Here is a 55,588-nt window from a genome sequence, read left to right as displayed (position 1 = left end):
CCGGCTGGGCGCTGCGGTTCCAGGCATGGAAGGAATCTCGGGTCGAGTCGAGGCGGTCCGGCGGCATGGGCAGGACCGATTGGGGTCACATCAAGGCGTAACGGACGAGTGTTTATGACACCTGTCTGAATGCCCGCTAGTAGACCACGGAATTGTTACGGTGGTTTACCGTTCGTGTCACGGAATTGTGGAGATTTGTGGTGTCGTGACGACGGATTGTTGTGGGCGGCGGTTTTTGATGCACCGCAGTGGGGAATTACCGGCCGCCGCCGACGTCGAGCAGGGCGCCCGTCGTGTAGGACGCCGCATCGCCCAGCAGCCAGACGATCGCTTCGGCGATCTCCTGCGCTTCGCCCGCGCGGCCGAGCGGCGTCGTTGCACCGAGGCGGGCCGCACGGCCAGGCTGGCCGCCGCTCGCGTGAATTTCGGTCTCGATCAGGCCGGGGCGTACCGCGTTGACGCGCACGCCGTGCGGGCCGAGTTCCTTCGCCAGGCCGATCGTCAGCGAGTCGACCGCGCCTTTCGACCCCGCATAATCGACGTATTCATTCGGCGAGCCGAGCCGGGAGGCGATCGACGATACGTTGACGATCGCGCCGCCGCGGCCGCCGCGATCGGTGGACAGCCGGCGTGCGGCTTCGCGCGCGCACAGGTAAGCGCCGAGCACGTTGGTGTCGAACATCCGCCGCAGCCGGTCGGCCGGCATGTCGGCGAGCGGCATCGACGGCGCGACGATGCCCGCGTTGTTGACGAGCGCATCGAAGCGGCCGAAAGCGGCCGTGACGGTGTCGAACATCGCGACGACGTCGGTTTCGTTCGTGACGTCGCCCGCGACGATGCACGCACGGCCGCCCGCGTCGCGGACGGCCTGTGCGGTGAGTTCGGCCGCCGCCGCGTCGCGCGCGTAGTTGATGCCGACGTCCCAGCCGCGCTCGGCCGCGAGCACGGCGGTCGCGCGGCCGATGCCGCGGCTCGCGCCGGTGATGAGGACGGCCTTGCGGTCGGACGGTGCGGTCATCGCGTGCGGGTTCCGGTGACGGTTACTTGGCTGCGTCGGGTGCCCACTTGTCGTGGACAGGCGGCTGGTAGCGACGCAGCCGCTCGATCAGTTCGACGGGTTCCGATTCGACGCACAGCGCATCGAAATAGGCCGGACGCATGAAGCCCTCGTCGACCGTGTGACGCAGCAGCGCGATCAGCGGATCGTAGAACGAATCGATGTTGTAGAGCGCGACGGGCTTGCGGTGATAGCCGAGCTGCGCCCACGTGTAGACCTCGAAGAGTTCCTCGAGCGTGCCGGCGCCGCCGGGCATCGCGACGAACGCGTCGGAGAGGTCCGCCATCATTTTCTTGCGGTGGTGCATGTCGGGCACGACGTGCAGTTCCGACAGCCCCGTATGGCCGACTTCCTTGTCGACGAGCAGTTCGGGGATCACGCCGACCGCCCGGCCGCCGGCCGCCATCACTTCGTCGGCGATCACGCCCATCAGGCCGACCCGGCCACCGCCGTAGACGAGCGTGAGGCCCGCGTCGACGAGCGCGCGGCCGAATGCACGCGCGGCGTCGGCATAGACGGGCCGCACGCCGGACGACGAGCCGCAGTAAACACAAACTGCCTTCATTGCTTGGAATCCTTGGCGGGAGCCTGCCCAGCGGTGACCGGGCTGCCGGCGGGGCGCGGCGAACCGTCGCGCGGCGGCAGGTAGTCGGTGAACTGGCGCTTCGGCAGCTTGCCGGAAACCAGGTCGTCGAACAGCTGGCGCGAACGGCCGCGCAGGTACGGCGCCATCACGGAGATCACGTGCATGCTGACCTGGTGCAGTTCCTCGCGGATCGCGTCCTGGTCGTTGTACTTGCGCGGATGCATCACGTATTGATACGACAGCCAGTACGTCGAAATGACGGCCATGTTGGTGGCGATGACCTCGATCTCGGCGGGCGTCGCGACCATCTCGGCGTCGGACACGAGCAGCTCGCACATGTCGCGCGCGAAGCGCACCTTGTGGCTGATGATCTGCTTGAAGTGCGTCTCGAGCGTGCGGTTGCGGGCGAGCAGGTCGTTGAGGTCGCGATACAGGAACCGGTAGGTCCACATGAAATCGGCCATGTACTGCAGGTACGACCAGGTTTCGTCGATCGTCGGACGATGATCTTCGGGAAAGCGCAGCCGCCGTTCGATCTGCTGCTCGAACTGCGCGAAGATGCTGTTGATGATGTCGTCCTTGTTGCGGAAATGGTAGTACAGGTTGCCTGGACTGATTTCCATTTCCTCGGCGATCGTCGTGGTCGTGACGTTCGGCTCGCCGATCTCGTTGAAGAGTTTCAACGACAACTCGAGAATCCGTTCGCGGGTGCGGCGGGGAGGTTTCGCTTCCATGTCGTCCGGCCCTGTGTGTGCCGGACTGGCGGGCGCTGCAATCGATGCTGCGTGATTCGTCCGGCGCGGGTTGCTGTTCTATGTCTAGCGGACGATTATAAACCGGGGTTTCGCCACATCGGGGCATTTCGTATTCATAGCCCCCGCGCGGCGCATGGTGCAGCGCCGCATGCGGGCAGTGCGCCGGGGGCCCCCGCGGGGCCAGCGTCTAGAAGCCGAGCCAGCGTGCGATGACCGGTCCGAGCACGAAGCCCCACGTCGTCACGCATGCGAACAACGCGACCGTCACGGCTGCGCTGCCGAGGTCTTTCGCGCGCTTGGAGAGTTCGTGGCGCTCGAGCGAGATGCGGTCGATCGCGGCCTCGACGCTCGAGTTCAGCAGCTCGACGATCAGCACGAGCAGCACCGATGCGATCAGCAGTGCGCGCGATGCGGCGGGCACCGGCGCGAACGCGCCGATCGGGAGCATCAGCGCGGCGAGCGTGAGTTCCTGGCGAAACGCGCTCTCCTCGCGGATCGCGACGCGAAAGCCGTTCAGCGAATGCTTGAGGGCGTACCACGCGCGCGTGATGCCGCGGTGGCGCTTGTACGGGTTCGGCGGAAGCGGCGACAACTGATCGTCGGGGCCGAGCGGCTCGTGCGCGTGCACGTCCGCATCGGCATGCGGCTCTTCCTCGTCGAACGGGCGGTGCCGTTGCGGCGTTGCGTCGGGGGGCGGGGTCTTGTCGTTCAGGTCTCGTTTCAAACGGCGGCACCTTCTGCTGGCGAGTACGCGGTCTTCGGCAGCGGCTTGAGATGCGACGCGAACTGCTCGGATGCCGCGCGCCACGAGAACCGTTCGGCCCACGCGCGCGCAGTCGTGCGTTCGATCTTCAGCGCCTCGAGGCAGGCTTCCTGCAGGTCCTCGTGCATCGCGCCGGCGTCGCCTTCGGCGAGCACGTCGATCGGGCCCGTCACGGGATACGCGGCAACCGGCGTGCCGCAGGCGAGCGCCTCGAGCAGCACGAGGCCGAACGTGTCGGTGCGACTCGGGAACACGAACACGTCGGCCGCAGCATACACCTTCGCGAGCTCGGCCTGTGACAGCACGCCGAGATAGTTCGCTTCCGGATAGCGCGACTTCAGCTCCGCGAGCGCGGGGCCTTCGCCGGCAACCCACTTCGAGCCGGGCAGGTCGAGGCGCAGGAACGCCTCGACGTTCTTTTCGATCGCGACGCGGCCCACGTACAGGAAGATCGGCCGCGCGGTATTGAGCACCTTCGACTCCATCGGCCGGAACACGTCGAGATCGACGCCGCGGGTCCACAGCACGACATTCGTGAAGCCGAATTTTTCGAGGTCCTGCTTGACGACCGGCGTCGGCGCCATCACCGCGAGCGACGGGCCGTGGAACCAGTGCAGGAAGCGGTAGGTCGCGGCCAGCGGGATGCCGAAGCGGGCCTGCACGTATTCCGGAAAGCGCGTGTGGTACGCGGTCGTGTACGGCAGCTTGCGCGAACGCGCATAGCGCCGCGCGGCGAGGCCGAGCGGGCCTTCGGTCGCGATGTGCAGCGCATCGGGCGCGAACGCGTCGATCCGCGCGCGCAGTTTGCGGTACGGCAGGATCGACAGGCGGATCTCGGGGTAGGTCGGGCAGGGGATCGTGCGGAATTCCAGCGGCGTCAGCATCTCGACGCGGTGGCCGAGCGCGGTGAGTTCGCGTGACGTGCTCTTCAGCGTGCGCACGACGCCGTTGACCTGCGGTTCCCACGCGTCGGTGACGATCATGATCTTCATCGCGGCTTTGTCCTGTAAGTAGGGGTGTGTCAGGCAGTGGCCTTGGCCTTGCGCGACGTGGTCTCCGACGGTGCGGTGCGCATCACCGTCCAGTAGACGATCTTCAGTTCGCCTTCCATCGTTTCGACGAGTGCGGACAGGCTTTCGACCCAGTCGCCGTCGTTGCAGTACAGCACGCCGTCGATGTCGCGGATCTCCGCCTTGTGGATGTGGCCGCACACGACGCCGTCGCAGCCGCGGCGGCGCGCCTCGTCGGTCATCACGGTCTCGAACTGCGAGATGAAGTTGACGGCGTTCTTGACCTGGTGCTTCAGGTACTGCGACAGCGACCAGTACTGGAAGCCGAGCCGGCTGCGGATTCGGTTGAACCAGCGGTTCAGCACGAGGATCAGCGTGTAGAGCGTGTCGCCGAGGTACGCGAGCCATTTCGCGTGCTGGATCACGCCGTCGAACAGGTCGCCGTGCACGATCCACAAACGTTTGCCCGCGAGCGTCGTGTGGAACGCCTCGCCGCGCACCTGGATGTCGCCGAACGCGAGGTCGCAGAACTGCCGCGCCCCTTCGTCGTGGTTGCCGGGGATGTAGACGACCTGCGTCCCCTTGCGAGCCTTGCGCAGGATCTTCTGCACGACGTCGTTGTGCGCCTGCGGCCAGTACCAGCCCTTCTTCAGCTGCCAGCCGTCGATGATGTCGCCGACGAGGTACAGGTACTCCGAATCGTTGTGGCGCAGGAAGTCGAGCAGGTACGGCGCCTGGCAACCGCTCGAGCCGAGGTGGATGTCGGACAGCCAGATCGTGCGGTAGCGATGGGCAGACGAGTCGGGGTCGTCATGCTGCGCGGTGTGCCCGGCTGGCGGTTCATGCGACACCAGCCCGTCGGCTGCGGCAGAACCGGACAGGAAGGCGGTGGCGGCGCGGGCGCCGATGGGGTGACGGAACAGGGAGGTCGCGGACGTTTTCTGGCCCATGCATGACTCGCGCCGGTTGACATTACCGGCATTCCGCCATGCGGGCGTGACTGTGCCGTGACAGTCACGAGACGTTCTTATTACGACCGCTGTAGGGTGTTTAGCAGTGAATGAGGGAACGTTGTGTAGCCTGGCGTACGGAACGGCTGACCGTTGTCCGGCAAGGCTGTCGGGCCGAGCGGGCGTCGCCTCGGCGAGGTGTTTTCGTCAGGCGAATATAGTGCGTCAGCGTGGTATCGCGACGACGCGCGTGCGTGCGATCCGGTCGTGCGGAAACTGGCGGCCGGCATGGAGCCGGGCGGCGCCGGCCCATACGACGATCCACGCGGCGGTGAGCGCGAGCGTGACGGGTACCGGCAGGCCAAGGAGCGGATGCAGCGCGAGCGGCGGCAGGAACCACAGCCAGCCGAGTGCGTAGCGCACGAGCGCGTGGCCCGCGCTCAGCGGCCGGCCGCTCGACGATTCGAGCCGCAGCCGCCAGGTCTTCATCGGCAGTGTCTGGCCGCCGTGGGTCCAGAACCAGACGAAGTACGCGCCGACCACGAGCGCGATCCAGGCGGCGAGCAGGTTGTGATGGACGAGGCCGTTGCGTTGTTGCGTCGCGAGGCTGAACGCGAGCCCGGCGAAGAACACCACGCCGAACAGCAGCACGCCTTCGTAGAGCAGCGCGGCGAGACGCCGTCGCACGGACGGCACGGCGGCCGGGGTTTCGGGGGCGCGGGCGTTCGCCACGGGCGCTCAGGAGCCCTTGAACAGCGAGGGTGCGTCGGCGGGCGACACCGGCGCCACGGCAGCCGGCGCGGATGCGGTGCCGGCCGTCGACGACGCGGGCACCGGCGGCGCGACGGCTGCCGAGACGGGCGCCGGCGCGGTGGCCGCGCCGCTCGCCGGGTGTTCGTGCGAATTGACGAGGCGGCGGACGTCACGGTCGGCGACGGTCGGCGGTGCGCTGACGACGCTCGGCCGACGGCGGCGCTCGGCGGCCGCGAGACGTTCCTTCTGCTCTTCCGGGAGTTGCTGGTACGCCTTCCACGCGCGCTCGCGCGCCTGAGCGGAAAGCTCCTTCGCGCTCTGGTAGTTTTCGCGCGCGACGCGGCGCTGCTCGGGCGTCATCCGCGCCCATTCGGTCATCCGGTCCTGCAGGCGCTTTTGGTCATCGGGCGTCAACTTCGCGAAACGCGATGCGATCTTCAGCCATTTACGCTTGCGGGCATCGCTGAAGCCGTCCCACTGGTCGGCGAACGGCGCGAGTGCCGCGCGCTGTGCCGGCGTGAGGCGCGCCCACGACAGCGGGCCGGTAGCGGCCGGCAGCGGCAGGGGGAGCGGGGCGAGTTCGGTGGTCAGCCCGGTCGCGGCCGAGGCGGGCGCGGCTGCGCTGCTGGCCGCGGCGGTGGTCGTCGCGGGGGCCGGGTGGAATCGTGGGTAAGTGGCGACGTAGGAAACGGCGATCGCGATTACGCATCCGAAAAATACGGCCAGGCCGCGCTTCTGACTCACCCGTGCGATCCCCTCGTTATTGTCTGTTAGTGAGCGCGCGACAGATACGCGTTGAACCCGTGGTCGAGATACGCGTTGAGCGGCAGGTCGTCGCTGAGCATCGCCGCGTCGATGTCGGCGAGTTCGGCGGTGCGCTGCATGTCTTCCCAGTAGGCGATGCCGACCAGCCCCGCGAGCAGCAGAGCCAGCGGCCACGCGCGCAGCAAGCGGCGCGCGAGCGACGCCTGCGGGCGGCTCGCGGGTGCCGTGCCGTACGCACCGGCCGCGCCGGCGAAGGCCGGCACGAACACCGGCACGGTCGCGGCTTCGGGCTTCTTGCGCGCGAGCGCAGCCCGGCGGGCGACGGCCAGACGGTCGGTGGTCGCGGCGGGCAGGTCGGCCGCGCGCTCGTCCAGCGCGCGGCGCACCTTCAGCGCGAATTCGTGTTCTCGATTTGCGGGAGCGGAGCTCATAGCGTGATTCCTTTGGCCTTGAGCGCGTGCGCCAGCGTGTGGGTGGCCCGTGAGCAATGCGTCTTCACGCTGCCCTCGGAGCACCCCATTGCGGCGGCAGTCTCGGCGACATCCATATCTTCCCAATAACGCATCAGGAACGCTTCCCGTTGACGCGCCGGAAGTTTCTGGATTTCTTCGTCGATCAGGGCCAGAACCTGCTCTCGTTCGAGGCGGTGCTCGCTGCTTTCGACGCCTGCGTTGTCGTCTGCGGATTCGAGTGTTTCGAGCGGATCGAAGTCGTCGTCGTCACTGTTGTTCAGTGACGAGAAGAGCGTGACCCACGTATTGCGGACTTTCTGCCGGCGGAACCAGTCGTGGATCGCGTTTTGCAGGATCCGCTGAAAAAGCAGCGGCAGTTCTGCCGCCGGCCGGTCGCCGTACTTCTCCGCAAGCTTGATCATCGCGTCCTGCACGATGTCGAGCGACGCATCGTCGTCACGCACGGCGTACGCGGCCTGCTTGAACGCGCGCCTTTCGACGCCCGCCAGAAAGTCGGCGAGTTCCTTGTCTGATGCCATTCCGTGAAGGTATGCGCTGCGGGCCGCTGCGTGGTGTAAAAGGTCGAAAAATTTCGTAAAACCCGCGGATGCTATCAAATTTTCGCGCCGCTTGGCACCGGGTTGGGCACCGCGCGTTGCGCGCGAGCCGCGGCGGCGGGGTGCCGGGCGGTGTCCATGATGCGCTGCGGGATATTTTGCTTGACGACCCAATCGCGACCCGCTATCGTCAATGATTCGCAACATGAAGTGATGGTCTCATTTGAGGCTGGCCCAAGAAGCCTGCCCTTCAAACTGGACGCGCCGCTTGAACCCGAGCCACAAGCCCGGCAGAGAGCACCCGATCAATTTTTTGCCGAAAATTCGAAAGGTCAAAATGAACATGCCCAGCGCGGAATTCTCCACGTCGGAACCCCTTTCCCCTCCCGATAGCGACTCCATCGGCGGTACCGTGCTCATGAAGGCACTGGCCGATGAAAACGTCGAATTCATCTGGGGCTACCCCGGCGGCTCGGTACTCTACATCTACGACGAGCTTTACAAGCAGGACAAGATTCAGCACGTGCTGGTGCGCCACGAACAGGCAGCCGTGCACGCAGCCGATGCGTATGCGCGTTCCACCGGCAATGTCGGCGTCTGTCTCGTGACGTCGGGCCCCGGTGTCACCAACGCGGTGACCGGCATCGCCACGGCGTACATGGATTCGATCCCGATGGTCGTGATCAGCGGCCAGGTGCCCACGGCCGCGATCGGCCAGGATGCATTCCAGGAGTGCGATACCGTCGGCATCACGCGTCCGTGCGTGAAGCACAACTTCCTCGTGAAGGACGTGCGCGACCTCGCGGAAACCGTCAAGAAGGCGTTCTATATCGCCCGCACTGGCCGTCCGGGCCCGGTGCTGATCGACATCCCGAAGGACATCTCGAAGACGCCGTGCGAGTACGAGCCCGTCAAGAGCGTGTCGCTGCGTTCGTACAACCCGGTCACGAAGGGCCATTCGGGCCAGATCCGCAAGGCCGTGTCGCTGCTGCTGACGGCGAAGCGTCCGTACATCTACACGGGTGGCGGCATCATCCTCGCCGACGCGTCGCGCGAACTGAACCAGTTCGCGGACCTGCTCGGCTATCCGGTCACGAACACGCTGATGGGCCTCGGCGGCTATCGCGCGTCGGACAAGAAATTCCTCGGCATGCTCGGCATGCACGGCACCTACGAAGCGAACATGGCGATGCAGCACTGCGACGTGCTGATCGCGATCGGTGCCCGCTTCGACGACCGCGTGATCGGCGACCCGGCGCACTTCGCGTCGCGTCCGCGCAAGATCATCCACATCGACATCGACCCGTCGTCGATCTCGAAGCGTGTGAAGGTCGACATCCCGATCGTCGGCGACGTGAAGGAAGTGCTGAAGGAGCTGATCGAGCAGCTGCAGACGGCCGAGCATGGCCCCGACACCGAGGCGCTCGCGCAATGGTGGAAGGACATCGAGGGCTGGCGCTCGAAGGACTGCCTGAAATACGACCGCGAAAGCGAGATCATCAAGCCGCAGTACGTGGTCGAGAAGGCGTGGGAGCTGACGGACGGCAATGCGTTCGTGTGCTCGGACGTCGGCCAGCACCAGATGTGGGCGGCGCAGTTCTACCGTTTCAACAAGCCGCGTCGCTGGATCAACTCCGGCGGCCTCGGCACGATGGGCTTCGGCCTGCCGGCAGCGATGGGCGTCAAGATGGCGCACCCGGACGACGACGTGCTGTGCATCACGGGCGAAGGCTCGATCCAGATGTGCATCCAGGAACTGTCGACCTGCCTGCAGTACGACACGCCCGTGAAGATCATTTCGCTGAACAACCGCTATCTCGGCATGGTTCGCCAGTGGCAGCAGATCGAATACAGCAAGCGCTATTCGCATTCGTACATGGATGCGCTGCCTGATTTCGTGAAGCTCGCCGAAGCGTACGGCCATGTCGGGTTGCGGATCGAAAAGACCTCGGATGTGGAGCCGGCGCTGAAGGAAGCGCTGCGCCTGAAGGACCGCACCGTGTTTCTCGACTTCCAGACCGATCCGACCGAAAACGTCTGGCCGATGGTACAGGCCGGCAAGGGCATCACCGAGATGCTGCTCGGATCGGAAGATCTGTAACGGCGCGACGCGCGCCTGAGCCCGATGCGGCCGCCTTCACGAAGGGCGGTGCGGCACGCGGCAGCGCGCGGCGCGAGTGAATCGACACGGACACATTCTGGAAGAAGCGAACATGAGACACATCATTTCCGTCCTGCTGGAGAACGAACCGGGCGCGCTGTCGCGCGTGGTCGGTCTGTTTTCCGCACGCGGCTACAACATCGAAACCTTGACGGTGGCGCCGACCGAAGACCAATCGCTGTCGCGGCTCACCATCGTTTCCATTGGCTCCGACGACGTGATCGAACAGATCACGAAGCATCTGAACCGCCTGATCGAGGTGGTGAAAGTGGTGGACCTGACCGACGGTGCACACATCGAACGCGAGCTGATGCTGATCAAGGTACGTGCAGTGGGCAAGGAGCGCGAAGAAATGAAGCGGATGGCGGACATTTTCCGCGGCCGCATCATCGACGTGACCGAAAAGACCTACACGATCGAATTGACGGGCGCGAGCGACAAGCTCGACGCATTCATCCAGGGGCTGGACGCGGGCGCGATCCTAGAGACCGTGCGCACCGGCAGCTCCGGCATCGGACGCGGCGAGCGCATCCTGAAGGTGTGATGCCAGACAGGCACGCCGGGTGCGCCGTCATGTCCCGGCCCGCAGTACTCCATCCGAACGAATTGTTGAATTTTTGAATTAGCGAAGGAACCATCATGAACGTTTTCTACGACAAAGACGCTGACCTCTCCCTCATCAAGGGCAAGCAAGTCACGATCATCGGCTACGGCTCGCAAGGCCATGCACACGCGCTGAACCTGAAGGAAAGCGGCGTGAACGTGACGGTTGGCCTGCGCAAGGATGGCGCGTCGTGGAGCAAGGCCGAAAACGCCGGCCTGTCGGTCAAGGAAGTCGCGGAAGCGGTGAAGGGCGCCGACGTCGTGATGATGCTGCTGCCGGACGAGCAGATCGCCGACGTGTACGCGAAGGAAGTCCACGCGAACATCAAGCAAGGTGCGGCGCTGGCATTCGCGCACGGCTTCAACGTCCACTACGGCGCGGTGATCCCGCGCGCCGACCTCGACGTGATCATGATCGCGCCGAAGGCACCGGGCCACACGGTTCGCGGCACGTACTCGCAAGGTGGCGGCGTGCCGCACCTGATCGCGGTTGCGCAGAACAAGTCGGGCGCGGCACGCGACATCGCGCTGTCGTACGCGGCAGCGAACGGCGGCGGCCGTGCAGGCATCATCGAAACCAACTTCCGTGAAGAAACCGAAACCGACCTGTTCGGCGAGCAGGCCGTGCTGTGCGGCGGTACCGTCGAGCTGATCAAGGCTGGCTTCGAGACGCTGGTCGAAGCAGGCTATGCGCCGGAAATGGCGTACTTCGAGTGCCTGCACGAACTGAAGCTGATCGTCGACCTGATCTACGAAGGCGGCATCGCGAACATGAACTACTCGATCTCGAACAACGCCGAGTACGGCGAGTACGTGACGGGTCCGCGCATCGTCACGGAAGAGACGAAGAAGGCGATGAAGCAGTGCCTGACCGACATCCAGACGGGCGAGTACGCGAAGAGCTTCATTCTCGAGAACAAGGCAGGCGCGCCGACGCTGCAGTCGCGCCGTCGCCTGACGGCCGAGCACCAGATCGAACAGGTCGGTGCGAAGCTGCGCGCGATGATGCCGTGGATCGCGAAGAACAAGCTCGTCGACCAGACGAAGAACTAAGCACCGCGTGCTGTTCCGGCCCCTCGAATAGAGGGCCGGTACCAAAAAGCCGCCCGAAGGCAGCAGTGCCCCGGGCGGCTTTTGCTATGCTACGGGCTTTGCAATTCACCGAACACAGAACGAATCCATGAACTATCCTCATCCGATCATCGCGCGCGAAGGCTGGCCGTTCATCGCGATTGCAGCCGTCATCGCGCTGTTGATCCACGCCGTCGGGGGCTTCGGCTTCGCGTGGCCGTTCTGGCTGCTGCTCGTCTTCGTCGTCCAGTTCTTCCGCGACCCGCAGCGCCCGATCCCGGCGCAGCCGAACGCGGTGCTGTGCCCGGCGGACGGCCGCATCGTCGCGGTCGAGACCGCGCAGGATCCGTACGCGAACCGCGAAGCGCTGAAGATCAGCGTGTTCATGAATGTCTTCAACGTCCATTCGCAGCGTTCGCCGGTCGATGGCGCGATCTCCAAGGTCGAGTACTTCCCGGGCGCGTTCCTGAACGCGGCGATCGACAAGGCGTCGACCGAGAACGAGCGCAATGCGGTCGTGATCCAGACGGCGAGCGGCAAGACCGTGACCGCCGTGCAGATCGCCGGCCTCGTCGCACGCCGGATCCTCTGCTACGTGCGCGCGGGCGAACCGCTGTCGCGCGGCCAGCGCTACGGCTTCATCCGCTTCGGTTCGCGCGTCGACGTGTACCTGCCGCTCGGCAGCCGCGCGAAGGTGTCGATCGGCGAGAAGGTCTACGCGTCGTCGACGATCCTCGCCGAGCTCGAACAGTAAGCGGCGGGGCGCACGATGGCCGCATTCAAACCGCGTCGGCCGCGCAACGGCGCCGGCCAGACGCCACGTCCGTTCCGCCGCAACAAGGTGATGGCACCGGATACGGTGCCCATCGAGAGCCGCCGCGCCGCGCGCCAGCGGTTCCTGAAGACGCGCGGCATCTACCTGCTGCCGAACGCATTCACGACCGCCGCGCTGTTCTGCGGCTTCTTCGCGGTCGTGCAGGCGATGAACGTGCGTTTCGAGATCGCCGCGATCGCGATTTTCGTCGCGATGGTGCTCGACGGGATGGACGGGCGCGTCGCACGCATGACGCATACGCAAAGCGCGTTCGGCGAGCAGTTCGACAGCCTGTCGGACATGGTGTCGTTCGGCGTCGCGCCCGCGCTCGTGATGTACGAGTGGGTGCTGAAGGATCTCGGCCGCTGGGGCTGGCTCGCCGCGTTCGTCTACTGCTCGGGCGCCGCGCTGCGCCTCGCGCGCTTCAATACGAACATCGGCGTCGTCGACAAGCGTTTCTTCCAGGGGCTGCCGAGCCCGGCCGCCGCCGCGCTGATCGCGGGCTTCGTGTGGCTCGCCACCGACAACCGCGTGCCGATGAAGCTCGGCTGGCTGCCGTGGGTCGCGTTCGTGCTGACGATCTACGCGGGCGTGACGATGGTGTCGAACGCGCCGTTCTACAGCGGCAAGGCGCTCGACGTGCGGCATCGCGTGCCGTTCGCGGCGATCCTGCTGGTCGTCGTCGCGTTCGTGCTCGTGTCGTCCGATCCGCCGCTGATGCTGTTCTGCCTGTTCGTGCTGTACGGGCTGTCCGGCTACGTGTTCTGGGCCTACATGGCCATCCGCGGGCGCGCGAATCCGGCGCGCTCGTCGCAGCGCGATCACTGACGCACGCGCGTTTTTGCCCGGAAACGGCGGCCTCGGGGCCGCCGTTTTCATTTGTCCCTTGTTCGGCCCGTGCCGCCGGGAACCCCGGGTGCCGTCCGATTGCGCACCCAACGGAATGCCGCTATAGTCTTCGGCATGATTGCATTTTCCCGCCTCTCCCTCCTTCTAGCCGGTGCGCCGCTACGCGCGCTAGCTTTGGCGCGCCTGCCGCGCTGACCGTTCTCGCCCCCCCGTCAAGCCTCGTCTGTTGTTGAGCGTCGCCAGCGGTGGCGCGATCTCGTTACGTTTGACTTCCGTATAAAGAGCCCTGGAGCCCCCCATGACAGACAAGCTGATCATTTTCGATACGACGTTGCGTGACGGCGAACAATCGCCCGGCGCGTCGATGACGAAGGAAGAGAAAATCCGCATCGCGAAGCATCTCGAGCGGATGAAGGTAGACGTGATCGAGGCGGGCTTCGCGGCCAGCTCGAACGGCGATTTCGACGCGATCCACACGATCGCCGGTCTCATCAAGGACAGCACGATCTGCTCGCTGGCGCGCGCCAACGACAAGGACATCCAGCGTGCGGCCGACGCGCTGAAGCCGGCCGAGAGCTTCCGGATCCACACGTTCATCGCGACGTCGCCGCTGCACATGGAGAAGAAGCTGCGGATGACGCCCGACCAGGTGTTCGAGCAGGCGCGCCTCGCGGTGCGCTTCGCGCGCAAGTTCACCGACAACGTCGAGTTCTCGCCGGAAGACGGCAGCCGCTCCGACATGGATTTCCTGTGCCGCGTGCTGGAAGCCGTGATCGCCGAAGGCGCGACGACGATCAACATTGCCGACACGGTCGGCTACGGCGTGCCGGAGCTGTACGGCAACCTGGTGAAGACGCTGCGCGAACGCATTCCGAACTCGGACAAGGCGATCTTCTCGGTGCACTGCCATAACGACCTCGGGATGGCCGTCGCGAACTCGCTGGCCGGCGTGAAGATCGGCGGCGCGCGTCAGGTCGAGTGCACGATCAACGGTCTCGGCGAGCGCGCGGGCAACACGTCGCTCGAAGAAATCGTGATGGCCGTGAAGACGCGCAAGGACTACTTCGGTCTCGACGTCGGCATCGACACGTCGCAGATCGTGCCGACGTCGAAGCTCGTGTCGCAGATCACCGGTTTCGTCGTGCAGCCAAACAAGGCCGTGGTCGGGGCGAACGCGTTCGCGCACGCATCGGGCATCCACCAGGACGGCGTGCTGAAGGCGCGCGACACCTACGAGATCATGCGCGCGGAAGACGTGGGCTGGACCGCGAACAAGATCGTGCTCGGCAAGCTGTCGGGCCGGAACGCGTTCAAGCAGCGCCTGCAGGAGCTCGGCGTGTCGCTCGACAGCGAGGGCGAACTGAACGCCGCGTTCATGCGCTTCAAGGATCTGGCCGACCGCAAGGCCGAGATCTTCGACGAGGACATCATCGCGATCGTGTCCGAGGAATCGGCGCTCGCACACGAGCAGGAGCACTTCAAGTTCGTGTCGCTGTCGCAGCACTCGGAAACGGGCGAGCAGCCGCACGCGAAGGTCGTGTTCGGGGTCGAAGGCAAGGAAGTGACCGGCGAGGCACGCGGCAACGGTCCGGTCGATGCGACGTTCAATGCGATCGAGAGCGAAGTCGGCAGTGGTTCCGAGCTGCTGCTGTACTCGGTGAACGCGATCACGACCGGTACGCAGGCGCAGGGCGAGGTGACTGTCCGTCTGTCGAAGAGCGGGCGGATCGTCAATGGCGTCGGCACCGATCCGGACATCGTCGCCGCCTCCGCGAAGGCGTACATCTCCGCACTGAACAAGTTGCATTCGAAGGACGACAAGCTCAATCCGCAGCGCTCATAAGCGCTCGCGTACTGCGCATCACCGAAACGCCCCGTGCGGCCCTGCGCCGCCGGGGCGTTTTTTCATTCGCCGCTCATTCGGCGGCCGGCGCGCGGAACAGCCAGCGGCGCGCAGCCGTACGCGGCGCCGGGCTGCGTCGCCGGAACTCGACTGCGATCCCGCGTCGCGGCGCCTCGGCGACGAACGCATCGAGCAGTTCGAGCACGTCGTGATCGATGTAGTCGGCGCGCGTTGCATCGATGATCACCGCGGCCCGGTCGGGAATGTGCCGCAGGTGATGCTTGACCTGGACCTTGCCGAGAAACGACACGTCCTTGCGGAACGACAGCAGGAAGTGGTCATCGTGCTGCGCGAGCGTGACGGGGCTCTTCAGGTTCGCGACGGCGACCGCCAGCACGCTGCAGGCAAGGCCGAGCGCGATGCCGAACAGCAGGTCGACCGCGAGCACGCCGGCAATCGTCGCGGCGAACGGCACGAACGCGGCCGGCCCCTGTTTCATCACCGAGCGGAACAGTGCCGGTTTCGCGAGCTTGAAGCCGGTATGAATCAGGATCGCGGCCAGGCTCGCGAGCGGGATCAGGTTGATCAGGCCGGTGAGTGCGAACACGCTCGCGAGCAGCAGCATCCCGTGCACGATCGCCGACATCCGGCTTTGCGCGCCCGCATTGACGTTCACCGAGCTGCGCACGATCACCGACGTGATCGGCAACCCGCCGACCGCGCCCGCGACGAGATTGCCGACACCCTGGGCCTTGAGTTCGCGGTCGGGCTGGGTCGGCCGGCGCTTCGGGTCGATCTGCTCGACCGCTTCGAGGCTCAGCAGCGTCTCGAGGCTCGCGACGACCGCGAGCGTGATCGCGACACGCCACACGTCCGGATTGACGAGCTGCGCGAAGTTCGGGCCGAGCTCCGCATGCTTGAGCGATGCCGCGAAGGCCGCGAACGATCCGAGTTCGGGGAGCGTCACGCGATGGGCGGCCCCCGGCGCGACCGACGGTGCGACGACGCTCAGCACGAGCGTGGCGCCGATACCCAGTACGACCACCGCGAGCGGGGCCGGCACCGAGCGCACCAGCGTGAAGCGGCGCAGTGCGGGCGTATCCCACGCGACCAGCAGCGCGAGCGAGGCGAGCGCGATGGCCGTCGCGGCCCACGCGACCGGCAGGCCCGGCCAGTTAGCAAACGATTGCGCGGCCGAGCCGCCGATACCGAACGCGAACGGAATCTGCTTCACGATCAGCAGCAGGCCGATCGCGGCGAGCATGCCCTTGATGACGGGTGACGGCACATAGGCGGCGAAGCGGCCGGCGCGCAGCATGCCGAACCCGAATTGCAATACGCCGGACAGCAGTACCGCGAGCAGGAACGCGGAAAAGCTGCCGAGTTGTGCGATCCCTTCGACGACGATCACGACGAGGCCGGCGGCCGGCCCGCTGACGGACAGCGACGAGCCGCTCAGCAGCGCGACGACGATGCCGCCGACGATCCCGGACACGAGCCCGGCGAACGGTTCGACGCCGGATGCATTGGCGATGCCGAGACACAGCGGCAGCGCGACGAGGAAAACGACGATGCCGGCGATGATGTCGCGCGGCAGGGTGGACAGGCGCTCGTTCAGTTTCATGGTTGGGGCGATTTCATTGGCTTGGGGGCGGGGTAGGTCAGCCGAGCGCGCCGGCCGTCGCGGCCTGCACGGGTTCGACGTCGACGGTCGGCGTGGTGTAGCCGGAATCGAGTTCCTGCAGGCGTCCGTCGGCGAGCGAAAAGATCCAGCCGTGCACGAGCGGTGGCCGTTCGCGGCCCTGCACGATCGGGGACGCGCGTAGCAGCCGCACCTGTTCGAGCACGTTGAGTTCGGCGAGGCGGTCGGCGGCGGCCGTGTCGTCGAGCCCGTCCAGCGCGTCGCGATGGCGCCGCGCGAGCGCGCAGAGCGGCGCGATGCGGCGCGCGACGTGCGGCAGGTCGGACGGCGGCGGCAGCAGCGATGCACGTACGCCGCCGCACCCGTAGTGCCCGCACACGATCACGTGGTCGACCAGCAGCACGCGCACCGCGTACTCGAGCACGCTGGCGGAATTGTCGTCGTCGGGATGGAACAGGTTTGCGATGTTGCGATGGACGAACAGCTCGCCGGGCGCGCAGTGCGTGATGGTTTCGGCCGGCACGCGGCTGTCGGCGCAGCCGATCCACAGCACGCGCGGATTCTGGCCGCGCGCGAGCGCGTCGAAGAAGCCGGGCGTGTATTCACGCGTTTCGCGGGCCCAGGCAATGTTGGCAACCAGCATGCTCTTGGGGCGATTCATGAGGACTCCTTTGTGATAAAGGCAAACGTATATCGGCAGAAATGACGCAATGGCATTCTTTCTAAATTGAAAGGTTGGATTTCGACTGATATTAGGGGTATGCCCTAGCACTTCGGGGGTGTTGAAACAATTTGTTTCAAATTGGTTTGGCGTAGTGCATTGCATGCACCAATTCATCGCATGACATGCACTGTGCGTGCCTCTTTCCGCGCAAAGGCCCGCATGACGGGGATGTCAGAGACGTGCCATCGGAATGTCACTAATCGGAAAAGATTCCCGCCGCAATTGCAGAATTAATCGGAAGGCGGAAAAAAGGAAATGGCCATTCACGCAATGATTCGTGAATGGCCATGGTGAAAATTGCGCGTAAATGCGTAATCGGTCAGAACAGGTTGCGGCGGTCGGGATCGTGCAGCGGGTCGGGCGTCTTCTGCGTGATGCGCAGGATGCCCTGCGGATCGAAGTAGAAGCTGTACATCATGTACCAGACGTTGTCCTCGAGATACCGATAGGTCCACACCTCGCGCTTCATCAGCGGGAAGTAGGACGTCTCGACGGGGCGTCCGAAGTTGACGAGGACGTCGGTCTTCGTCCACTTGCCGATCTCTGCGCGATAGAACTCGTTCGGCTGCAGGACCTGCCGCACGTTGACGATCTTGTGGGCCGCGTCGACGTCGGCCGCGATGGTGATTTCGCCCATCGGCTGGGTCGGCCACATCAGGCGCTTGCCGCCGCCGGGCAGGTCGTAGATCTCGCGCGGCGGGCCCATGCGTGCGACGATCGCCGACTCGTCCTGGCCGGCCTGGTATTGCTGCCACGGTTGCGCGCAACCGGCCAGCAGCGCGGCGGCGCTGGCGAGCAGCACCGGCAGGCGCGCGGAAATGCGAATGCGCATGGGGATTCTCCAGAACACGGAAACAATTCCCGTTTTATCACGGACGGCGCGCGACCGCGCATCGCGCGGAAAAAATCGGTGCGGATCGCCGCCATGGTCGCGCTTGCGGGCGGCGGGGGCGCCGGCCTATGATCCGCGCTTCTCGGGCAGATTGAAGGGCAGGTGGCCGATGCAGGGGTGGAAGCGGTGCGCGCTCGCGTTGAGCGCGGGGTGGATGCTGGTGTCGTCCGCGTTTGCCGGCGGCGAGCCGGTGCGGATCGCGCTGATCGAGGGGATGTCGGGGCCGTTCGCGAACGCGGGCGCGGCGGTCGAGCGCAACCTGCGCTTCGGCGTCGAGCAGGTCAACGCGGCGGGCGGTGTGAAGCTGCGCGACGGCGCGCATCCGCTCGAACTCGTGGTGCTCGACAGCAAGGGCAGTCCCGAGGAGGCACTCGTGCAGTTGCGCGTGGCCGCGGACCGCCATATCGGGTTCGTCACGCAGGGCAACAGCTCGGCCGTCGCGGCAGCGCTCGTCGCGGCGCTCGACAAGCTGAACGCGCGCGATCCGGACAACCGGATGCTGTTCCTCAACTATTCGGCCGACGATCCGGCGCTGACCGGCGCGCGCTGCAGTTTCTGGCATTTCCGCTTCGACGCGCACGCGGGCATGCGGATGGCCGCCCTCGCGGACGTGATGGCGCGCGACCGCGCGCTGCGCAAGGTCTACCTGCTGAACCAGGACTACAGTTTCGGCCACGACGTCAGCACGCTCGCACGACAGGCGCTGGCGGCGCGGCGCCCGGACGTGACGATCGCCGGCGACGAATTCCACCCGATCGGTCGGATCAAGGATTTCTCGCCGTACATCGCGAAGATCCGCGCAAGCGGCGCAGACGCCGTCGTGACCGGCAACTGGGGCAACGACCTCACGCTGCTCGTGAAGGCGGCGCGCGAGCAGGGGCTGAATGCGAAGTTCTACACGTTCTACGGCAACAGCCTTGGCGCGCCTGCCGCACTCGGCGACGCCGGTGTCGCGCGGGTCGTGGCCGTGGCGGACTGGCACCCGAACGCGGGCGGCGCAAAATCCGATGCGTTCTACCGCGCGTTCCGGAACCGTTTTCCGGCCGCCCAGGACGACTATCCGGTGCGGCGAATGAGCCAGATGATCGAGATGCTGGCTGCCGCGATGAACCGCGCGGGTTCGGCCGACCCCGTCGCGGTCGCACGCGCGCTCGAGGGCCTGTCGTTCGACGACGGCTTCCACGCGTCGCGGATGCGCGCGCAGGATCATCAGTTGATCCAGCCCCTTTACGTGATGGAGATGGACAAGGCCGGCACGCCGGGCGTGCGCTTCGACAACGAGGGTTCGGGCTACGGCTTCCGGACGGTGCTCGCGGTGCCGGCGCAGCGCACAGAGATGCCGTCCGCCTGCTCGATGACGCGCCCGTGACAGGGGGCGGTAAGAACGGCGCGGAGTTGTGCTACAATGCGCGCCGGTTGTAAGTCACGGCACGGCCATTCTTCCGTGTCCGCCTGTTCAGTTAGAAAGGAAATCACATGTCTGTTGCAGATATCAAGAAGTCGGAAGTCGTTGCTCAGTTCGCCCGCGGTACCAACGACACGGGGTCGCCCGAAGTCCAGGTCGCACTGCTGACCGCACGTATCGTCGAACTGACGGGTCACTTCAAGACCCACGCGAAGGATCACCACAGCCGCCGCGGCCTGCTGCGCATGGTGAGCCGCCGCCGCAAGCTGCTCGACTACCTCAAGGGCAAGGATGCCGACCGTTACCGCGCACTGATCGAGAAGCTGGGTCTGCGTAAGTAATCGAGGCGATTGCCGCCAGCAAGATGCCTGTGTCAGTCCGCTGATACAGGCATTTTGTTTTTGCGCGGTGCGTAGCGTCACACGCACCGCAGGCTGTCCGGCACGGTTGTGCGGGGCTGCCGCAACGACCGGTACCGGGGCAGGATTTGTGTCATTCCAGCGCGTCGCTGCACGAGCGCCGCGCTGGAATGGCATAAAAAACACACCTTGCTCCGGGTGATTCGGTCGGGACGCCGCCGCGCGGGATGGCCGGCGCGGCGAATGAAATGCATGAATTCAAAGGAGCAACCATGTCCATGTTCAACAAGGTCGTGAAGGAATTCCAGTGGGGCCAGCACAAGGTGCGCCTCGAAACCGGTGAAGTCGCTCGCCAGGCAAGCGGCGCCGTGATCGTCGACGTCGAAGATACCGTCGTGCTGGCAACCGTCGTCGGCGCGAAGTCGGCGAAGCCGGGCCAGGATTTCTTCCCGCTGACCGTCGACTACCTCGAGAAGACCTACTCGGCCGGCAAGATCCCGGGCGGCTTCTTCCGCCGCGAAGGCCGTCCGTCGGAGCACGAAACGCTGACGTCGCGCCTGATCGACCGTCCGCTGCGCCCGCTGTTCCCGGAAGGCTTCTACAACGAAGTCCAGGTCGTGATCCACGTGCTGTCCGTGAACCCGGAAATCCCGGCGGACATCCCCGCGCTGATCGGTGCATCGGCTGCGCTCGCGGTGTCGGGCCTGCCGTTCAACGGCCCGGTCGGTGCCGCACGCGTGGCGTACATCGACAACGCATATGTGCTGAACCCGACGCGTGACCAGATCAAGGCATCGAGCCTCGACCTCGTCGTCGCAGGTACGGAACGTGCCGTGCTGATGGTCGAATCGGAAGCCGATCAACTGTCGGAAGACGTGATGCTGGGCGCCGTGGTGTTCGGCCACGAGCAGATGCAGGTCGCGATCGACGCGATCCACGAACTGGTGCGCGAAGGCGGCAAGCCCGAGTGGGACTGGCAGCCGGCACCGAAGAACGAAGCGCTGATCGCGCGCGTGACCGAGCTGGCACAGAACGACCTGCTCGCTGCTTACCAGCTCCGCGACAAGCAAGCGCGTTCGACGAAGCTGAAGGAAGTCTACGCAGCGACCTCGGCGAAGCTCGAGGAAGACGCGCAGGCGGCCGGTACGGTCGCAGCCGACAAGGCTACCGTCGGCAACGTGCTGTTCGACATCGAAGCCAAGATCGTCCGTTCGCAGATCCTGAACGGCGAGCCGCGCATCGACGGCCGCGACACGCGCACCGTGCGCCCGATCGAGATCCGCACCGGCGTGCTGCCGCGTACCCACGGCTCGGCGCTGTTCACGCGCGGCGAGACGCAGGCGCTGGTCGTCGCGACGCTCGGCACGAAGGGTGACGAGCAGATCATCGACGCGCTCGAAGGCGAGTACCGCGAGCGCTTCATGCTCCACTACAACATGCCCCCGTTCGCGACCGGCGAAACGGGCCGCGTCGGCTCGCCGAAGCGCCGCGAAATCGGCCACGGCCGCCTCGCGAAGCGTGCACTGGTCAAGTGCCTGCCGAGCGCCGACGAATTCGGCTACTCGATCCGCGTCGTGTCGGAAATCACCGAATCGAACGGTTCGTCGTCGATGGCATCGGTGTGCGGCGGCTGCCTCGCGCTGATGGACGCAGGCGTGCCGATGAAGGCGCACGTCGCGGGCATCGCGATGGGCCTGATCCTCGAAGGCAACAAGTTCGCGGTGCTGACCGACATCCTCGGCGACGAAGATCACCTCGGCGACATGGACTTCAAGGTGGCCGGCACGGAGCAAGGCGTGACGGCACTGCAGATGGACATCAAGATCCAGGGCATCACGAAGGAAATCATGCAGGTCGCGCTCGCGCAGGCGAAGGAAGGCCGCATGCACATCCTCGGCAAGATGACGTCGGCAGTTTCGGGTGCGAACACGCAGCTGTCGGAATTCGCGCCGCGCATGATCACGATCAAGATCAACCCGGAAAAGATCCGCGACGTGATCGGCAAGGGCGGTTCGGTGATCCGCGCGCTGACGGAAGAAACCGGCACGACCATCGACATCTCCGACGACGGCGTCGTGACGATCGCGAGCACGAACAGCGACGGCATGGCCGAAGCGAAGAAGCGCATCGAGCAAATCACGGCAGAGATCGAAGTCGGCCAGGTGTACGAAGGCACGGTTCTGAAGCTGCTCGATTTCGGCGCGATCGTGAACCTGCTGCCGGGCAAGGATGGCCTGCTGCACATCTCGGAAATCGTCAACGAGCGTGTGAAGGACATCAACGACTACCTGAAGGAAGGCCAGCAAGTGAAGGTCAAGGTCATCCAGACGGACGAAAAGGGTCGCGTGCGTCTGTCGGCGAAGGCGCTGCTGAATGAAGCAGCGGCGGCGTCGCAGTCGGATACGCCGCCGCAGCAGTAAGCGGGTAGGCGGATCAACGGCCGGCAGTGCGAAAGCGTGCCGGCCGTTTTTTCTGTAGCATCGTTGTGCGGCGCAGCAGCGCCGGTCAGGTGCCCGCGCCGCGTGCGGGCGTGCCATCCGATTCCGATCCTGATCCTGGAGCGACCATCACCATGAAAGCCATCGAAATCACCGAATTCGGTGCCCCCGACGTGCTGAAGCTTGCGGAGCGTCCGCGCCCCGAACCGAAGCGCGGCGAAGTGCTGATCAAGGTGGCGGCTTCCGGCGTGAACCGGCCCGACGTGTTCCAGCGCAAGGGCGCCTATGCGCCGCCGCCGGGTGCGTCGGATCTGCCGGGCCTCGAGGTCGCGGGCGAGATCGTCGGCGGCGACCTGTCGGACGCCGCGTTGAACCCGTTCGGCCTGAAGTCGGGCGATCGCGTGTGCGCGTTGCTCGCGGGCGGTGGCTATGCCGAGTATGCGGTCGCGCCGCTGCTGCAATGCCTGCCGGTGCCCGACGGGCTGACCGATATTGAGGCGGCGTCGCTGCCCGAAACGTTTTTCACCGTGTGGAGCAACGTGTTCGACCGTGCGCAGCTCGGCGCGGGCGAGGGCGGCGAGCAGGAAACGCTGCTGGTGCAGGGTGGCTCGAGCGGCATCGGCGTGACCGCGATCCAGATCGCGCATGCGCTCGGCTTTCGCGTGTTCGCGACGGCCGGTACTGCCGACAAGTGCCGCGCGTGCGAGGCGCTCGGCGCCGAACGCGCGATCAACTACAAGACGGAAGACTTCGTCGAGGTCGTGAAGTCGCTGACGCACGATCGCGGCGTCGACGTGATCCTCGACATGGTGGCGGGCTCGTACGTGCCGCGCGAACTGTCCGCGCTCGCGGATGGCGGCCGTCTCGTGCTGATCGCGCTGCTCGGCGGCGCGAAGGCCGACGTCAACCTGGGCGAGATCCTGCGTCGCCGGCTGACGATCACGGGTTCGACGCTGCGCCCGCGCCCGGTCGAGTTCAAGGCGCAGATCGCCGCGCAACTGAAGGCGCGCGTGTGGCCGCTGCTTGCCGACGGCCGCATCAAGCCGGTGATCTATCGCGTATTGCCCGCTGCGGACGCCGCACAGGCGCACGCGCTGATGGAAAGCAGCGAGCACACCGGCAAGATCGTGCTCGATTGGGGTACGAACGCCTGACGGCCCGTGCAGCCGGGCTTGACATGCGCGGTTTGACCGGTTCAAGCCGCGCGCAGTAAAATCGCCGGTTTGCTTCGCCAGATCAAACCTGACGGCCGGTTTCCGGCACGTTAATGACCAAGCGGTGACGAGACAGACACGATGTCGAAACAGAGAACTAAGCGTGTGATCGGCAACTGGAAGATGCACGGCCGGCTGGCCGGCAACCAGGCATTGCTGAACGAAGTGGTGCAGGGCGCGGGCGCGGTGGCGGCCGAAACGTCGGTCGGCGTGTGCGTGCCGTTCCCGTATCTCGCGCAGGTTCAGGCGCAGCTCGACGGCGGCCGTGTCGCCTGGGGGGCGCAGGACGTGTCCGCGCACGAGCAGGGCGCGTTCACCGGTGAGGTGGCGGCTGCGATGGTCGCGGAATTCGGCGCACGCTATGCGATCGTCGGTCACTCGGAGCGCCGTGCGTACCACGGCGAGCGCAACGAGACGGTCGCGGCGAAGACGCAGCGCGCGCTCGCGGCGGGGCTCACGCCTGTCGTGTGCGTCGGCGAGACGCTCGACGAGCGCGAGTCGGGTGCGACCGAGCAGGTGGTCGGTGCGCAGCTCGACGCAGTGCTGGCGGTGCTGACGGCCGACGAGGCTGTGCGCATCGTCGTCGCGTACGAGCCGGTCTGGGCGATTGGCACGGGCAAGAGCGCGACGTCGGCGCAGGCGCAGGATGTGCACGCGTTCCTGCGTGCGCGTCTCGCGGCAAAGGGCGCGGCGGACGTGTCCGTGCTGTACGGCGGCAGCGTGAAGCCGGACAACGCGGAAGAGCTGTTTGCGCAGCCGGACATCGACGGTGGCCTGATCGGCGGCGCGTCGCTGAAGGCGGAAGATTTCCTGGCGATCTGCCGGGCCGCGCGTTGAGCGGTCCGCGATCGAATTGAACCATGACGGCGGCCGGTCGGTCCGGTCGCCTGATCCATTCGGGTGGGTGTGATGCTGTTATTCAAGACGCTGATTATTGTGGTGCAGGTGCTGTCTGCACTCGGTGTGATTGGTCTCGTGCTGCTGCAGCACGGCAAGGGTGCCGACATGGGCGCTGCGTTCGGCAGCGGCGCGTCGGGCAGCCTGTTCGGTGCAACGGGCTCGGCGAACTTCCTGTCGCGTACGACGGGCATTCTCGCAACGATCTTCTTCATTGCGACGCTCGCGCTGACGTACCTCGGTTCGTACAAGTCGACGCCGTCGGCGGGCGTGCTTGGCGCGGTCTCGACCGCGCCGGCATCGGCGCCTGCTGCATCGGCACCGGCTGTCGCGGCATCGGCTGCGGCAGGCTCGGCTGCAAGCGCGCCGGGTCAGGACGTCCCGAAATAAAAAGTTAAATTTTTTGCGATTGTGCGTTGAACAAATCTCGAAGTCGGGTTAGAATTTAATTCTTGAAGCGATTCGCGGGAAACAAGTTGTTACAACCCCGGTTGCATGCAGTGCCGACGTGGTGAAATTGGTAGACACGCTATCTTGAGGGGGTAGTGGCGAAAGCTGTGCGAGTTCGAGTCTCGCCGTCGGCACCAAAGTTACTCAATGCCAGCCGCTTCTAGTGGCTGGCATTTTTCATTTCTGGGGTGTGCTTGCGGTTGTCTTGCGATCGCCTGCACTCCGAAATGATTCCTTCCGCCGGAAGTGGTATTCTCCGGACGCTCAGAACCAACCGATAGAGGATTGCCTTGAACCTCGCAGCCTATTACCCCGTCTTGTTGTTCCTCCTCGTGGGCACTGGTTTAGGTATAGCGCTGGTCAGCATCGGCAAGCTCCTTGGTCCCAACAAGCCGGACGTCGAGAAGAACGCACCGTACGAGTGCGGCTTCGAAGCCTTTGAAGACGCCCGGATGAAATTCGACGTCCGGTACTACCTCGTCGCCATCCTGTTCATCATCTTCGATCTCGAAACCGCATTCCTGTTTCCGTGGGGCGTCGCGCTCCGGGACATCGGCTGGCCGGGTTTCATCGCAATGATGATTTTTCTGCTCGAATTCCTGCTGGGCTTTGCCTATATCTGGAAGAAAGGCGGGCTCGACTGGGAGTGATGGGTTAATCGCCGGTTTGCATGGGCGGCCACGCTCGGTCGCTCGTCTGGAGTGGAAAGCAAATGAGTATCGAAGGGGTCTTGAAGGAAGGGTTTGTCACCACGACGGCTGACAAGCTGATCAACTGGACGCGTACCGGCTCGCTGTGGCCGATGACGTTCGGGCTCGCGTGTTGCGCCGTCGAAATGATGCATGCGGGCGCGGCCCGTTACGACCTGGATCGGTTCGGCGTCGTGTTTCGCCCGAGCCCGCGTCAGTCGGACGTGATGATCGTCGCCGGCACGCTGTGCAACAAGATGGCGCCTGCGCTGCGCCGCGTGTACGACCAGATGGCCGAGCCGCGCTGGGTGATCTCGATGGGATCGTGCGCGAACGGCGGTGGTTATTACCACTACTCGTATTCGGTGGTCCGCGGTTGCGACCGGATCGTGCCAGTCGATGTCTACGTGCCGGGCTGTCCGCCCACGGCCGAGGCGCTGGTCTACGGCGTGATCCAGCTTCAGGCGAAGATCCGCCGCACCAATACCATCGCCCGTCAATAAAGCCCCGAGCGTCCCCTCAATATGGCAAGCAAAATCGAGACCCTCAAGGCAAACCTCGAAGCCGCGCTCGGCGCGCGCGTGGTGAGCCTCACCGAAGCGATCGGTGAACTGACGCTCGTCGTGAAGGCGAGCGATTACCTCGAAGTCGCAAAGATGCTGCGCGACGATCCGAAGCTCCGTTTCGAGCAGCTGCTCGACCTGTGCGGCGTCGACTACCAGACCTTCGGCGACGGTGCGTACGACGGCCCGCGCTTCGCGGCCGTGTCGCATCTGCTGTCGGTCACGAACAACTGGCGCCTGCGCCTGCGCGCATTCGCGCCGGACGACGACCTGCCGATCGTGGCATCGCTGGTCGACATCTGGACCTCCGCGAACTGGTACGAACGTGAAGCGTTCGACCTGTACGGCATCGTGTTCGAAGGCCACCCCGACCTGCGCCGCATCCTCACCGACTACGGCTTCATCGGCCATCCGTTCCGCAAGGACTTCCCGGTGTCGGGCTATGTCGAAATGCGTTACGACCCGGAAGAGAAGCGGGTCGTGTACCAGCCGGTGACGATCGAGCCGCGCGAAATCACGCCGCGCGTGATCCGCGAGGATCGCTATGGCGGTCTGAAACATTAAGGGGGCGTCATGGCAGAAATCAAGAACTACACGCTCAACTTCGGCCCGCAGCACCCGGCAGCGCACGGCGTGCTGCGCCTCGTGCTCGAGCTCGACGGCGAAGTCATCCAGCGTGCCGATCCGCACATCGGCCTGCTGCACCGCGCGACCGAAAAGCTCGCGGAATCCAAGACGTTCATCCAGTCCGTGCCGTACATGGACCGTCTCGACTACGTGTCGATGATGGTCAACGAGCACGGCTACGTGCTCGCGATCGAAAAGCTGCTCGGCATCGAAGTGCCGGAGCGCGCGCAGTACATCCGCGTGCTGTTCGACGAGATCACGCGCGTGCTGAACCACCTGATGTGGATCGGCGCGCACGCACTCGACGTCGGCGCGATGGCCGTGTTCCTGTACGCGTTCCGCGAACGCGAAGACCTGATGGACGTGTACGAAGCGGTGTCCGGCGCCCGGATGCACGCTGCGTACTACCGTCCGGGCGGCGTCTACCGCGACCTGCCTGACGCAATGCCGCAATACAAGGCGTCGAAGATTCGCAACGAGAAGGCGCTCGCGAAGATGAACGAAGCGCGCAGCGGCTCGGTGCTCGACTTCATCGACGATTTCTTCACGCGCTTCCCGAAGTGCGTCGACGAATACGAAACGCTGCTCACCGACAACCGGATCTGGAAGCAGCGTCTGGTCGGGATCGGCGTGGTCAGCCCGGAACGTGCGCTGCAGATGGGCCTGACGGGTCCGATGCTGCGCGGCTCGGGCATCGCCTGGGACCTGCGCAAGAAGCAGCCGTACGAAGTGTACGATCGCATGGATTTCGACGTGCCGGTCGGCGTGAACGGCGATTGCTACGACCGCTATCTGGTGCGCGTCGAAGAAATGCGCCAGTCGATCCGCATCGCGAAACAGTGTATTGAGTGGCTCCGCAAGAATCCGGGCCCGGTGATGACGGACAATCACAAGGTTGCACCGCCGTCGCGCGTCGGCATGAAGACCAACATGGAAGACTTGATTCACCACTTCAAGCTCTTCACCGAAGGTTTCCATGTGCCGGAAGGCGAAGCGTACGCGGCGGTCGAGCATCCGAAGGGTGAGTTCGGCATCTACCTCGTGTCGGATGGTGCCAACAAGCCGTATCGCCTCAAGATTCGCGCACCGGGTTTCGCGCACCTGGCGTCGCTCGACGAAATGGCGCGCGGTCACATGATCGCCGACGCCGTCACGATCATCGGTACGCAGGACATCGTGTTCGGCGAGATCGATCGCTAATGGTTGCGCTGCCCGCGAGAGCGGGCGGCGAGCAGTAAGTCACACGCGATGCGCGCTGAACCGGCGCGGCTTCGCAAGCTGTCAACAGAGTGAGCGCCAGGTCTGCCGTCCATGCACCCCAGTGTGCGGCAGGTTGTTCGTTCGGTAGGAATTGAAAGAGTCGTGTCTGAAAATGATCTCAGCTGAAGGCCTGAAGGAAATCGATCGCGCGTTGACGAAGTATCCCGCCGATCAGAAACAGTCCGCCGTGATGTCGGCGTTGGCCGTTGCTCAGGAAGAGCACGGCTGGCTGTCGCCCGAACTGATGCAGTTCGTTGCGGACTATCTCGGCATGCCGGCCGTTGCCGTGCAGGAAGTCGCAACGTTCTACACGATGTACGAGCTCAACCCGGTCGGCAAGCACAAGATCACGCTCTGCACGAACCTGCCGTGCCAGCTCGGCCCGGACGGTGGCGCGGAAGCAACTGCCGACTACCTGAAACAGAAGCTGGGCATCGGCTTCGGCGAGACCACGCCCGACGGCAAGTTCACGCTGAAGGAAGGCGAATGCATGGGCTCGTGCGGCGATGCGCCGGTGCTGCTGGTGAACAATCACAGAATGTGCAGCTTCATGAGCCGCGAGAAGATCGACCAGCTGCTTGAGGAGCTCTCGAAATGACGTCCCTCCACGACCGTCACATCAAACCGCTGATCCTCGCTGGTCTGAACGGCGAGAACTGGCATCTCGAAGATTACGTTGCGCGCGGCGGCTACAAGCAGCTGCGCCGCATTCTCGAAGAAAAGATTCCGCCCGAGCAGGTGATCGCCGACGTCAAGGCGTCGGGCCTGCGTGGCCGTGGCGGTGCGGGCTTCCCGACCGGCCTGAAGTGGAGCTTCATGCCGCGCCAGTTCCCGGGGCAGAAGTACCTCGTCTGCAACTCGGACGAAGGCGAGCCGGGCACGTTCAAGGATCGCGACATCCTGCGCTGGAACCCGCACGCGCTGATCGAAGGCATGGCCATCGGCGCGTACGCGATGGGCATCACCGTCGGCTACAACTACATCCACGGCGAAATCTTCGAAGTGTATCGACGCTTCGAAGCCGCGCTCGATGAAGCGCGCGCTGCCGGGTTCCTCGGCGACAACATCATGGGCTCGGAATTCTCGTTCCAGCTGCACGCGCACCACGGTTACGGCGCGTACATCTGCGGCGAGGAAACGGCACTGCTCGAGTCGCTCGAAGGCAAGAAGGGCCAGCCGCGCTTCAAGCCGCCGTTCCCGGCGAGCTTCGGCGTGTACGGCAAGCCCACCACGATCAACAACACCGAGACGTTCGCCGCGGTGCCGTTCCTGCTGTCCATCGGGCCGCAGAACTACCTCGAGATCGGCAAGCCGAACAACGGCGGCACGAAGATTTTCTCGGTGTCGGGCGACGTCGAGCGTCCGGGCAACTATGAAGTGCCGCTCGGCACTCCGTTCGCGACGCTGATGGAGCTCGCCGGCGGGATGCGCGGCGGCAAGAAGATCAAGGCCGTGATTCCGGGCGGTTCGTCGGCACCGGTGATCCCGGGCGACATCATGATGCAGACGGATCTCGACTACGATTCGATCGCGAAGGCGGGCTCGATGCTCGGTTCCGGCGCGGTGATCGTGATGGACGAGACGCGCTGCATGGTGCGCTCGCTGCTGCGCCTGTCGTACTTCTACTACGAGGAATCGTGCGGCCAGTGCACGCCGTGCCGTGAAGGCACCGGCTGGCTGTATCGCGTCGTGAATCGTATCGAGCACGGCGAAGGCCGCCAGGAAGATCTGGACCTGCTGAACTCGGTTGCCGAGAACATCATGGGCCGCACGATCTGTGCACTCGGCGATGCGGCGGCGATGCCGGTACGCGGGATGCTCAAGCACTACTGGGACGAATTCGCGTACCACGTCGAGCACAAGCACTGCATGGTCGGCGGCCACGCGCACGCGGCGGCAGCCTGAAGCGAACCCGGTTGCGGAATTTGAGCGCACGGTCGGGCGAAGGCGCGAACGGGCGGAAATAGGTTAAGGACCATTCACCATCATGGTTGAACTTGAAATAGACGGCAAGAAGGTCGAGGTGCCCGAAGGCAGCATGGTGATCCAGGCTGCGCACAAGGCGGATACGTACATTCCTCACTTCTGCTATCACAAGAAACTGTCGGTTGCGGCCAACTGCCGGATGTGTCTCGTCGAAGTCGAGAAGATGCCGAAGGCCGTGCCTGCGTGCGCGACCCCCGTGTCGGCCGGCATGATCGTCCATACGCAATCCGACAAGGCCGTGAAGGCGCAGCAGTCGGTGATGGAATTCCTCCTCATCAACCACCCGCTCGATTGCCCGATCTGCGATCAGGGCGGCGAATGCCAGCTGCAGGATCTGGCGGTCGGCTACGGCAAGTCGTCGTCGCGCTACTCGGAAGAGAAGCGTGTGGTGTTCCACAAGAACGTGGGCCCGCTGATCTCGATGGAAGAAATGTCGCGCTGCATCCACTGCACGCGCTGCGTCCGCTTCGGCCAGGAAATCGCCGGCGTGATGGAGTTCGGCATGCTGGGCCGCGGCGAGCACTCGGAAATCACGACGTTCGTCGGCAAGACGGTCGATTCCGAAATGTCGGGCAACATGATCGACCTGTGCCCGGTCGGCGCGCTGACCAGCAAGCCGTTCCGCTACAGCGCCCGTACGTGGGAACTGTCGCGTCGCAAGTCGGTGAGCCCGCACGATTCCGTCGGCGCGAACCTCGTCGTGCAAGTGAAGAACAACCGCGTGATGCGCGTGCTGCCGTTCGAGAACGAAGCGATCAACGAATGCTGGATCTCGGACAAGGACCGCTTCTCGTATGAAGGCCTCAACAGCGAAGAGCGCCTGACGAAGCCGATGCTGAAGCAGGGCGGCCAGTGGATCGAGACCGACTGGCAGACCGCACTCGAATACGTCGCGAAGGGCCTGAAGGGCATCGCCGCGGATCACGGCGCGAACGCGCTGGCGATGCTCGCGAGCGCGCACAGCACCGCTGAAGAGCTGTTCCTCGTGAAGCAGCTCGCCAACGAGCTGAAGACGCCGAACGTCGACTTCCGTCTGCGTCAGCAGGATTTCTCGGCGCCGGTCCAGGGCGCACCGTGGCTCGGCATGCCGATCGCCGACCTGTCGAACGTGGACGCCGCGTTCGTCGTGGGTTCGTTCCTGCGCCGCGATCACCCGCTGTTCGCCGCCCGCCTGCGTCAGGCCGCGAAGAACGGCGCGAAGCTGCACTTCCTGCACGCAACCGGTGACGACGCACTGATCCCGACCGCGCAGCGCATCGTTGCTGCACCGTCGGCATGGCTCGACCAGCTGGCCGGCATCGCTGCGGCCGTCGCGCAACTGCGCGGTGTCGCGCTGCCCGACACGCTCGCGGGCGTCACGGCATCGCCGGCCGCGCAGGCTGTCGCCCAGTCGCTCGCGAACGGCGAACGCCGCGCTGTGCTGCTCGGCAACGTCGCGGTCCGCCATCCGGAATTCGCAAAGCTGCACGCCGTCGCCAAGTGGATCGCCGACAACACCGGCGCCACGTTCGGCTTCCTGACGGAAGCGGCGAACACGGTCGGCGCGCACGTCGTCGGCGCACTGCCGGGCGAAGGCGGCCTGAACGCACGCGAAGCGTTCGCGCAGCCGCGCAAGGGCTACGTGCTGCTGAACGTCGAACCGGAATTCGACACTGCCGATCCGGCGCAGGCGCTTGCCGCGCTGAATCAGGCCGAGATGGTCGTCGTGATGTCGCCGTTCAAGCACGGTCTCGACTACGCCGACGTGCTGCTGCCGGTTGCGCCGTTCACGGAGACGGCCGGTACGTACGTGAATGCGGAAGGCACCGTGCAGAGCTTCAACGGCGTCGTGCGCCCGCTCGGCGATACGCGTCCGGGCTGGAAGGTGCTGCGCGTGCTGGGCAGCCTGCTCGGCCTGCCGAACTTCGAATACGAGACCTCGGAAGAAGTGCGTCTCGCAGCGCTCGGCGATGCCGGCGTCGCGGGCCGCCTGTCGAACCAGACGTCGGTCGCACCGGTGCGCGTCGCGGCGAATGCCGCGAACGGCGGTTTCGAGCGCCTGGCCGATGTGCCGATCTATCACGCCGACGCACTCGTGCGCCGCGCAGGTGCACTGCACCTGACGGCCGCCGCGAAGGCGGCGAATGCCGCAGCCCTGCCGGCCGCGCTGTTCGACAAGCTGGGCTTGAAGGAAGGCGACGCCGTGCGCGTACGCCAGGGCGAGCGTGCGGTGCAGTTGCCGGCCGTGCGCGACGCGAATCTTGCGGAGACCGTCGTTCGCGTGTCGGCGGCGACGCCTGCCGGCGCAGCGCTCGGCAGCCTGTCCGGTGAACTGGTGGTGGAGAAGGCGTAAATGAGCTTGTTCGATACGATCAACGCGGGCGGGTCCCAGCTTCTCGGCTTCGCGTGGCCGACGGTGTGGGCAGTCGTGCGCATCCTCGTCGTCTCCGTCGTCATCCTGCTGTGCGTCGCGTACCTGATTCTGTGGGAACGCAAGCTGATCGGCTGGATGCACGTGCGTCTCGGCCCGAACCGCGTCGGTCCCGGCGGCCTGCTGCAGCCGATCGCCGACGTGCTGAAGCTGCTGCTGAAGGAAGTCATTCAGCCGAGCGCCGCCAGCCGCTGGCTGTACCTGATCGCGCCGGTGATGACCGTCGTGCCGGCGTTCGCCGTGTGGGCCGTGATCCCGTTCCAGGCCGAAGCGGTCCTCGCCAACGTGAACGCGGGCCTGCTGTACGCGATGGCGATCTCGTCGATCGGCGTGTATGCGGTGATTCTCGCAGGCTGGGCATCGAACTCGAAGTACGCGTTCCTCGGCGCGATGCGCGCCGCGGCACAGATGGTGTCGTACGAAATCTCGATGGGCTTCGCGCTGGTGCTGGTGCTGATGACGGCCGGCAGCCTGAACCTGTCGGAAATCGTCGGTTCGCAGCAGCACGGCTTCTTCGCGGGCCACGGCGTGAACTTCCTGTCGTGGAACTGGCTGCCGCTGCTGCCGGCGTTCGTCGTGTACTTCATCTCGGGCATCGCCGAAACGAACCGCCACCCGTTCGACGTGGTGGAAGGGGAGTCGGAAATCGTCGCGGGTCACATGATCGATTACTCGGGTATGGCGTTCGCGCTGTTCTTCCTCGCCGAGTACATCAACATGATCGTGATCTCGGCGCTGACTGCGACGCTGTTCCTCGGCGGCTGGGATGCACCGTTCGAATTCCTGTCGTTCATTCCGGGCATCTTCTGGCTGGTGCTGAAGATATTCGCGCTGCTGTCGGTGTTCATCTGGGTTCGCGCGACGTTCCCGCGTTTCCGTTACGACCAGATCATGCGCTTGGGCTGGAAGGTGTTCCTGCCCGTCACGGTGGTCTGGGTGGTCGTGGTCGGCTTCTGGATGATGTCGCCGCTCAACATCTGGGTGAAGTAATCGGACGAAATCATGAGCGCAATCCAACACTTCTTTAAGACCTTCTTCCTGACCGAGCTCCTGCAGGGGCTCGCGCTGACCGGCCGTTACACGTTCAAGCGCAAGGTCACCGTGCAGTTCCCGGAAGAAAAGACGCCGATTTCGCCGCGTTTCCGCGGGCTGCATGCGCTGCGCCGCTACGAAAACGGCGAAGAGCGCTGCATCGCGTGCAAGTTGTGCGAGGCCGTGTGCCCCGCGATGGCGATCACGATCGAATCGGAAACGCGCGCGGACAACACGCGCCGCACGACGCGCTACGACATCGACCTGACGAAGTGCATCTTCTGCGGTTTCTGCGAAGAGAGCTGCCCGGTCGATTCGATCGTCGAGACGCAGATTCTCGAGTACCACGGCGAAAAGCGCGGCGACCTGTATTTCACGAAGGAAATGCTGCTCGCGGTGGGCGATCGCTACGAGAAGGACATCGCCGCGGCGAAGGCTGCCGACGCGCCGTATCGTTGATTGTGTTTGCAGTGCCGGCCCGAAGCCAGGGCCGAGCCGCCGCGACGGGTGCGGCACGCGAGAGCGTCCCGCAAGCCGCGCCTGACTATGGCCTAACGATGAACCGGTAATCATGGAATTCACGACCGTACTGTTCTACATCTTCGCGCTGCTCCTGGTGGTATCAGGGCTGAAGGTGATCACTTCGCGCAACCCGGTGGCGTCTGCGCTTTTCCTTGTGCTGGCGTTCTTCAACGCCGCCGCGATCTGGATGCTGCTGGAAGCGGAGTTCCTCGCGATCCTGCTGGTGCTGGTCTACGTGGGCGCCGTGATGGTGCTGTTCCTGTTCGTCGTGATGATGCTGGACATCAACATCGACTACCTGCGCCGCGACTTCAAGCGCTTCGTCCCGATGGCGACCGTGGTCGGCGCGATCATCGTGATCGAAACCGCGCTGATCCTGTGGCGCGGCTACGGCGACACGCAGACGGTGCACGCGATGGCGACGGGCGAGATGGCCAACTGGTCGAACACGCGCCTGATCGGCAAGGTGATCTACACCGACTACATCTTCGCGTTCGAAATCGCCGGCCTCGTGCTGCTGGTCGCGATCATTGCCGCGATCGGGCTGACCGAGCGCAAGGGCAAGGACAGCAAGCGCCAGCGCGTGTCGGATCAGGTCAAGGTGCGCCGCAACGATCGCGTGCGCCTCGTGAAGATGGAAGCGGAAAAGCCGCAGCCGGAAGCGGCGCAGAGCGAAGCCGGTTCGGGCACCAACGGCTAAGCGGAGGAAAAGAAAACATGCTGACTCTTGCTCATTACCTCGTGCTCGGCGCGATCCTCTTTGCGATCGCGATCGTCGGGATTTTCCTGAACCGCCGCAACATCATCATCATCCTGATGTCGATCGAACTGATGCTGCTGGCGGTGAACACCAACTTCGTCGCGTTCTCGCATTACCTCGGCGATGTGCACGGCCAGATCTTCGTGTTCTTCGTACTGACCGTCGCCGCAGCGGAAGCCGCGATCGGTCTGGCGATTCTGGTGACCCTGTTCCGTAAGCTCGACACGATCAATGTCGAGGATCTCGATCAGCTCAAAGGTTAATTTCAGGCAACGCTGTTATGTCAACGACACTCAATGAAAACCTGCTGCTGGCGATTCCGCTCGCTCCGCTGGCCGGCTCGCTGATTGCGGGGCTGTTCGGGAACGCAGTCGGGCGCAAGGGCGCACACCGGATCACGATCCTCGGCGTAATGATCGCGTTCCTCCTGTCGGCGAAAGTCTTCTTCGACGTGATGGGCGGCGCTAGCTTCAACGCGACCGTCTATGAATGGATGAACGTCGGCTCGCTGAAGCTCGAAATCGGCTTCCTCGTCGATTCGCTGACCGCGATGATGATGGTCGTCGTGACCTTCGTCTCGCTGATGGTGCACGTGTACACGATCGGCTACATGGCGGAAGAAGACGGCTACCAGCGCTTCTTCTCGTACATCTCGCTGTTCACGTTCTCGATGCTGATGCTCGTGATGAGCAACAACTTCCTGCAGCTGTTCTTCGGCTGGGAAGCGGTGGGTCTGGTGTCGTACCTGCTGATCGGCTTCTACTTCACGCGTGAGAGCGCGATCTACGCGAACATGAAGGCGTTCCTCGTGAACCGCGTGGGCGACTTCGGCTTCCTGCTCGGCATCGGCCTGCTGCTCGCATTCGCCGGCTCGATGAACTACGGCGAAGTGTTCGCGAAGCGCGCAGAGCTTGCGAGCCTGCACTTCCCGGGCACCGACTGGGGCCTGCTGACCGTTGCCTGTATCTGCCTGTTCATCGGCGCGATGGGTAAGTCGGCACAGTTCCCGCTGCACGTGTGGCTGCCGGACTCGATGGAAGGCCCGACCCCGATCTCCGCGCTGATTCACGCGGCGACGATGGTGACCGCCGGCATCTTCATGGTGTCGCGCATGTCGCCGCTGTTCGAGCTGTCGGACACCGCGCTGTCGTTCATCACGGTGATCGGCGCGATCACGGCGCTCTTCATGGGCTTCCTCGGCATCGTCCAGAACGACATCAAGCGCGTGGTCGCGTATTCGACGCTGTCGCAGCTCGGCTACATGACCGTCGCGCTCGGCGTGTCCGCTTACCCGGTCGCCGTGTTCCACCTGATGACGCACGCGTTCTTCAAGGCACTGCTGTTCCTTGGCGCCGGCTCGGTCATCATGGGCATGCACCACGACCAGGACATGCGCAACATGGGAGGCCTGCGCAAGTACATGCCGATCACGTGGATCACGTCGCTCGTCGGTTCGCTCGCGCTGATCGGCACGCCGTTCTTTTCGGGCTTCTATTCGAAGGACTCGATCATCGACGCGGTGAAGCTGTCGCACCTGCCGGGTTCGGGCTTCGCGTACTTCGCGGTCGTCGCGAGCGTGTTCGTCACGGCGCTGTACTCGTTCCGCATGTATTTCCTGGTGTTCCACGGCGAAGAGCGCTTCCGCAAGCCGAAGCATCCGGAATCGCCGATGGGCATGGCGGCTGCGCACGGCCATGACGACCACGGCCATGGCCACGGTCATGACGACCACGCGCACGAACCGCACGAGACCCCGTGGGTCGTGTGGGTGCCGCTGGTCCTGCTGGCGATCCCGTCGGTCATCATCGGTGCGTTCGCGATCTCCCCGATGCTGTTCGGTGACTTCTTCCAGCACGGCGTTGCGTTCGACAAGGTGATCTTCATCGGCGAAAACCATCCGGCACTGGCCGAGATGGCCGAGGAGTTCCACGGCTGGGTGGGCATGGGCCTGCACTCGGTGTCGGGCCTGCCGGTCTGGCTCGCACTCGCCGGTGTCGTTGTCGCGTGGTTCCTGTACCTGAAGCGTCCGGAACTGCCGGCGTCGATCCGCCGCGCGTTCGGCCCGATCTACACGCTGCTGGACAACAAGTACTACATGGACAAGATCAACGAAGTGGTGTTCGCCCGTGGTTCGGTGGCGATCGGCCGCGGCCTGTGGAAGGAGGGTGACGTCGTGGTGATCGACGGCCTCGTCAACGGCAGCGCCCGGTTCATCGGCTGGTTCGCCGGCGTGATCCGCTTCCTCCAATCCGGTTACATCTATCACTACGCGTTCGCCATGATCATCGGCATGCTGGGGCTCCTGACCCTGTTTGTAACGCTCGGCGGCAAATAAGGCGGGGGACAACTTAATGCACGCTTTTCCGATTCTCAGTACCGCGATCTGGTTGCCGATCGTTTTCGGCCTCCTTGTGCTCGCGGTGGGTAACGACAAAAATCCGGGGACGGCCCGCTGGATCGCGCTGATCGGTTCGCTGCTCGGCCTGGCGGTCACGATCCCGCTGATCACGGGCTTCGACTCGAGCACGGCTGCGCTGCAGTTCGTCGAGAAATCGACCTGGATCGAACGCTTCGACATCGCGTATCACCTCGGCGTCGACGGCATCTCGATGTGGTTCGTCGTGCTGACCGCGCTGATCACGGTGATCGTCGTGATCGCCGCATGGGAAGTGATCACCGAGAACGTCGCACAGTACCTCGCGGCGTTCCTGATCCTGTCCGGGATCATGATCGGTGTGTTCTCGGCGGCCGACGGCCTGCTGTTCTACGTGTTCTTCGAAGCGACCCTGATCCCGATGTACATCATCATCGGCGTGTGGGGCGGCCCGAACCGCGTATATGCGGCATTCAAGTTCTTCCTGTACACGCTGGCCGGCTCGCTGCTGATGCTGGTCGCGCTGATCTACCTGTACACGGAAACGCACTCGTTCGACCTCGCGACGTGGCAGAACGCGAAGATCGCGATGACGCCGCAGATACTGCTGTTCATTGCCTTCTTCCTCGCATTCGCGGTGAAGGTGCCGATGTGGCCGGTCCACACCTGGCTGCCGGATGCGCACGTGGAAGCGCCGACGGGCGGCTCGGTCGTGCTGGCCGCGATCATGCTGAAGCTCGGCGCGTACGGTTTCCTGCGTTTCTCGTTGCCGATCACGCCTGACGCGAGCCACTTCCTGGCGCCCGTCGTGATCACGCTGTCGCTGATCGCGGTGATCTACATCGGCCTCGTCGCGATGGTGCAGTCCGACATGAAGAAGCTGGTCGCGTATTCGTCGATCGCGCACATGGGCTTCGTCACGCTCGGCTTCTTCATCTTCAACCAGCTCGGCGTCGAAGGCGCGATCATCCAGATGATCTCGCACGGCTTCGTGTCGGGCGCGATGTTCCTGTGCATCGGCGTGCTGTACGACCGCGTACACTCGCGCCAGATCGCCGATTACGGCGGCGTCGTGAACGTGATGCCGAAGTTCGCGGCATTCGCGATGCTGTTCTCGATGGCCAACTGCGGCCTGCCGGGTACGTCGGGTTTCGTCGGCGAGTTCATGGTGATTCTCGCGGCTGTCCAGTACAACTTCTGGATCGCTTTCGGCGCGGCATTCACGCTGATCCTCGGTGCTGCCTACACGCTGTGGATGTACAAGCGCGTGTACTTCGGCGCGGTCGCGAACGATCACGTTGCCAAGCTGAAGGACATCGGCCGTCGCGAATTCGTGATGCTGGCCGTGCTTGCCGCGTTCACGATGCTGATGGGCCTGTATCCGAAGCCCTTCACCGACGTGATGCACGTTTCCGTGGAAAACCTCCTCTCCCATGTCGCGCAGTCGAAGCTGCCGCTGGCCCAGTAATCGCGAGCGGAGGAACTCAAGATCATGAACGCTCCTATGAATGTCCTGTTGCCTGACGCGCTGGTGATGGCCGCCATCGTCGTCGCATGGCTGAACGACACCTTTACCGGTGCCTCCGGCCGCCGCCTGACCTATCTGATCGCGGTCGTATCGTCGGTCGTCGCCGGCGTGTGGTTCGCGGTGCAGGCGCTCGACCCGCAGCAGTACTACTTCTTCTCGAAGATGATCGTCGTCGACTCGTTCGCGAGCATGATGAAGGCGGTCGTGTCGTTCGGTTTCGCGGTCTCGCTCGTCTATTCGCGCAAGTACCTCGAAGATCGCGACATGTTCCGCGGCGACGTGTTCCTGCTCGGCATGTTCTCGCTGCTCGGGCAGCTGGTCATGGTGTCGGGCAACAACTTCCTGACGCTGTATCTCGGTCTGGAACTGATGTCGCTGTCGCTGTACGCGGTCATCGCGCTGCGTCGTGACGCCGCTCAGTCGAGCGAAGCCGCGATGAAGTACTACGTGCTGGGCGCGCTCGCGTCGGGCTTCGTGCTGTACGGCATCTCGATGCTGTACGGCGCGACCGGCTCGCTCGAGCTGGGCGAGGTGTACAAGGCGGTCGGCGGCAACACCGACGCAGCCGTGCTGATGTTCGGCGTGGTCTTCATCGTCGCCGGTATCGCGTTCAAGCTCGGCGCCGTGCCGTTCCACATGTGGGTGCCGGACGTCTACCAGGGCGCACCGACCGCGATGACGCTGTTCGTCGGCGGCGGCCCGAAGGTTGCCGCGTTCGCGTGGGGCCTGCGCTTCCTGGTGATGGGCCTGCTGCCGCTCGCACAGAATTGGCAGACCGCGCTCGTGATCCTCGCCGCGCTGTCGCTGATCGTCGGTAACATCACCGGTATCGTCCAGCGCAACATCAAGCGGATGCTCGCGTACTCGGCGATCTCGAACATGGGCTTCGTGCTGCTCGGCCTGCTCGCGGGCATCGTGAAGGGCGACGCAACGGCACCGGCGAACGCATACAGCTCGGCGATGTTCTACGCGATCGTCTACCTGATCACGACGCTCGGCTCGTTCGGTGTGGTGATGCTGCTCGCGCGCCGCGATTTCGAAGCCGAAACGATCGACGACTTCAAGGGCCTCAACAAGCGCAGCCCGGTGTTCGCGTTCGTGATGATGGTCATGATGTTCTCGCTGGCAGGTATTCCGCCGACCGTCGGCTTCTACGCGAAGCTCGCCGTGCTCGAGGCGACCGTCAACGCGGGCCTCACGTGGCTGGCCGTGCTGGCCGTGATCACGTCGCTGTTCGGCGCGTTCTACTACCTGCGCATCGTGAAGCTGATGTACTTCGATGCACCGCAGGATACGACGCCGATCTCGGGCGATTTCTGCAAGCGCACGATCCTCGTGCTGAACGGCCTGGCAGTCGTCGTGCTCGGCCTGATCCCGAGCCCGCTGCTGACGGCCTGCCTGCAGGCAATTCGTCACACGTTGCCGCTGTAATGTCGGCAGCCGGCTGGTTTATCGTGCTGTTGGCGCTCGTCTGCGCCAACCTGCCGTTCCTGAACCAACGCCTCTTCGCCGTCGTGCCGTTCGGCGCGACGAAGAAGAGCGGGTGGGTGCGGATCGGCGAGCTGATCGTGCTGTACTTCATCGTCGGCGCGCTCGGCTTCTGGCTCGAGTCGCGCGCCGGCAACCGCTTCGAACAGGGCTGGCAGTTCTACGCGATCACGTTCAGTCTTTTCGTCGTGTTCGCGTTTCCCGGCTTCACGTTCCAGTATCTCGTCAAACGACGCTGACGGCTTCGGCCGTCGCGCTCAATTTTGGAGCCGCCGATGGCCGAACTACCCAATCACGACGCCGCACTGACCGAAACCTGCCTCGAAAGCGAGGCGATCTTCGACGGCGCGTTCCTCAAGCTCAAGCGCGATACCGTCCGCCTACCGGACGGCAAATCGGCGCTGCGCGAATACGTCCAGCATCCGGGCGCGGTGATGGTGATCCCGCTGTTCGACGACGGCCGCGTGCTGATGGAAAGCCAGTTTCGCTACCCGATCGGCAAGGTGATGGCCGAATTCCCGGCCGGCAAGCTCGATCCGAACGAAGGCGCGCTCGCCTGCGCCGTGCGCGAACTGCGCGAGGAAACCGGCTACACCGCACGCGAATACGTGTTCCTGGCCCGCATTCACCCGATCATTTCCTATTCGACCGAATTCATCGACCTGTACCTCGCACGCGGGCTGACGGCCGGCGAGCGCAAGCTCGACGATGGCGAATTCCTCGAAACCTTCACCGCGACGCAAGCCGACCTGCAGGAATGGGTACGCACGGGCCAGATCTCCGACGTGAAGACGATCATCGGCACGATGTGGCTCGACAAGGTGCTGTCCGGCACGTGGCCGCTCGGGCCGGTACTGCCCCCCTGAGCGCGGCGTCAGCGATGGGTGGGGCGTCGCGTTACAATTCGGTGACGCGGCACCTCCGCGTCGCGCGATCGGTATTTAGCACGACCGTTCACAAAACCGCTTTTTGCGCTACACTCGTCACACGCCCTGATTCAGCATGAAGGTCCTCGATTTACAGTGCCCGCACGGTCATCGGTTCGAAGGCTGGTTCGCTTCCGCCGATGAATTCGAAGCGCAGTTGTCCCGCAAGCTGGTCGAATGTCCGGTGTGCGGAACGACCGAGGTCAACCGTCTGCCGTCGGCGCCGCGCCTGAACCTGTCGGGTGCGACGCAGGCGCAGCCGGCCGATCCGCGTGCGCTGCAGGCGCAGGTGATGCGCGCGCTGCGCGAGGTGCTGGAGAAGACCGAGAACGTGGGCGAGCGCTTCGCCGAGGAAGCGCGGCGCATCCATTACAACGAGGCGCCGGCACGCAGCATCCGTGGCGTCACGACGCCGGAGGATGTGCAATCCTTGGCCGAAGAAGGCATCGACGTGATGCCGCTACCGATTCCTGCCGCGCTGAAAGAACCGCTGCAATGACGCACGCAGTGGATCCTTGCCGAGCCGGACGGCCGCGGCGAGGAGACACTGCGCATGGATCTGGATTATTCCCCCTCGGACGACGCGTTCCGCGTCGACGTCCGCGCCTGGCTTGAGGCCAACCTGCCTCACGCACTGCGCGCCAAGGTACTCGATCACAAACGACTCGACCGCGAGGATTTCGCGAGCTGGCACCGGATTCTCGGCCAGCGCGGCTGGTCCGCGCCCGCCTGGCCGGTTGAATATGGCGGCCCGGGCTGGAACGCGACGCAACGGCACATCTGGGACGAGGAGTGCGCGCGAATCGGTGCGCCGACCGTGCTGCCGTTCGGCGTATCGATGGTCGCGCCGGTATTGATGAAATACGGCAGCGAAGCGCAGAAGCGTCATTATCTGCCGCGCATTCTAGACGGCTCGGACTGGTGGTGCCAGGGCTATTCGGAGCCGGGTTCGGGATCCGACCTCGCATCGTTGCGCACGCGCGCAGAGCGTCAGGGCGACCACTACGTCGTCAATGGCCAGAAGACCTGGACGACGCTCGGCCAGTACGCCGACATGATGTTCTGCCTCGTGCGCACCGATCCGGCCGCGAAGAAACAGGAGGGCATCTCGTTCCTGCTGATCGACATGAAGACGCCCGGCATCACGGTGCGCCCGATCGTCATGCTCGACGAGGACCACGAGGTCAACGAGGTGTTCTTCGAGGACGTGAAGGTGCCGGTCGAGAATCTCGTCGGCGACGAGAACCGCGGCTGGACCTACGCAAAATACCTGCTTGGCCATGAGCGCACCGGTATCGCGCGTGTCGGCGCGTCGAAGCGCGAGCTCGCGTTCCTGAAGCGGGTCGCGTCGAACCAGCGCAAGAACGGCAAGCCGTTGCTCGCCGATCCCGTGTTCGCCGCGAAGGTCGCGGCGCTCGAGGTCGAGCTGATGGCGCTCGAGGTGACGGTGCTGCGCGTCGTCAGCCGCGAGACGAGCGGGAAGGGGCCGGGCCCCGAGGCGTCGATGCTGAAGATCAAGGGTACGGAAGTGCAGCAGGCGCTCACCGAGCTGATGGTCGACGCGATCGGCCCGCTCGCCGCACCGTTCGACGTACCGTTCCTCGACGGGCAGCGCGAGCACAGCGTCGCGGGCGACGACGACGCGGCACCGCTTGCCGCGTACTACTTCAATTACCGGAAGACGTCGATCTACGGCGGTTCGAACGAGATCCAGAAGAACATCATCGCGCAGATGATTCTGGGGCTGTGATCAGGGAACGGAGACAACCATGGATTTCAGCTTTACCGATGAGCAACAGCAGTTCGCCGACGCGCTGCGCCGTTATCTCGGCGAGCAATACGGCTTCGACACACGCCAGGCAATCGTGCGCAGCGACGCGGGTGTGTCGGACACGCAATGGAGCGCATTCGCCGAACTGGGGTTGACCGCGCTGCCCGTGCCGGACGCACAGGGTGGCTTCGGCGGCGGCCCGGTCGACATGCTGGTCGTGATGCAGGAGCTAGGCCGTGCGCTCGTGATCGAGCCGTACTGGGCAACGGCGGTGGGCGTCGAGGCCTTGCGCATCGCCGGCTCCGGCGCCGGTGAGGATGCGGCGCTGCTGGAGGCGGTCGCGCAGGGGCAGAAGCGTGTGGCGGTCGCGTTCCACGAACCGCATGCGCGCTACGACCTGTTCGAACTCGACACGCATGCGCGCGAGCAGGGCGGCACGTACCAGCTGACCGGCACGAAGTCGGTCGTTCAGCATGGTGCACAGGCGGATGCGTGGATCGTGCCAGCGCGTGTCGACGGCGGCGGCATCGGTCTGTTCGTCGTCGAACGGGATGCCGCGAACGCGAAGGTGGTCGATTACCGGACGATCGACGGCCAGCGTGCCGCGACGATCGGGTTCAATGAAACGCCGGCGCGACTGCTGACGGGCGGTGCGCGCGACGCTGCAGCCCTCGAGCAGGTTGCCGATTACGCGACGTTCCTGCTGTGTGCGGAAGCGGTCGGTGCGCTCGACGAACTGAACCGCGCGACGGTCGAATATACGAAGACGCGCGAACAGTTCGGCGTGCCGATCGCGCGTTTCCAGGCGTTGCAGCACCGGATGGTCGACATGCTGATCCACGCGGAGCAGGCGCGTTCGCTGACCTACCTGGCAGCCGTACGCTACGCGAGCGGCGATGCCGATGCGCGGCGTAAGGCCGTGTCGGCCGCGAAAGCGCGTGTCGGCGCCGCCGCGCGCTTCGTCGGCCAGCAGGCCGTTCAGCTGCACGGCGGCATGGGCGTGACCAACGAGGTCGCCGCTGCACACCTGTTCAAGCGGCTGACCATCATCGAGACGACGCTCGGCGACACCGATCATCATCTTGCGCGCATCGCGGCGCTGCCCGATTTCGCGCAGGCCGACGCGGCATGACGGCGACGCGCAAGCGCGCCAGACAAGGAGACACCCAGTGGGCATCAGTTACGAAGACCTGGTGGTCGGCAGTACCACCGAAGTGGGCCGTTACACGTTCGAACCCGACGACATCAAGGCGTTCGCGCAACGCTATGACCCGCAGCCGTTCCATCTCGACGAAGAAGCGGGGAAGGCATCGCATTTCGGCGGGCTCGTCGCGAGCGGCTGGCATACGTGTTCGGTGTTCATGAGCCTGCTCATCAAGAAGCTCGGGTCGGACTCGACTAGCATGGGCTCGCCCGGTATCGATTCGATCCGCTGGCTCAAGCCGGTGCGCGCCGGCGACACGATCACGATGTATCAGAAGGTCCACGACAAGCGCGTGTCGGAGAGCAAGCCCGACCGCGGCATCGTGTCGACGGAATGGGTCGGCGTGAACAGTGCCGGCGAGACGGTGATCACCGTGCATAGCAAGGTGATCTTCGGGCTGCGTCATCCGGGAGGCACGCACGCATGACCGACGTGACCTTGCCGCTGATCGCATCGGCACAGGCGCTGCAGGCGCGTGTCGGTGCAGAGCCGCTCGCGAGCGGCTGGCTCGCGATCGACCAGCGCCGTGTCGATGGCTTTGCCGATGCGACCGGCGATCATCAATGGATTCACGTCGATCCCGAACGCGCGCAGCGCGAGTCGCCATTCGGCGGCCCGATCGCGCACGGGTTTCTGACGCTGTCGCTGATTCCTGCGTTGATGGCCGATGCGATGCGTTTCGAGCAGAAGATGGGCGTGAACTACGGACTGAACCGCGTGCGGTTCCTGAAGCCGGTGCCGGTCGGTGCGCGTGTGCGTGCGCTGTTTGCGGTAAAGGAAACCGCCGAGGCCGCGCGGGGCGGTGTGCAGGTGACGTGGTCGGTGACGATGCAGGTCGAGCGTCCCGATGCGCCGCTGTCTGTCTGCGCGGCGGAATTCATCACGCTGCATTACTTCTGAAGCGGGGCGCGGCATGCTCGGATGCGGCGCCGCCCGTCACATGCCCGTCAGTGCTTCGCGTATTGCGTCGCGCCGAACAGCACCTCGCGTGCCTTGTCGTCCTGCAGTGCCTTGCGCATCGATGCGAGCACTTCGACGCCGCGCTGCACGGCCGGTCGTGCGGCGATGGTGTCGTACCAGCGCTTCACGTTCGGCAATTCGTCGAGCACGATGCCCTGGTTTTGCCACGAGCGCGTCCACGGGAACGTCGCGATATCCGCGATCGTGTACGTATCGCCTGCGAGATATTCGGATTCGCCGAGACGCTTGTCCATCACGTTGTACAGGCGCTTCGCCTCGTTCGTGTAGCGGTTGACCGCATACTCGATCTTCTCCGGCGCATACAGGCGGAAGTGGTGCGCCTGCCCGAGCATCGGGCCGACACCGCCCATCTGGAACATCAGCCATTCGATCGTCGCATAGCGTGCGGCCGGATCGGTCGGCAGGAACTTGCCGGTCTTTTCCGCGAGGTAGATCAGGATCGCGCCCGATTCGAACAGCGAGATCGGCTGGCCGCCGGGGCCTTCCGGATCGACGATCGCGGGGATCTTGTTGTTCGGGCTGATCTGCAGGAATTCCGGCTTGAACTGGTCGCCTGCGCCGATATCGACCGGATGGACACGATAGGCGAGGCCCGTTTCCTCGAGCATGATGTGCACCTTGTGGCCGTTCGGGGTCGCCCAGCTATAGACGTCGATCATCGTGAACTCCTGTGTTGCATGCGCGGAAACGGCGCCGGCAGCGCCGCGACAGGCGGTCATTAGAGCATGGATCGATGAGAGTTGCTGGCGACGGAAATGTGCGTGCCGATGCGTGTGCGCGCATGTTGAGCGACATGGCGACGGGGGCGATCGCGTGTCGTCCCGAGTCGTCGAGAAGGGGGCGTCGCCGTGCCGCATCGGGTCGATGCGGTGGCGACGCGTCAATTCGAAAGCCCGCGCGACGGTTCAGCGCTTGTAGCGGGGCTGGCGTTTCTCGAGAAATGCGGTGATGCCTTCGAGCCCGTCCGCATGATGCAGCGACGCGACGAAATGATCGCGCTCGGTCTCGAGATGCGCGTCGAGCGGTTGCATCGTTGCGTCGTCGAGCAGCGACTTGATGCGCGCGAGCGCATTCGGCGAGATGCCGGCGAGCGCATCGGCCCATGCCAGCGCGTCGGTCAGTGCCGCGCCCGGCACGGCGAGCCGGTTGACGACGCCGAGCGTGTGCAGACGTTCGGCTGCGACGGGTTTGCCTTCGAACAGGATTTCGGCCGCGATCGCACGCGGCAGCGCGCGCGCGATGAACCACGAACCGCCTCCGTCGGGCGTCAGGCCGACACGCGCGTACGACATCACGAACTTCGCATCGTGCGCGGCGACGATCAGGTCGCACGCGAGCGCGAGCGAGAAACCCGCACCGGCCGCGGCGCCTTCGACCGCCGCGATCACGGGCTTCGTCGAAGCGTGGATCGCCGTCACCCATGCGGCGAGCTGATCGATGCTGTCGGCCTGGTAGGACGGATCCTTCGAGCGGTTGTCGAGCAACCGGTTCAGGTTGCCGCCTGCGCAGAAGAAGCGATCGGCGCCGGTGAGCACGACTGCGCGAATCCCGGGATCGCGTTCTGCGGTGGCGAGCGCTTCGATGCCGGCCGCGTACATGTCGGGATGCAGCGCGTTGCGTGCGCCAGGATTGGATAGCGTGAGGACGAGCGTCGAATCGCTCTCGGGCGGCCGCGAGGCCAGCAGTTCAGCACTCATGCGAGCGTGTCTCCATCGGATGGCGGGGCTGCGGCGGCGAGCGCATCGCGTGCGCGGATGCGGCCGATGTCGTAGCGGATGTATTGTTGTCGTGACGAACGCAAAACTTGCTTTAGACTAGCACGAACGTGCTTTTCAGCGCGATGAATCCCGATGCGGCCGGCGTCGATGCGGCCGCGCTTCAGCAAGGAAGGAGACTCCGATGCTACAGCTGTGCGGTATTCCGTTGTCCAACTATTACAACAAGGTGAAGTTCGTCCTGCTCGAGCACGACATTCCGTTCGAGGAGTCGGTATGCGGTTTGCCGATCAGCGATCCGGCGCAGCTCGTCGATTCGCCGCTCGGCAAGATTCCGTTTCTGAAGACCGAAGAAGGCGCGCTGTTCGAGTCGCAGGTGATCATCGAGTACCTGGCCGCGCGCTATCCCGAGAAAGGCATTTTTCCGGCCAGCCCGTTTGCAGGCGCGAAGGTGCGCGAACTGATCGAGACGCTCGAGCTGTATCTCGAATGGATGGCACGCGAGGTCTATACCGAAGCGTTTTTCGGCGGCAAGGTCAGCGACGGGATGAAGGCGCACGTCGAGAAGCGCCTGCCGCGCGCGATCGAGGCGTTCAAGCAGATGACGCAGTTTTCGCCGTATGTGCTCGGCGAATCGTTCAGCCTCGCGGACATCGCCGCGTGGGTCCATCTACCGGTTATCGGCATGGCGACGAAGGCCATATTCGGACGCGATTTCCTGCTCGACGCAGGCATCGACTGGAAGGCGCACGCGAAGAAGGTGGGCGAGCGCCCCGCCGCGCAGCGCGTGGCGGCCGAGCGCAAGGCGTATATCGACGCGACGAGCGTCGCGCGATCGTAAGCGCGGTTCCCGGCGGGCGGCGTGCGGCCGCCCGTGCGGGCCTTACAGGCGGGCGAGCCGTTCGAGCGCGGACGCGAGCGTGCTTTCCTGCTTCGCGAAGCAGAACCGGACGACGCCCGATTCGTGCGGCTCGTGATAGAACGCCGACACCGGAATGGCGGCCACGCCGATCTCCGACGTGAGCCACTTCGAGAACTCTGCTTCCGGCAGGTCGCTGATCGCCGAATAATCGACGCACTGGAAGTACGTGCCGGTGCAGGGCAGCAGCTTGAAGCGCGTGCGCTCGAGGCCGGCCCGGAAGAAGTCACGCTTCTTCTGGTAGAAGTCGGCAAGCGTCAGGTACGGCGCCGGGTCGCGCAGGTAGTCGGCGAGCCCGATCTGCATCGGTGTGTTCACCGTGAACACGTTGAACTGGTGGACCTTGCGGAATTCCGCGGTCAGTGCGGCAGGCGCCGCGACATAGCCGACCTTCCAGCCCGTCACGTGATAGGTCTTGCCGAAGCTCGACACGATGAAGCTGCGCGCGGCGAGTTCCGGGTAGCGCGCGACGCTCTCGTGGCGCGCGCCGTCATAGACCATGTGCTCGTAGACCTCGTCGGACAGGATCAGTACGTTGGTGCCGCGCACGATCTCCTCGAGCTTGCGCATGTCCGCCTCGCGCCACACGGTACCCGTCGGGTTATGCGGCGTGTTGATCAGGATCATGCGCGTTTTCGGCGTGATGGCGGCTGCCAGACGGTCGAACGGAATCGCGTAGTCGGGCGCTTCCAGCGTGACGAACACGGGCTTGCCGCCCGCGAGTTCGATCGACGGCAGGTAGCTGTCATAGGTCGGTTCGACGACGATCACTTCATCACCCGGATGCACCGTGCACATGATCGCGGTCAGCAACGCCTGCGTCGCGCCGGCCGTCACGGTGATTTCGGTCGCCGGATCGTAGCGCCGGCCATAGACCTGCGCGATCTTGTCCGCGATCGCGTCGCGCAGCGGCGCGACACCGGCCATCGGCGGATACTGGTTGTGTCCGTTGCGCATCGCGCCGGCAACCGCATCGACGATGCGCGGATCGCAGTCGAAATCCGGAAAGCCCTGGCCGAGGTTCACCGCGCCTTTTTCTGCGGCAAGCGCGCTCATGACCGTGAAGATCGTCGTGCCGACGTTCGGCAGGCGCGAGGGGAAAACGGGAGTCGTTGGCATGTCTGAAGGAGCGTTCATCGATACGGTCGAAATCGGGTGGTGGTGCGTGCGTCAGGCCGGCGTGGCGTCGAGCGCGCAAGCCTCGGCAAAGGGCGCGGGCTGCGCGATCCTGAAGCCGAAGTCGCGTGCGGTGCGCTTCGCGAGCTTCAGCAGCGCGCGGTCTTTCGACACGAGCCACTCGGCCTGGGCGGCGCGGGCGAGTTCAAGAAACTTCTGGTCGTCGCGGTCCTTGCACTTCGGCAGCGGCGGCGCGTCGGCGTCGACGGCCGGCGGCTCCACGAGGCTCGCCAGACGGGCGACGGTCGCGAGCGCAGCCGCCTTGTCGACAGCGCGTGCCTGGAACTGCGGATAATCGAGCACATACTCGAGTTCGGTCAGGCAGCGGCCGTCGATCACGGCGGCAAGCGTGCCGCGTTCGAGCGCGGCACGGATCGGGCGCGTAGCAGGGTCGTCGAATACGAGGATGTCGATCCAGACGTTCGAGTCGAGCACGACGCGATGCGCGGCGTGTGGGGCGAGAGAGCGGGTCATTCGTTACAATCGGTGGTTTTCGTCTGACCGCAAGGCACGGCGTGCCAGCGAGCCTCTATGATAATCGTTCTCTCTCCAGCCAAATCCCTCGACTACGATACGCCCGCGCACGTCCAGTCTTACACGAAGCCTGCATTCGTCGACGACGCGTCGGAATTGATCGACGGCCTGCGCAAGCTGTCGCCGCAGGACATCGCGACGCTGATGGATATCTCCGATCCGCTCGCGCGCCTGAATTTCCAGCGTTACGCCGACTGGTCGACGACCTTTACGCCGTTGAACGCGAAACAGGCCGTGCTCGCGTTCAACGGCGACGTATATGAAGGATTCGACGCCAAATCGCTGTCGTCCGCCGATCTCGACTATGCGCAGCAGCACGTGCGCGTGCTGTCGGGCCTGTACGGGCTGTTGCGTCCGCTCGACCTGCTGCAGCCGTACCGGCTCGAGATGGGTACGCGTTTCGCGAACGCGCGCGGCAAGGATCTGTACGCGTTCTGGGGCGACCGCATCACGCGGGCGCTGAACGAACAGCTCGAAACGCGCAGCGGCGCGGCGCGCGTGCTGGTCAACTGTGCATCGACCGAATACTTCAAGTCGGTCAAGCCGAAACTCCTGGCCGCGCCCGTCATCACGCCGGTGTTCGAGGACTGGAAGGGCGGCCGTTACAAGATCATCAGTTTCCATGCGAAGCGTGCGCGCGGCCTGATGGCGCGCTTTATTGTCGAGAACCGTATTACCGACCCGAAGGCGCTGAAGGATTTCGCGACGGAAGGCTATGCGTTCGATGCGGCTGCGTCGAATGATTCGAATTACGTATATCGCCGGCGAGTCGGCGAGTGACCCTGCCGGCCGTTCACGAGACGGCCGGCGCATGCATGAGGCCGGGCAAGCGCTACACCGCCTGTTCCGGTCGCCCAAGGAGAGACAGATGGCCCTTTCGATCACCAGCAATTTCGACGCAGGCGCAATCGACGTCGTGTCGTGCGACAGTCCCGATGCGATTCGGCTGCGCGTGCGTGGCGACAATCGCTCGGAATTCGCGCAATGGTTTTACTACCGCTTGACCGGCGCGCGCGGCGAGCGCTGCGTGATGACGTTTGAGAATGCTGCCGAATGCGCGTATCCGTCGGGCTGGCGCAATTACAGCGCGGTGGCGAGCTATGACCGGGTCGACTGGTTCCGCGTGCCGACGACGTTCGACGGCAAGACAATGACCATCGACCATACGCCGGAATTCGACAGCATCTACTACGCGTATTTCGAACCGTACTCGGAAGAGCGTCACGCGGCATTTCTCGGTGCTGTCCAGCAGTTGCCGCAGGCGAGCGTCGCCGAACTCGGCCGCACGGTCGAAGGCCGTCCGATGTCGCTGCTGACGCTCGGCACGCCGGAAACCGACGGCACGCCGAAGAAGAAGGTGTGGATCATCGCGCGCCAGCATCCCGGCGAGTCGATGGCCGAGTGGTTCGTCGAAGGGCTCGTCAAGCGGCTGGCCGGATGGGGTGATTGGGCCGGCGATCCGGTCGCGCGCAAGCTGTACGATCGCGTGACGTTCCACATCGTCCCGAACATGAACCCGGACGGCAGCGTGCATGGCAACCTGCGCACCAATGCGGCGGGCGCGAACCTGAACCGCGAGTGGATGGCGCCCGATGCCGAGCGCAGCCCCGAGGTGCTGGCCGTGCGCGACGCGATCCATGCGATCGGCTGCGACATGTTCTTCGACATTCACGGCGACGAGGATCTGCCGTACGTGTTCGTTGCCGGTTCGGAGATGCTGCCGAGCTTTACCGAGCAGCAGGGCAAGGAGCAGACCGCGTTCATCGAAGCGTTCAAGGTCGCGAGCCCCGACTTCCAGACCGAGCACGGCTATGCGGCCAGCAAGTACAAGGAGGACGCGCTCAAGCTCGCGTCGAAGTACATCGGTCACCAGTTCGGCTGCCTGTCGCTGACGCTCGAGATGCCGTTCAAGGACAACGCGAACCTGCCCGACGAGCGAGTCGGCTGGAATGGCGAGCGAAGCGCGGCGCTCGGCGCGGCGATGCTGGCGGCGATCCTCGCGCACGTCGACACGTTCGCGTAAGCGTAGCGTCACTCCATGAAAAAAGCCGGGGCATCCTGAGATGCCCCGGCTTTTTTTGCTTCTGTCGATATCGATTCGTCGTATCAGGACTTCTTCGCGGTTTTCTTCTTCACGACCTTCTTCTGGCCGCTCGACTTTTTCGTTGCGACGGCCTTCTTGCTGCCGGTGCGGCTCGATGCCTTTGCCTTGCCTCGGTGCGTCTTGCCCTTGAATTTCTTCGTCGAGGAAGAGGAGCGCTCGACGCGCGGCTTCAGCGGCGGAACCGGGTCGTTCCAGCTGAACGCGAGCATTTGCTGACCGACGTAGCCGCATCGGAATTTCAGCGGTGTCGGGTCGCTGCCGTCGCTGTGGATGCCGAGGCCGTCGACGGTGACGATATTGTCGACCTTTACGCGCTGCTTGCCCTGGTCGAACGAGTCGTTCCATGGCGTGATCGTCGCGTTGCCGCTGTCGAATGCGTTCGGCGCGAAGTCGACGCGGTCGAAGGCAGACGACGTGCTGGCGATGAAGCTGCCGTGCGCTGCACAATCGGCGGCAAGCGGATCGGCATGCATTTCATTGACGAATTTGTTGATCAGTTCGGAGCGCTGGTCGAGCAGGTCGGCGAATGCCGGTGTCGGAAGCGCAAGCGACAGGCCCGCAATACAGGCTGCCAGCTTGCCGAGCGCCCGGAAAATCCGGAGCGACGCAGGAGAGCTGTCCATCTGGTTATTGGTGAGGAGCGAATGAGACATCGGGCACGTATAGATGCCCGATGAAGAACCGGAGTTCAATCTTAGCGTAAAAAAGTTGTGCGGCAGTAGATGTCGCATTCTGCCGCACTGCGTGAGGGGCTGCCGGCACGTGATGACGGTGCCGCCGCCAGAGGGCAATTCAGGCGCGCGGGCCGCCGAGGCGATAGCGCCGGACGTCGAAGGTCGTGACCCATGCGGGGCGATAGACGGCGATGAGCGCCGTCGCCATGCCGGTGAACCATGCTTCGCCGAGTGCAAGCAGCGCGGTGTTCAGCAGGTAGCCGGCCGGAATCACGACGGGCACGCCATCCGCGAGCGCGAGCTGGACCCCGGCCGCGGCGGCGGCGACCGCGACGATCGCGATGGCCGGCGACAGGAATCCCTGACCGGTGATGAACGACGCGAGGTTGTGCGGCAACCATGCGAGCGCGGCGCGTTGCAGCAATGCCGATACGGCGACCGGCAGCGCGCCGTAGATCAGATAGGTCAGGCCAATGCCCTGCCAGGGCGCGTCGAAGATGATCGCGGCGACCGCCGTGACGGCGCCCATCGCGATCAGTGCGAGTGTCCAGTCGAACAGTGTGACGAGCAGCGTCGCGCCAAGCAGATGCATGACGATGCCATCTTCGAGCCACGCATTCGAGGCCCAGAGAACCGCAATGGCGGTGACGAGCGCGAGCCACACGTGCTGGAGCGTGGCGTCCTGCAGGCGCACGAAGGGACGATTCCAGATCGCGAGCGCGAGCAGGCCCACGGCGGCGATCCAGCCACCGATGCCAACCCAGAGCGGAAGCGGTGTGAAGAGAAAACCCATGCGTCCATATTACTCGTTGAGCATCAAAGGTGGGAATCCGCACACGCCGACCGTCGCAATATCGAGACTGTTTGCCTAGCGTTCGCGCCGGAACCGCGCTGGCGGCTCGGCGGCTATCGGCAGGTCCTGAGCGCCGTCGATCGAGGCCGGCAACGGGTACGGGCGGTCGTTCCGTTGCGCACGCAGCGGAACCGGGCCGTGTTCGCCGATGGGCGGCTTGCGCGCGCGACTGCGGTTCGCCAGCAGCACCTCGAGGTGGGGCGACAGCCAGCCGTTGTAGATCGCGACCGCGGCGGCGCGGTTGGCGGCACCGAGCTGCTGGAAGATGCTGGCGAGGTGGATCTTGACGGTGCCTTCGCTGATGCCGAGGGTACGGGCGATCATCTTGTTGGTACTGCCCATGTGGACGAAGCGCATGATCTGCGCTTGCCGCGGCGACAAGAGGCCGCTCGGCGGCCGGCGAGGAAGCGACCCGGCAAGTGTCTGGAAATGGGCATCGTAGCGCGCCGCAGCCGTGGAAGGCAGCAGGCGGAGCGCGATCGGCGGGATGTAGTGCCCGCCCAGCAGCACGATCTCGAGCGCACGCACGATCAGGTGCGGCCGCGTGGAATTCGGGATCACGCCGGCGACGCCGTAGTTGAAGAAGCGCTGAATGGCTTCCGGAGATGTTTCGTCGACCAGGACGGCGACGGGTGTCGGCGAGCACGCGCTGCAGAGCGCCTGAAGTTCGCTGAGCCGGCCGACGTCGAGCCAGTCGATCGCGACGAGGTCGAAACGCTGGTTGCGCAGCAGCCTGCGCGCGTGAAAACTGTCGGGCGCATCGTTGATGCCGGCGTGACGGTCGATCTGTCGCAACAGGGCCTTCAGTCCGTCACGCCGCTCGGCGTCTGAATTGAGCATCAGGAACCGCATATTCAACCTCCGTAATGTGAGCCATTGATCTGCCGTCTGGCATGCCTTGGGTCTGATGATGACAAAGACCTTACACGATGTCTGCTTGGCTGAAAGGCTTAGGAAAAGTATGAAATTTCGGGCGGCGGGATGGCGGACAAGAAAAAAGCCGCTCCGGCGGGAACCGTGAGCGGCTTTGGACGGGCAGGCGGTCAGGGCCTGTTGTACGGGTCAGTGGAAGTGCGGCTGGGCAGGTGACGCGTCTTCCGGCATTTCCGCGTGGACGATTTCACCGAGCGGATCCGCGTAGAGCGGCACGCCGCAGTCATCGCAATATTCGGGTTCGAATCGGCCCGCGTGCCGCCGGACGTCGGTTACGCCGCATTCCTTCAGCAGGCTCACGATTTCCTCGACCGGACCTTCGATCGGTGCCTCGCCCTCGAGCGTCGCGCTGTCGATCGACACGTCGCCGTTTTCACGGCCGTAGAGCGGCCACACGACGCCGTAGATTACGTCGTTGCTGGCACGCCGCGTGAAGCCGACACGGTACTCGTCGATACGACGTTCGCCGAAGCCGGCGACCACTGCGCGCAGCTCTTGCGGTGCTGCACCAAGTGTGTCGAAAAGATAACGAATGGCCGTTCTCACCGTGTGCGGACGCACGCGTTCGTCTGCATCCCGGCAGGCCGAATAGTACGCGTCCGGAAGCAGGCATTCGAACTCGCAGCCGGGCAGGGCGATCGACAGGTTCGGGCCGCCCTGGGCCGTCCATTGCTCGAGGCACTGGCCACGTTCGATCCGGCTGCCGCTTTCTTCTTCCTGCCAGCGGAATAGCGGTGCGCCGGTGGGCGCGGCGACGACGGCGAGCAGGAAGCGCGGGTCGGCCAGGATCGGCGAGGTTTCGGGCAGGTCGCCGAAGCTGAGCTTGGGCGTGTGCTGGCTGATCGCCGCGTGTGCGAGCTGCTGGGCCAGCCGGTATGTCTCGACGTGGTGTCGCGGCAACTGGTCGATGCTGTAGAGGAACGGAGCAAGCCCGACCAGGGTGCCGGTCGCAAGGACGTGAGCCTGCAGGTGCGTTCGCAGCGCGTCGGCAACGTCACCCTTGAGCGGGCCTGACGGAATCATGTAGCGCGTCCAGGCGAGAACCGGGACGGCGACCAGCAGTGCATCGAACGGTTGGCCGTCGTGCTCGATCACCATTGACTCGCTGTGCGTCTCGGCCATGTCGGCGAGCGCGCCGTAGGCGTCGGGATGATTCTGCTGAAGATGATCAAGCGCAGCGTCGAGCGTGGTCTGGTTGCCGTTGCGGACAATCTTGGCGAGCAGCGCGTCGAGCTTCGCTTCCCAGAAGCGATCCTCGATGCGGCTGCCCGACGCGAAGAGCGCAAGCGACAGACCGACCAGTTTGTCGGCATCGGGGGGGAGGCGTTTGGCGATTCGCTGGCGCATATTAAAGACGTATATAGAAAGAGGCGAAGAACCTCACATTCTAGTCCGTTCTTTGCACCATAAGCGGTCTCGTGCCGATGCATGGCTGGCCGGTCGAATTGCAGCTTTTGTAAAAAAGTTGCTTCAAACCCCTTGCGCAGATCGAAGAGCCTGCCTACAATCACGCCTCTTTCGCGCTAACGGAAACGCGGCGCGGAAGGGG

General features: G+C 64.6%; 59 protein-coding genes and 1 tRNA gene (1 of these 60 cut by a window edge). 37 read left to right on the top strand and 23 right to left on the bottom strand.

The window, feature by feature from the left end; translation table 11 throughout:
* The 11 genes from BCO18175_RS37165 to BCO18175_RS37115 form a co-directional block, all read right to left on the bottom strand.
* On the bottom strand, positions 1-27 hold the beginning of the coding sequence (locus tag BCO18175_RS37165; protein ID WP_174988546.1) for an ArnT family glycosyltransferase. The gene continues 1,866 nt to the left of window position 1, outside the view; 27 of the gene's 1,893 nt are visible here — the first part of the coding sequence; it begins with the start codon at positions 25-27; its stop codon lies beyond the left edge, outside the window.
* 229 nt (positions 28-256) lie between these two features.
* Positions 257-1,018, bottom strand: coding sequence for an SDR family oxidoreductase (locus BCO18175_RS37160; RefSeq protein ID WP_174915865.1), 762 nt, complete (start codon positions 1,016-1,018; stop codon positions 257-259).
* Between the two features lie 22 nt (positions 1,019-1,040).
* The gene (locus BCO18175_RS37155) at positions 1,041-1,622 is read right to left on the bottom strand and encodes a TIGR00730 family Rossman fold protein (protein ID WP_011352722.1); all 582 of its coding nucleotides are present in this window, start codon (positions 1,620-1,622) and stop codon (positions 1,041-1,043) included.
* Positions 1,619-2,377, bottom strand: coding sequence for a TetR/AcrR family transcriptional regulator (locus BCO18175_RS37150; RefSeq protein ID WP_174988544.1), 759 nt, complete (start codon positions 2,375-2,377; stop codon positions 1,619-1,621). Before BCO18175_RS37150 ends, BCO18175_RS37155 begins: the two co-directional genes overlap by 4 nt.
* A gap of 208 nt (positions 2,378-2,585) precedes the next feature.
* Positions 2,586-3,122, bottom strand: coding sequence for a diacylglycerol kinase (locus BCO18175_RS37145; protein ID WP_174988542.1), 537 nt, complete (start codon positions 3,120-3,122; stop codon positions 2,586-2,588).
* The gene (locus tag BCO18175_RS37140) at positions 3,119-4,153 is read right to left on the bottom strand and encodes a glycosyltransferase family 4 protein (protein WP_174988540.1); all 1,035 of its coding nucleotides are present in this window, start codon (positions 4,151-4,153) and stop codon (positions 3,119-3,121) included. The genes BCO18175_RS37145 and BCO18175_RS37140 overlap by 4 nt, the downstream gene beginning before the upstream one ends.
* A gap of 29 nt (positions 4,154-4,182) precedes the next feature.
* Entirely contained in the window at positions 4,183-5,121 is a 939-nt protein-coding gene (locus BCO18175_RS37135) for a UDP-2,3-diacylglucosamine diphosphatase (RefSeq protein WP_174988539.1), read from the bottom strand.
* 225 nt (positions 5,122-5,346) lie between these two features.
* Positions 5,347-5,853 (bottom strand): RDD family protein, encoded by a 507-nt coding sequence (locus tag BCO18175_RS37130; RefSeq protein WP_174915870.1) that lies wholly within the window; start codon positions 5,851-5,853, stop codon positions 5,347-5,349.
* Positions 5,854-5,859: 6 nt separating this feature from the next.
* A complete protein-coding gene (locus BCO18175_RS37125; protein WP_174988537.1) occupies positions 5,860-6,618 on the bottom strand; it encodes a DUF3106 domain-containing protein in 759 nt (252 codons plus the stop codon).
* Positions 6,619-6,644: 26 nt separating this feature from the next.
* The gene (locus BCO18175_RS37120; RefSeq protein WP_174915872.1) at positions 6,645-7,070 is read right to left on the bottom strand and encodes a DUF3619 family protein; all 426 of its coding nucleotides are present in this window, start codon (positions 7,068-7,070) and stop codon (positions 6,645-6,647) included.
* Complete coding sequence (locus tag BCO18175_RS37115; protein ID WP_011352714.1) at positions 7,067-7,630, bottom strand: RNA polymerase sigma factor; 564 nt, start codon at positions 7,628-7,630, stop codon at positions 7,067-7,069. Before BCO18175_RS37115 ends, BCO18175_RS37120 begins: the two co-directional genes overlap by 4 nt.
* A gap of 355 nt (positions 7,631-7,985) precedes the next feature.
* Between BCO18175_RS37115 and BCO18175_RS37110 the strand changes: the two genes are divergently transcribed.
* From BCO18175_RS37110 to BCO18175_RS37085, 6 genes are all read left to right on the top strand, one after another.
* Positions 7,986-9,749: an acetolactate synthase 3 catalytic subunit gene (locus BCO18175_RS37110; RefSeq protein WP_011352713.1), complete on the top strand. Its 1,764-nt coding sequence runs from the start codon at positions 7,986-7,988 to the stop codon at positions 9,747-9,749.
* Positions 9,750-9,861: 112 nt separating this feature from the next.
* Positions 9,862-10,353, top strand: coding sequence for an acetolactate synthase small subunit (ilvN, locus tag BCO18175_RS37105; protein WP_011352712.1), 492 nt, complete (start codon positions 9,862-9,864; stop codon positions 10,351-10,353).
* Between the two features lie 95 nt (positions 10,354-10,448).
* Positions 10,449-11,465: a ketol-acid reductoisomerase gene (gene ilvC / locus BCO18175_RS37100; protein WP_174915873.1), complete on the top strand. Its 1,017-nt coding sequence runs from the start codon at positions 10,449-10,451 to the stop codon at positions 11,463-11,465.
* A 127-nt stretch (positions 11,466-11,592) separates the two neighbouring features.
* On the top strand, positions 11,593-12,237 hold the full coding sequence (locus BCO18175_RS37095; protein WP_011352710.1) for a phosphatidylserine decarboxylase: 645 nt from the start codon (positions 11,593-11,595) through the stop codon (positions 12,235-12,237).
* A 15-nt stretch (positions 12,238-12,252) separates the two neighbouring features.
* Entirely contained in the window at positions 12,253-13,125 is an 873-nt protein-coding gene (pssA, locus tag BCO18175_RS37090) for a CDP-diacylglycerol--serine O-phosphatidyltransferase (RefSeq protein WP_174915874.1), read from the top strand.
* A gap of 319 nt (positions 13,126-13,444) precedes the next feature.
* Positions 13,445-14,989 carry a 2-isopropylmalate synthase gene (locus BCO18175_RS37085; RefSeq protein WP_174988535.1) on the top strand — a complete coding sequence of 515 codons (1,545 nt, stop codon included), beginning with the start codon at positions 13,445-13,447 and terminating at the stop codon, positions 14,987-14,989.
* Between the two features lie 73 nt (positions 14,990-15,062).
* On the opposite strand, the gene BCO18175_RS37080 is transcribed toward BCO18175_RS37085, so the two are convergent.
* The 3 genes from BCO18175_RS37080 to BCO18175_RS37070 form a co-directional block, all read right to left on the bottom strand.
* On the bottom strand, positions 15,063-16,613 hold the full coding sequence (locus BCO18175_RS37080) for a SulP family inorganic anion transporter (RefSeq protein ID WP_174988533.1): 1,551 nt from the start codon (positions 16,611-16,613) through the stop codon (positions 15,063-15,065).
* A 37-nt stretch (positions 16,614-16,650) separates the two neighbouring features.
* Positions 16,651-17,292, bottom strand: a complete 642-nt coding sequence (locus BCO18175_RS37075) for a carbonic anhydrase (protein ID WP_174988532.1) — start codon at positions 17,290-17,292, stop codon at positions 16,651-16,653.
* A gap of 382 nt (positions 17,293-17,674) precedes the next feature.
* Positions 17,675-18,187 (bottom strand): hypothetical protein, encoded by a 513-nt coding sequence (locus BCO18175_RS37070; protein ID WP_174915878.1) that lies wholly within the window; start codon positions 18,185-18,187, stop codon positions 17,675-17,677.
* Positions 18,188-18,356: 169 nt separating this feature from the next.
* Here BCO18175_RS37070 and BCO18175_RS37065 point away from each other — a divergent pair, with 169 nt between their 5' ends.
* The 28 genes from BCO18175_RS37065 (at position 18,357) to BCO18175_RS36930 (ending at position 45,050) form a co-directional block, all read left to right on the top strand.
* A complete protein-coding gene (locus BCO18175_RS37065) occupies positions 18,357-19,616 on the top strand; it encodes a branched-chain amino acid ABC transporter substrate-binding protein (protein WP_174988529.1) in 1,260 nt (419 codons plus the stop codon).
* A gap of 107 nt (positions 19,617-19,723) precedes the next feature.
* Positions 19,724-19,993, top strand: coding sequence for a 30S ribosomal protein S15 (rpsO, locus tag BCO18175_RS37060; protein ID WP_006398792.1), 270 nt, complete (start codon positions 19,724-19,726; stop codon positions 19,991-19,993).
* A gap of 290 nt (positions 19,994-20,283) precedes the next feature.
* Positions 20,284-22,431: a polyribonucleotide nucleotidyltransferase gene (pnp, locus tag BCO18175_RS37055; RefSeq protein ID WP_124582744.1), complete on the top strand. Its 2,148-nt coding sequence runs from the start codon at positions 20,284-20,286 to the stop codon at positions 22,429-22,431.
* 152 nt (positions 22,432-22,583) lie between these two features.
* On the top strand, positions 22,584-23,603 hold the full coding sequence (locus BCO18175_RS37050) for an NAD(P)H-quinone oxidoreductase (RefSeq protein WP_174988527.1): 1,020 nt from the start codon (positions 22,584-22,586) through the stop codon (positions 23,601-23,603).
* 141 nt (positions 23,604-23,744) lie between these two features.
* Entirely contained in the window at positions 23,745-24,500 is a 756-nt protein-coding gene (gene tpiA / locus BCO18175_RS37045; RefSeq protein WP_122945899.1) for a triose-phosphate isomerase, read from the top strand.
* Between the two features lie 72 nt (positions 24,501-24,572).
* Positions 24,573-24,950, top strand: a complete 378-nt coding sequence (gene secG, locus BCO18175_RS37040) for a preprotein translocase subunit SecG (RefSeq protein WP_174988525.1) — start codon at positions 24,573-24,575, stop codon at positions 24,948-24,950.
* A 112-nt stretch (positions 24,951-25,062) separates the two neighbouring features.
* Positions 25,063-25,147, top strand: a tRNA-Leu gene (locus tag BCO18175_RS37035).
* A gap of 153 nt (positions 25,148-25,300) precedes the next feature.
* On the top strand, positions 25,301-25,660 hold the full coding sequence (locus tag BCO18175_RS37030; protein WP_006398798.1) for an NADH-quinone oxidoreductase subunit A: 360 nt from the start codon (positions 25,301-25,303) through the stop codon (positions 25,658-25,660).
* Positions 25,661-25,722: 62 nt separating this feature from the next.
* Entirely contained in the window at positions 25,723-26,202 is a 480-nt protein-coding gene (locus tag BCO18175_RS37025) for a NuoB/complex I 20 kDa subunit family protein (RefSeq protein WP_006398799.1), read from the top strand.
* A gap of 21 nt (positions 26,203-26,223) precedes the next feature.
* Entirely contained in the window at positions 26,224-26,826 is a 603-nt protein-coding gene (locus BCO18175_RS37020) for an NADH-quinone oxidoreductase subunit C (RefSeq protein ID WP_011352699.1), read from the top strand.
* A 9-nt stretch (positions 26,827-26,835) separates the two neighbouring features.
* Entirely contained in the window at positions 26,836-28,089 is a 1,254-nt protein-coding gene (locus tag BCO18175_RS37015; protein ID WP_006478265.1) for an NADH-quinone oxidoreductase subunit D, read from the top strand.
* Between the two features lie 172 nt (positions 28,090-28,261).
* Positions 28,262-28,747: an NADH-quinone oxidoreductase subunit NuoE gene (gene nuoE / locus BCO18175_RS37010; RefSeq protein ID WP_006750460.1), complete on the top strand. Its 486-nt coding sequence runs from the start codon at positions 28,262-28,264 to the stop codon at positions 28,745-28,747.
* Positions 28,744-30,054: an NADH-quinone oxidoreductase subunit NuoF gene (gene nuoF / locus BCO18175_RS37005; RefSeq protein ID WP_006478267.1), complete on the top strand. Its 1,311-nt coding sequence runs from the start codon at positions 28,744-28,746 to the stop codon at positions 30,052-30,054. The genes nuoE and nuoF overlap by 4 nt, the downstream gene beginning before the upstream one ends.
* Positions 30,055-30,136: 82 nt before the next feature.
* On the top strand, positions 30,137-32,467 hold the full coding sequence (gene nuoG, locus BCO18175_RS37000; RefSeq protein WP_174988523.1) for an NADH-quinone oxidoreductase subunit NuoG: 2,331 nt from the start codon (positions 30,137-30,139) through the stop codon (positions 32,465-32,467).
* Positions 32,468-33,535 (top strand): NADH-quinone oxidoreductase subunit NuoH, encoded by a 1,068-nt coding sequence (nuoH, locus tag BCO18175_RS36995; protein WP_122945895.1) that lies wholly within the window; start codon positions 32,468-32,470, stop codon positions 33,533-33,535.
* A gap of 12 nt (positions 33,536-33,547) precedes the next feature.
* Positions 33,548-34,036: an NADH-quinone oxidoreductase subunit NuoI gene (gene nuoI, locus BCO18175_RS36990; RefSeq protein WP_011352695.1), complete on the top strand. Its 489-nt coding sequence runs from the start codon at positions 33,548-33,550 to the stop codon at positions 34,034-34,036.
* Between the two features lie 112 nt (positions 34,037-34,148).
* Positions 34,149-34,799, top strand: coding sequence for an NADH-quinone oxidoreductase subunit J (locus BCO18175_RS36985; protein ID WP_011352694.1), 651 nt, complete (start codon positions 34,149-34,151; stop codon positions 34,797-34,799).
* 17 nt (positions 34,800-34,816) lie between these two features.
* The gene (gene nuoK, locus BCO18175_RS36980; protein WP_059233607.1) at positions 34,817-35,122 is read left to right on the top strand and encodes an NADH-quinone oxidoreductase subunit NuoK; all 306 of its coding nucleotides are present in this window, start codon (positions 34,817-34,819) and stop codon (positions 35,120-35,122) included.
* 17 nt (positions 35,123-35,139) lie between these two features.
* Positions 35,140-37,194: an NADH-quinone oxidoreductase subunit L gene (gene nuoL / locus BCO18175_RS36975; RefSeq protein ID WP_174915887.1), complete on the top strand. Its 2,055-nt coding sequence runs from the start codon at positions 35,140-35,142 to the stop codon at positions 37,192-37,194.
* Positions 37,195-37,210: 16 nt separating this feature from the next.
* Positions 37,211-38,701: an NADH-quinone oxidoreductase subunit M gene (locus BCO18175_RS36970; RefSeq protein ID WP_069248465.1), complete on the top strand. Its 1,491-nt coding sequence runs from the start codon at positions 37,211-37,213 to the stop codon at positions 38,699-38,701.
* Positions 38,702-38,737: 36 nt separating this feature from the next.
* Positions 38,738-40,192: an NADH-quinone oxidoreductase subunit NuoN gene (gene nuoN, locus BCO18175_RS36965; RefSeq protein ID WP_174988645.1), complete on the top strand. Its 1,455-nt coding sequence runs from the start codon at positions 38,738-38,740 to the stop codon at positions 40,190-40,192.
* The gene (locus BCO18175_RS36960) at positions 40,192-40,488 is read left to right on the top strand and encodes a DUF2818 family protein (protein WP_043188818.1); all 297 of its coding nucleotides are present in this window, start codon (positions 40,192-40,194) and stop codon (positions 40,486-40,488) included. Before nuoN ends, BCO18175_RS36960 begins: the two co-directional genes overlap by 1 nt.
* Before the next feature lie 36 nt (positions 40,489-40,524).
* On the top strand, positions 40,525-41,115 hold the full coding sequence (locus BCO18175_RS36955) for an NUDIX domain-containing protein (protein WP_174988521.1): 591 nt from the start codon (positions 40,525-40,527) through the stop codon (positions 41,113-41,115).
* 136 nt (positions 41,116-41,251) lie between these two features.
* A complete protein-coding gene (locus tag BCO18175_RS36950; RefSeq protein WP_122945890.1) occupies positions 41,252-41,674 on the top strand; it encodes a DUF1178 family protein in 423 nt (140 codons plus the stop codon).
* A 54-nt stretch (positions 41,675-41,728) separates the two neighbouring features.
* The gene (locus BCO18175_RS36945; RefSeq protein ID WP_174988519.1) at positions 41,729-42,925 is read left to right on the top strand and encodes an acyl-CoA dehydrogenase family protein; all 1,197 of its coding nucleotides are present in this window, start codon (positions 41,729-41,731) and stop codon (positions 42,923-42,925) included.
* Positions 42,926-42,944: 19 nt separating this feature from the next.
* A complete protein-coding gene (locus tag BCO18175_RS36940; protein ID WP_174988517.1) occupies positions 42,945-44,078 on the top strand; it encodes an acyl-CoA dehydrogenase family protein in 1,134 nt (377 codons plus the stop codon).
* Positions 44,079-44,115: 37 nt separating this feature from the next.
* Positions 44,116-44,577, top strand: coding sequence for a MaoC family dehydratase (locus tag BCO18175_RS36935; RefSeq protein ID WP_174988515.1), 462 nt, complete (start codon positions 44,116-44,118; stop codon positions 44,575-44,577).
* Positions 44,574-45,050 carry a MaoC family dehydratase gene (locus BCO18175_RS36930; protein WP_174988513.1) on the top strand — a complete coding sequence of 159 codons (477 nt, stop codon included), beginning with the start codon at positions 44,574-44,576 and terminating at the stop codon, positions 45,048-45,050. Before BCO18175_RS36935 ends, BCO18175_RS36930 begins: the two co-directional genes overlap by 4 nt.
* Positions 45,051-45,097: 47 nt before the next feature.
* On the opposite strand, the gene BCO18175_RS36925 is transcribed toward BCO18175_RS36930, so the two are convergent.
* The 3 genes from BCO18175_RS36925 to BCO18175_RS36915 all read right to left on the bottom strand — a co-directional run bounded on the left by BCO18175_RS36925 (position 45,098) and on the right by BCO18175_RS36915 (position 47,016).
* Positions 45,098-45,790: a glutathione binding-like protein gene (locus BCO18175_RS36925; RefSeq protein WP_174988511.1), complete on the bottom strand. Its 693-nt coding sequence runs from the start codon at positions 45,788-45,790 to the stop codon at positions 45,098-45,100.
* A 246-nt stretch (positions 45,791-46,036) separates the two neighbouring features.
* Positions 46,037-46,828, bottom strand: coding sequence for an oxepin-CoA hydrolase, alternative type (locus BCO18175_RS36920; protein ID WP_174988509.1), 792 nt, complete (start codon positions 46,826-46,828; stop codon positions 46,037-46,039).
* The gene (locus tag BCO18175_RS36915) at positions 46,825-47,016 is read right to left on the bottom strand and encodes a hypothetical protein (RefSeq protein ID WP_174988507.1); all 192 of its coding nucleotides are present in this window, start codon (positions 47,014-47,016) and stop codon (positions 46,825-46,827) included. Before BCO18175_RS36915 ends, BCO18175_RS36920 begins: the two co-directional genes overlap by 4 nt.
* 14 nt (positions 47,017-47,030) lie before the next feature.
* Between BCO18175_RS36915 and BCO18175_RS36910 the strand changes: the two genes are divergently transcribed.
* Positions 47,031-47,687, top strand: coding sequence for a glutathione S-transferase (locus tag BCO18175_RS36910; RefSeq protein WP_174988505.1), 657 nt, complete (start codon positions 47,031-47,033; stop codon positions 47,685-47,687).
* Between the two features lie 42 nt (positions 47,688-47,729).
* Here the strand turns inward: BCO18175_RS36910 and BCO18175_RS36905 are convergent, their stop codons facing one another.
* Together BCO18175_RS36905 and BCO18175_RS36900 are read right to left on the bottom strand one after the other, a co-directional pair.
* Positions 47,730-48,902, bottom strand: coding sequence for a pyridoxal phosphate-dependent aminotransferase (locus BCO18175_RS36905; protein ID WP_174988503.1), 1,173 nt, complete (start codon positions 48,900-48,902; stop codon positions 47,730-47,732).
* A gap of 33 nt (positions 48,903-48,935) precedes the next feature.
* On the bottom strand, positions 48,936-49,415 hold the full coding sequence (locus tag BCO18175_RS36900; protein WP_166960603.1) for a putative toxin-antitoxin system toxin component, PIN family: 480 nt from the start codon (positions 49,413-49,415) through the stop codon (positions 48,936-48,938).
* A 57-nt stretch (positions 49,416-49,472) separates the two neighbouring features.
* On the opposite strand from BCO18175_RS36900, the gene yaaA reads away from it, so the two are divergent.
* The gene (yaaA, locus tag BCO18175_RS36895) at positions 49,473-50,255 is read left to right on the top strand and encodes a peroxide stress protein YaaA (RefSeq protein ID WP_174988501.1); all 783 of its coding nucleotides are present in this window, start codon (positions 49,473-49,475) and stop codon (positions 50,253-50,255) included.
* Positions 50,256-50,343: 88 nt separating this feature from the next.
* Entirely contained in the window at positions 50,344-51,498 is a 1,155-nt protein-coding gene (locus BCO18175_RS36890) for a M14 family metallopeptidase (RefSeq protein ID WP_174988499.1), read from the top strand.
* An 83-nt stretch (positions 51,499-51,581) separates the two neighbouring features.
* Here BCO18175_RS36890 and BCO18175_RS36885 read toward each other — a convergent pair whose 3' ends face one another.
* The 4 genes from BCO18175_RS36885 to BCO18175_RS36870 form a co-directional block, all read right to left on the bottom strand.
* Positions 51,582-52,232 carry a BspC domain-containing protein gene (locus BCO18175_RS36885; protein WP_174988643.1) on the bottom strand — a complete coding sequence of 217 codons (651 nt, stop codon included), beginning with the start codon at positions 52,230-52,232 and terminating at the stop codon, positions 51,582-51,584.
* A gap of 139 nt (positions 52,233-52,371) precedes the next feature.
* Entirely contained in the window at positions 52,372-53,046 is a 675-nt protein-coding gene (locus BCO18175_RS36880) for an energy-coupling factor ABC transporter permease (RefSeq protein WP_174988497.1), read from the bottom strand.
* A 75-nt stretch (positions 53,047-53,121) separates the two neighbouring features.
* Positions 53,122-53,958 carry a response regulator transcription factor gene (locus BCO18175_RS36875; protein WP_174988495.1) on the bottom strand — a complete coding sequence of 279 codons (837 nt, stop codon included), beginning with the start codon at positions 53,956-53,958 and terminating at the stop codon, positions 53,122-53,124.
* 210 nt (positions 53,959-54,168) lie between these two features.
* A complete protein-coding gene (locus tag BCO18175_RS36870; protein WP_174988493.1) occupies positions 54,169-55,386 on the bottom strand; it encodes a DUF2863 family protein in 1,218 nt (405 codons plus the stop codon).
* Positions 55,387-55,588: the final 202 nt, after the last annotated feature.

Origin of the sequence: Burkholderia lata (genome assembly GCF_902499335.1) — a bacterium.
Lineage (GTDB): Bacteria > Pseudomonadota > Gammaproteobacteria > Burkholderiales > Burkholderiaceae > Burkholderia > Burkholderia lata_B.
This window is presented reverse-complemented; position numbering and strand designations above follow the sequence as displayed.

Coding starts and splice junctions, on each gene's coding strand:
- ilvC (WP_174915873.1), top strand. CDS start 10,449: ATGAACGTTTTCTACGACAAAGACGCTGACCTCTCCCTCATCAAGGGC.
- BCO18175_RS37095 (WP_011352710.1), top strand. CDS start 11,593: ATGAACTATCCTCATCCGATCATCGCGCGCGAAGGCTGGCCGTTCATC.
- BCO18175_RS37070 (WP_174915878.1), bottom strand. CDS start 18,187: ATGCGCATTCGCATTTCCGCGCGCCTGCCGGTGCTGCTCGCCAGCGCC.
- BCO18175_RS37025 (WP_006398799.1), top strand. CDS start 25,723: ATGAGTATCGAAGGGGTCTTGAAGGAAGGGTTTGTCACCACGACGGCT.
- BCO18175_RS36970 (WP_069248465.1), top strand. CDS start 37,211: ATGCACGCTTTTCCGATTCTCAGTACCGCGATCTGGTTGCCGATCGTT.
- BCO18175_RS37155 (WP_011352722.1), bottom strand. CDS start 1,622: ATGAAGGCAGTTTGTGTTTACTGCGGCTCGTCGTCCGGCGTGCGGCCC.
- nuoE (WP_006750460.1), top strand. CDS start 28,262: ATGATCTCAGCTGAAGGCCTGAAGGAAATCGATCGCGCGTTGACGAAG.
- BCO18175_RS36905 (WP_174988503.1), bottom strand. CDS start 48,902: ATGAACGCTCCTTCAGACATGCCAACGACTCCCGTTTTCCCCTCGCGC.
- BCO18175_RS36985 (WP_011352694.1), top strand. CDS start 34,149: ATGGAATTCACGACCGTACTGTTCTACATCTTCGCGCTGCTCCTGGTG.
- BCO18175_RS37120 (WP_174915872.1), bottom strand. CDS start 7,070: ATGAGCTCCGCTCCCGCAAATCGAGAACACGAATTCGCGCTGAAGGTG.
- BCO18175_RS37015 (WP_006478265.1), top strand. CDS start 26,836: ATGGCAGAAATCAAGAACTACACGCTCAACTTCGGCCCGCAGCACCCG.
- pssA (WP_174915874.1), top strand. CDS start 12,253: ATGGCCGCATTCAAACCGCGTCGGCCGCGCAACGGCGCCGGCCAGACG.
- BCO18175_RS36870 (WP_174988493.1), bottom strand. CDS start 55,386: ATGCGCCAGCGAATCGCCAAACGCCTCCCCCCCGATGCCGACAAACTG.
- BCO18175_RS37150 (WP_174988544.1), bottom strand. CDS start 2,377: ATGGAAGCGAAACCTCCCCGCCGCACCCGCGAACGGATTCTCGAGTTG.
- BCO18175_RS37110 (WP_011352713.1), top strand. CDS start 7,986: ATGAACATGCCCAGCGCGGAATTCTCCACGTCGGAACCCCTTTCCCCT.
- BCO18175_RS36885 (WP_174988643.1), bottom strand. CDS start 52,232: ATGTCTCATTCGCTCCTCACCAATAACCAGATGGACAGCTCTCCTGCG.
- pnp (WP_124582744.1), top strand. CDS start 20,284: ATGTCCATGTTCAACAAGGTCGTGAAGGAATTCCAGTGGGGCCAGCAC.
- BCO18175_RS37050 (WP_174988527.1), top strand. CDS start 22,584: ATGAAAGCCATCGAAATCACCGAATTCGGTGCCCCCGACGTGCTGAAG.
- nuoK (WP_059233607.1), top strand. CDS start 34,817: ATGCTGACTCTTGCTCATTACCTCGTGCTCGGCGCGATCCTCTTTGCG.
- BCO18175_RS37065 (WP_174988529.1), top strand. CDS start 18,357: ATGCAGGGGTGGAAGCGGTGCGCGCTCGCGTTGAGCGCGGGGTGGATG.
- BCO18175_RS36900 (WP_166960603.1), bottom strand. CDS start 49,415: ATGACCCGCTCTCTCGCCCCACACGCCGCGCATCGCGTCGTGCTCGAC.
- BCO18175_RS36875 (WP_174988495.1), bottom strand. CDS start 53,958: ATGCGGTTCCTGATGCTCAATTCAGACGCCGAGCGGCGTGACGGACTG.
- BCO18175_RS36955 (WP_174988521.1), top strand. CDS start 40,525: ATGGCCGAACTACCCAATCACGACGCCGCACTGACCGAAACCTGCCTC.
- BCO18175_RS37160 (WP_174915865.1), bottom strand. CDS start 1,018: ATGACCGCACCGTCCGACCGCAAGGCCGTCCTCATCACCGGCGCGAGC.
- BCO18175_RS36925 (WP_174988511.1), bottom strand. CDS start 45,790: ATGATCGACGTCTATAGCTGGGCGACCCCGAACGGCCACAAGGTGCAC.
- BCO18175_RS37140 (WP_174988540.1), bottom strand. CDS start 4,153: ATGAAGATCATGATCGTCACCGACGCGTGGGAACCGCAGGTCAACGGC.
- nuoI (WP_011352695.1), top strand. CDS start 33,548: ATGAGCGCAATCCAACACTTCTTTAAGACCTTCTTCCTGACCGAGCTC.
- BCO18175_RS36930 (WP_174988513.1), top strand. CDS start 44,574: ATGACCGACGTGACCTTGCCGCTGATCGCATCGGCACAGGCGCTGCAG.
- rpsO (WP_006398792.1), top strand. CDS start 19,724: ATGTCTGTTGCAGATATCAAGAAGTCGGAAGTCGTTGCTCAGTTCGCC.
- BCO18175_RS36945 (WP_174988519.1), top strand. CDS start 41,729: ATGGATCTGGATTATTCCCCCTCGGACGACGCGTTCCGCGTCGACGTC.
- BCO18175_RS37020 (WP_011352699.1), top strand. CDS start 26,224: ATGGCAAGCAAAATCGAGACCCTCAAGGCAAACCTCGAAGCCGCGCTC.
- tpiA (WP_122945899.1), top strand. CDS start 23,745: ATGTCGAAACAGAGAACTAAGCGTGTGATCGGCAACTGGAAGATGCAC.
- BCO18175_RS36950 (WP_122945890.1), top strand. CDS start 41,252: ATGAAGGTCCTCGATTTACAGTGCCCGCACGGTCATCGGTTCGAAGGC.
- BCO18175_RS36910 (WP_174988505.1), top strand. CDS start 47,031: ATGCTACAGCTGTGCGGTATTCCGTTGTCCAACTATTACAACAAGGTG.
- BCO18175_RS37075 (WP_174988532.1), bottom strand. CDS start 17,292: ATGAATCGCCCCAAGAGCATGCTGGTTGCCAACATTGCCTGGGCCCGC.
- BCO18175_RS36960 (WP_043188818.1), top strand. CDS start 40,192: ATGTCGGCAGCCGGCTGGTTTATCGTGCTGTTGGCGCTCGTCTGCGCC.
- BCO18175_RS36890 (WP_174988499.1), top strand. CDS start 50,344: ATGGCCCTTTCGATCACCAGCAATTTCGACGCAGGCGCAATCGACGTC.
- nuoG (WP_174988523.1), top strand. CDS start 30,137: ATGGTTGAACTTGAAATAGACGGCAAGAAGGTCGAGGTGCCCGAAGGC.
- BCO18175_RS37135 (WP_174988539.1), bottom strand. CDS start 5,121: ATGGGCCAGAAAACGTCCGCGACCTCCCTGTTCCGTCACCCCATCGGC.
- yaaA (WP_174988501.1), top strand. CDS start 49,473: ATGATAATCGTTCTCTCTCCAGCCAAATCCCTCGACTACGATACGCCC.
- BCO18175_RS37080 (WP_174988533.1), bottom strand. CDS start 16,613: ATGAAACTGAACGAGCGCCTGTCCACCCTGCCGCGCGACATCATCGCC.
- secG (WP_174988525.1), top strand. CDS start 24,573: ATGCTGTTATTCAAGACGCTGATTATTGTGGTGCAGGTGCTGTCTGCA.
- nuoF (WP_006478267.1), top strand. CDS start 28,744: ATGACGTCCCTCCACGACCGTCACATCAAACCGCTGATCCTCGCTGGT.
- BCO18175_RS37115 (WP_011352714.1), bottom strand. CDS start 7,630: ATGGCATCAGACAAGGAACTCGCCGACTTTCTGGCGGGCGTCGAAAGG.
- BCO18175_RS36880 (WP_174988497.1), bottom strand. CDS start 53,046: ATGGGTTTTCTCTTCACACCGCTTCCGCTCTGGGTTGGCATCGGTGGC.
- BCO18175_RS36920 (WP_174988509.1), bottom strand. CDS start 46,828: ATGAGTGCTGAACTGCTGGCCTCGCGGCCGCCCGAGAGCGATTCGACG.
- BCO18175_RS36940 (WP_174988517.1), top strand. CDS start 42,945: ATGGATTTCAGCTTTACCGATGAGCAACAGCAGTTCGCCGACGCGCTG.
- nuoN (WP_174988645.1), top strand. CDS start 38,738: ATGAATGTCCTGTTGCCTGACGCGCTGGTGATGGCCGCCATCGTCGTC.
- nuoH (WP_122945895.1), top strand. CDS start 32,468: ATGAGCTTGTTCGATACGATCAACGCGGGCGGGTCCCAGCTTCTCGGC.
- nuoL (WP_174915887.1), top strand. CDS start 35,140: ATGTCAACGACACTCAATGAAAACCTGCTGCTGGCGATTCCGCTCGCT.
- ilvN (WP_011352712.1), top strand. CDS start 9,862: ATGAGACACATCATTTCCGTCCTGCTGGAGAACGAACCGGGCGCGCTG.
- BCO18175_RS37085 (WP_174988535.1), top strand. CDS start 13,445: ATGACAGACAAGCTGATCATTTTCGATACGACGTTGCGTGACGGCGAA.